Source organism: Bradyrhizobium sp. JR3.5 (assembly GCF_054057015.1).
In genome coordinates, this window is sequence record NZ_JBSRYV010000002.1 from 2797018 (window position 1) to 2853454 (window position 56437).

Genomic DNA, 56437 nt, shown 5'->3' on the forward strand with positions numbered 1-56437 from the left:
CTTCAGATTCCATTCGCTCTGACCGTGACGAACGAGCACAAGAAGACGATCACTCATTTCAGATTCCGTTTTCGCTTGGCTGGATTTTATTTCGTCGCCCGATCTCAGTCGTTCAACCCGAGAACGTCGGTCATCGAATACATGCCGGGCTTCTTGCCGTGCGCCCACAGCGCCGCCTTCAGCGCGCCCTGCGCGAACAGCGCGCGGTCCTCGGCATGATGCGACAGCGTGATGCGCTCGGAGGGACCGGCAAAGATCACGCTGTGATCACCGGCCGCGGTGCCGCCGCGCAGCGATGCAAAGCCGATATCGCCGGCGCGCCGTGCGCCGGTCAGGCCGTCGCGGCCGCGCGCCGAATGCTGCTCCAGCGCGATCTTGCGTCCGGCAGCAGCGGCTTCGCCGAGCATCAAGGCGGTGCCCGACGGCGCATCGATCTTGGACTTGTGGTGCATCTCGAGAATTTCGATATCGAAGCTCTCGTCGAGCGACTGCGCGACGCGCTTGACCAGCGCGGCGAGCAGATTGACGCCGAGGCTCATATTGCCCGATTTCACGACGATGGCGCGGTTGGTCACACTCCGGATCACCGCGTCGTCGGATTGCGACAGGCCGGTGGTGCCGATGACGTGAACAAGGCCGCGCTCGGCCGCGATCGCGACATTGGCGATGGTCGCGGCCGGCACCGTGAAATCCAGCATGCCGTCGGCCGCCGCCGACATCGACCACAGGTCGGCCGACAGCTTGACGTCGTTGGCGGGAAGGCCGGCGAGCACGCCGGCGTCCTTGCCGAGCAGTTCCGAGCCCGGCGCTTCCAGCGCGCCGACCAGCACCGCCCCCGGGGTTTCGGAAATCACCCGCGTCAGCGTGCGGCCCATCCGGCCGCCGGCTCCCGCAACAATCAGACGCATGTCTGCCATGGCTCACCTCTCACCCGCCGTATAAAGCATGATCCGGCAAAGTGGAAACCGGTTTTCCGGCACCACAACATGCCTGAACGACGGCCATCGGAGCCTTGTTCCGAGCAGCCGAACCAGCGTCCGGGCTACGGGCTGTCGTGCCCCTCGATGATAATCAGGTCGGCGATCGAATGCGGCTGCCGCACCTTGATATTGGCCTGGTATTCCGGCGATTGGTAGCAAGCGAGCGCGGTCGCGTAATCGGGGAATTCGATCACGACGTTGCGCGAGCGGCTCTGACCCTCCACGCCGGTGAACTTGCCGCCGCGAACGATGAACTTGCCGCCGAATTTCTGGAAGATTGCGGGGTTGGCCGCCATATAGGGCTTGTAGCCCTCCTCATTGTGAACGTCGACGCGTCCAATCCAGTATCCCTTCGCCATCTCTGTTCTCCCTTGTTGTTGGCTCAGGCGAGTGCCTGGGCGATCTCGGCATGAATGGCTTCGGCCGCGGCTTTCGGATCGGCCGCTTCCATCACCGGACGTCCGACCACCAGATAGTCGGCGCCGGCGGCAATGGCGCGGGCCGGCGTCATGATGCGCTTCTGGTCGCCGGTCGCCGAACCCGCGGGGCGGATGCCCGGTGTCACCAGGTTCATCCGATCGCCCACGATCTTGCGCAGGGCGGCGGCTTCCTCGGGCGAGCTGACGAGGCCGTCGACACCGAGCGCCTGCGCCTGCCTGGCGCGCGCCTCGACGAGATCGGAGACGTTGAGGCGATAGCCCGCCGCGTGCAGGTCGCTGTCGTCGTAGGAGGTCAGCACCGTCACCGCGAGTATCTTCAGGCCGGAGCCGGTACATGCCTCGACCGCCGCCTTCATGGTCTGCGGGTAGGCATGCACGGTGAGAAAGGTCGCGCCGAGAGCGGCAACGCTTTCCACCCCGCGCGCCACCGTGTTGCCGATGTCGTGCAGCTTGAGATCGAGGAAGACCTTCTTGCCGCTGCCCGCAAGCTGCTTCGCCAGCGCGAGACCGCCGGCGTAACCGAGCTGATAGCCGATCTTGTAGAAGGTGACGCTGTCGCCGAGCCTGTCGATCATCGCCTCGGCGCTGGCGACCGACGGCAAATCGAGCGCCACGATCAACCGGTCTCTTGGAGCGATCCTTGGAGCGATCTTGGCTGGCTGCATGTCACCTCACATCATGCGTTGGGAATGGTCGATCAGCTGCCGCACCAGCGCCCGCATCGTGTCGATGTCGGCCTGATGCTTCAGACGATCCATGTCGTCATAGGCCTGCTCGGCGAATGACAGCGCGAGCTGGTTCGGGATCACGGCGGCATGGCACGCCGTCAGGATCAGGCGCAGCGCCGCCAGCGAGCGCGTGCCGCCGAGCCGGTTGCCGGATGCCGCAGCCAGCGCGAAAGCGCGGCCATGGAACACCTGGCCACGGGTCTCGTGCGGATCCTGCACGCGGCTCACCCAGTCGATCGTGTTCTTCACCAGCGCCGGCACCGAGGAATTGTATTCCGGCGTCACGATGAGCACACCATGATGGGCGCCGATCATCCGCTTCAGATTGACGGCATGCTGCGGCACGCCCGATTTGGCCTGCAAATCGCCGTCATAGATCGGCAGCGGAAAATCGCCGAGCGAGATACGGGTGACGTCGGCCCCTGATTGCGCGAGCTCCTGCGCCAGCACAGCGGCGAGCTTCGCGTTGAGCGAGCCTGATCGCAGCGATCCGGGGATCACAAGGATTTTCAGCGCGGACATTTCGAAATCGCGGTTAGGGCACGCGCCAGGCGCGATAACGCAGGGCGAGCATTTTCTTTGAAAATGCTCTTAGCTAATGTTCTGCGCGTATTCCATGCGCAAAACCGGTACCCGCTTTTGCGGAATACGCGTCAGCCCTTGCGATACACCCAGACCCGCGCGGGCGGAAGGTTCATCCAGATCCGCTCGGACGCCTCGGTGGACACGCCGGGCAGCGACTTCGGAATCGGGGGCGCCACCGAATAGGTGAACTGCACGAACGGCGCACCGGGCGCGAGGGCCAGGAAGGCGTCGCGGACCAGCTTCAGGCGGGTCAGCATCGGCTTGGTGACCAGCGGCAGGCCGGAGACCACGGCCGAGGCCGGAGACTTCATGACGTCCCACAACGTATCGCGAAGCCTGTAGGCGTCGCCCTGGACCACCTTGGCCTGCGGATAGCGTTCGCGCAGCAACGCACAGAAGCCGGGATTGTATTCAACCAGGACGAGACGCTTTTGATCGACGCCGTGCTCGATCAGCGCATTGGTGATCGCACCGGTGCCGGGTCCGAGCTCGACAACCGGTCCTTCGGCTTCGGGATCGACATATTGCGCCATGGTGCGTGCGAGCAACCGCCCGGACGGCATCACCGCGCCCATATGCAGCGGCTTCTCGATCCATGAACGGAGAAAACGAACCTCGTCGTCAAGACGGAGGGGCTTCTTCGACGCACGCACGGACGATTGCAGAGGCATGTCGCTACCAGGCGGGACCGCGCACAATCGAGCGGTTGTCAGAAAACAGTCATAAACACGTATAGATCGAAGTCGTTACGGTCAAGCATAACGACTGCGGCTAGACGGAGCGGCTTCCGAAGAAGTCCTTGACCTTAGAGAAGAAACCCGCTGCCTCCGGTTGCGTCGCGCCGGACGAGAGTTTTTCGAACTCCATCAGCAATTCTTGCTGCTTCTTGGTCAGATTCTGCGGCGTTTCAACCACAACCTGAACATACATGTCGCCGGTCTGGCGCGAGCGGAGCACCGGCATACCCTTTGATGCGATGCGGAATCGGCGGCTCGACTGGGTCCCGGCCGGCACCTTCACCTTGGTCTGGCCCTTGTCGATGGTCGGCACCTCGAACTCGCCGCCGAGGGCTGCGGTCACCATCGAGATCGGCACGCGGCAGTGCAGGTCGGCGCCGTCGCGCTGGAAGAACTGGTGCGTGGTCAGCGACAGGAAAATGTAGAGGTCGCCGGGCGGGCCGCCGCGGACACCGGCCTCGCCTTCGCCGGCGAGACGAATACGGGTGCCGTCCTCGACCCCCGGAGGAATGTTGACCGACAGCGTGCGCTCGCGCGTCACCCGGCCGGAACCGGCGCAGGAGGCGCAGGCGTCCTCGATCATCTGGCCGCGGCCCTGACAGCCGGGGCAGGTCCGCTCCAGCGTGAAGAAGCCCTGGGCCTGCCGGATACGGCCGGCGCCGCCGCAATGCGAGCAGGTCTTCGGCTTGGTGCCGGCCTTGGCGCCGGTGCCGGAGCAGGATTCGCAGGTCACCGAAACCGGGATCTCGATCTGCGCGGTCTTGCCCTGGAAGGCCTCCTCGAGCGTGATCTCCATGTTGTAGCGCAGGTCGGCACCGCGTTCGCGGCCGCCGCCTCCGCGGCGCTGCCCGGCCATGCCGAACAGGTCCTCGAAGATGTCGGAGAAGGAGGAGGCGAAGCCGGCGCCGAAGCCGGGACCGCCACCGCCCATGCCCTGCTCGAAAGCAGCATGGCCGAAGCGGTCATAGGCGGCGCGCTTGTCGCCGTCCTTCAGCACCTCATAGGCTTCGTTGATTTCCTTGAACCGGACCTCGCTGGTGGCGTCGCCCGGATTCTTGTCGGGATGCCATTTCATCGCGAGTTTGCGGAAAGCCGATTTCAGCTTGGTCTCGTCCGCGTTCCGCTCGACCTCGAGGGTCTCGTAATAGCAGCGCTTGGTGGACATCCTTCAATTCCGTCCGAAGTTCATCGCGATCGCCAAAGATTGCGCTGAGGATTGCGTCAAGGATTGCGCCTGTCTGGAAGATGCAGCGATCGCCTTAAAGAAAAATGACCCCCACTCCTCCGAGACGCGTCGCGTGCTCTTTGGTGTGAGGGCCATGATCGCAAGCCCGCTTAAGCAGACTTCTTGTTGTTCTTGTCGTCGTCGACCTCGGTGAACTCCGCGTCGACAACGTCATCCTTTGCAGCGTCCTTGGCCGCATCGGCCTCGGCCTGCTGCTTGTACATGGCCTCGCCGAGCTTCATCGAAGCCTGCGCCAGCGTGTTGGTCTTGGCCTTGATCGCCTCGGCGTCGTCGCCCTTCAGCGCTTCCTTGAGGTCGCTGACGGCATCTTCGATTGCGCGACGGTCCGTCTCCGGGATCTTCGAACCGTGCTCGGCCAAAGCCTTCTCGGTCGAATGAACCAGGCCATCGGCATGGTTCTTGGCGTCGACCGCTTCGCGGCGCTTCTTGTCCTCGGCCGCATTGGCCTCCGCGTCCTTGACCATCTTGTCGATGTCGGCCTCGGACAGACCGCCGGATGCCTGGATCCGGATCTGCTGTTCCTTGCCGGTCGCCTTGTCCTTGGCCGAGACGTTGACTATGCCGTTGGCGTCGATGTCGAAGGTCACCTCGATCTGCGGCATGCCGCGCGGAGCCGGCGGAATACCCATCAGATCGAACTGGCCGAGCATCTTGTTGTCGGCCGCCATTTCACGCTCGCCCTGGAAGACGCGGATGGTGACGGCGCCCTGATTGTCTTCGGCCGTCGAGAACACCTGGCTCTTCTTGGTCGGGATCGTGGTGTTGCGGTCGATGATGCGGGTGAACACGCCGCCCAGCGTCTCGATGCCCAGCGACAGCGGGGTCACGTCGAGCAGCAGCACGTCCTTGACGTCGCCCTGCAGCACGCCGGCCTGGATCGCAGCGCCGATCGCGACGACTTCGTCGGGATTGACGCCCTTGTGCGGCTCCTTGCCGAAGAACTGCTTCACCACTTCCTGGATCTTCGGCATGCGGGTCATGCCGCCGACCAGCACCACTTCGCCGATCTCGCCGGCGGTCAGGCCGGCATCCTTCAGCGCCTTGCGGCACGGCTCGATGGTCTTCTCGACGAGGTCGGCCACCAACGCCTCGAACTTGGCGCGGGTCAGCTTCATCGTCAGATGCTTCGGACCGGTCTGGTCGGCCGTGATGAACGGCAGGTTGATTTCGGTCTGCGTGGTCGACGACAGCTCGATCTTGGCCTTCTCAGCGGCTTCCTTCAGGCGCTGCAAAGCGAGCTTGTCGTTGCGCAGGTTGATGCCCTGCTCCTTCTGGAACTCGTCGGCGAGATAGCCGACCAGGCGCATGTCGAAGTCTTCACCACCGAGGAAGGTGTCGCCGTTGGTCGACTTCACTTCGAACACGCCGTCGCCGATCTCGAGGATCGAGACGTCGAAGGTGCCGCCGCCGAGGTCGTACACGGCGATCGTGCCGGCCTTCGTCTTGTCGAGACCGTAAGCGAGCGCGGCAGCCGTCGGCTCGTTGATGATGCGCAGCACTTCGAGGCCGGCGATCTTGCCGGCATCCTTGGTGGCCTGACGCTGCGCGTCGTTGAAATAGGCAGGAACCGTGATGACGGCCTGATCGACCTTCTGGCCGAGATGCGCCTCAGCGGTCTCCTTCATCTTCTGCAGAATGAAGGCCGAGACCTGCGAGGGCGAATAGGTCTTGCCGTCGGCTTCGACCCATGCATCGCCGTTCGATGCTTTGACGATCTTGTAGGGAACGAGCTTCTTGTCCTTCTCGACCATCGGGTCGTCATAGCGGCGGCCGATGAGGCGCTTCACCGCAAAGAACGTACGCTCGGGATTGGTCACCGCCTGGCGTTTCGCCGGCTGTCCGACAAGGCGCTCGCCATCGTCGGTGAAAGCAACGATCGACGGCGTCGTTCGCATGCCCTCGGCATTCTCGATCACCTTGGCGTTCTTGCCATCCATCACGGCGACGCACGAATTCGTGGTGCCGAGGTCGATCCCAATGACCTTACCCATGGTTTTGATATCCTCTTTGCTACGGCAGGTTGGTTGGGCCCTGACGGCGCTCCGTACCGAACCCCCAGACGTTCACATACTCGCGATATTGCGACGGTGAGCCTGATATAGGAGAGAGGGTCCTGCCCGCAAGGACTGGACGCAACGTTGAGGCCTGAAAAGACTGACGTTTGAAAGATTGTGTCAGCCCGGCCGCGGCACCGGTTCAAGCCGCAGACCAAGTTAACAAATCGGCAAGAATGCCGCCCGCTGTCGACCGCGACGTCAGCGGCGCGCCGTCAGCGCTGTTGAGTGAACGCTCACAAACGTCGTATGCGAGAGCGGCGCACGGGTCGAGGGCGCGCTGTTTGGCCGCTGGCGGCCGCAGGCGGTCGTTCCTGGAAACCTCGGGAAACTGAAAAGTGCCTGCCAATCAAGGCGAAAAGCCCATGGAATCGAACCGGCTGGCCTGGAGCGGAGATTTGGCGGCCTGTTGCAGGGCCATCAAAACCGCTAAAAGCGGTCCGACTGAAGAGGCCATCCAGCCCTGCACCGGCCCCGTTGCGCGGCCACCAAGCAAAACCGGTAGATCCCCCATGACGCCTTTTCGAGTTCTCGTTGCGGTTGCCTTGCTGATTGCTGCCACCTGTCATGGCTTTGCCGCCGACGTGGTATTTCCGCCGGGCGCGCATGTCGGGATGAAGCCGCTGGTAGGCCTCGTCCGCGCCAAATCCTTCATCGGCTTCGAGACCGAGGACCAGGGCGTCAAGGTCCTGATCGCCGACCTGCCCGCGGACGCCTACAACGAGGTCGTGACTGCCTTCAAGGCCAACCCGGCCGGTACCGGAAACATCAAGCCCGAGAGCCTCGAGACGCCGGCCGGCCTCGCCTACTACACCGTGGAGAGCGCCCGCGACGGCGCCAGCAATGTGCGGCGCTATTCTATGATCCTGCCGGGGCCGACCTTCTCCGGCTATGTCGCGGTGCAGGTGCCGGAGAACGCGAGCAAGATCTACACCGACGACGCCGTCCGGCAGATGTTCGCCTCCGCCGAAATCCGCAAGGAGGTGCCGGTCGACGAACAGCTCGCCATGATGCCATTCAAGGTCACCGAGCTCAGCGGTTTCAAGAACATCCGCATGCTCGCGCCGGGTGCGGCGCTGCTGATGGCCGACGGCGACGACAAGGCCCTTGAGGCCAAGCCCTTCATGCTGCTCGGCGTCATTGCTTCGGCGCCGCCGGCCACGCCCGATGATCGCGGCCGCTTTGCCCAGCAGATCGCCACCACGATCCCCGGCGTGCGCGATGGGCGGATCACCATGTCCGAACCGATCCGGATCGACGGCCAGCCCGGCTTCGAGACACGGATCGACGCCGTCAGCGGCAAGGACAACACCCCGGTGACCATCGTGCAGTGGCTGCGATTCGGCGCGCAGACATCGCTGCGGGTCATCGGCAGCTCGCCGCGCACCGATTGGGAGACCGCCTTCCCGCGCTTCCGCACGGTCCGCGACGGCATCCAGCCGCGCGGCTGATCGGCCCCACGTAAGGCGGGTTGGAAAAATCCCACTTTCGCCGTTCGCCGAACGGAACTAGCCTCCTCGCGCGGTATCAAAGCGAGGAGGGGCGCGATGTTGGATCGACGACAGATAGTTGCAGGCCTCGGCACGTTGGCGCTTGCGACCCTGGTTCCCAGGAATCTCTGGGCGGCTGCGATCAAGCCCGACGATGGCTCCGCGCTGCTCGTGATCGACGTCCAGAACTGCTTCCTGCCCGGCGGCAGCCTCGCGGTGAAGGACGGCGAGCAGGTCGTGCCTGTCATCAACAAGATCGCCAAGAGCTTTGCCAATGTGGTGATGACGCAGGACTGGCACACGCCGGGACACGTCTCGTTTGCCTCGGTCCATGCCGGCAAGAAGCCGTTCGAGACCATCGACCTCGCCTACGGCAAGCAGGTGTTGTGGCCGGACCACTGCGTGCAGGGCACCGACGGCGCCTCGCTGTCGAAGGAGCTCGCGATCCCGCAGGCCGAGCTGATCATCCGCAAGGGTTTTCACAAGGACGTCGACAGCTACTCCGCCTTCACCGAAGCCGACGGCAAGACCACCACCGGGCTTGCCGCCTATCTGAAGGCGCGCAATGTCGAGCGGGTTTTCGTGGCCGGGCTCGCCACCGATTTCTGCGTGGCGTGGACCGCGCTCGATGCGCGCAAGGCCGGCTTCGAGACCTATGTCGTGGAGGATGCCTGCCGCGGCATCGACACCCAGGGATCGCTGGCCAAGGCCTGGACCGACATGGACAAGGCCGGCGTCAAGCGGATCCAGTCATCCGATATCGGGTAAGTCGCCGCCTCGCGCGAGATTCGCATGGCCGAGTTGCGCCGCCCGTCGCGTTTGAATTCGTGCAGCGCGCACCGTCGCTGCGAACGGCGGGGGCTGATTGCCGCGATGACCGGCCATCGCAAGACCACGGCTGGCCGGCTCGCGCAGCCGCAGACTCCGGAGCTTCGGCACCTATTGGCCGAAGGCTCATGAGAAGCCGCTGCCGTGACACGACAGCAGCAAGCTCACAGCTTCAGGCCCGGCGTCGAAGCAATCAGACCGTGATGTCGGCGCTCGGAGCGGCCTTGGCGCCGCCCTTGGAGACGCCGACCAGCGCCGGACGCAGGATGCGGTCGCCGATCATGTAGCCGGCCTGCACGACCTGCACCACCGTGCCCGACGGCACCGACGGATCGGGTACCTCGAACATCGCCTGCTGGAAGTTCGGATCGAACTTCTCGCCGATCGGATCGAACTTCTTGACGCCGTTCTTCTCCAGCGCGTTGAGCAGCGAACGCTCGGTCAGCTCGACGCCTTCGATCAGCGCCTTCAGGCCGGGATCGGCGGCTTCCTTGGTCTCGGCCGGCACCGCGTCGAGCGCGCGCTGCAGATTGTCGGCGATATCGAGCACGTCGCGGGCGAAGCCGGTGATGCCGTAGGTCTTGGCGTCGGCAACCTCGCGGCGGGTGCGCTGACGGAGGTTCTCCATCTCGGCCAGCGTGCGCAGCGTGCGGTCCTTCGCCTCGGCGAGTTCCTTGGCCAGCGCCTCGGCCGATCCCACCTCGGGATCGTCGGGCATGATGTAGGGCTTCGAAACCACGGGCTCACCCGTCGGCGCCGAATTCTCGGTGTTGTCATTGGCCCGGTTCGGATCGGTCATGGCTTGCCTTCTCGAAAACTCGCGTCGGTTCAAATCTTGGGGATTGCTGCCCGGGATATCGTGCTTTGGGCGGCGAAAATCAAGCGTAACATACCCCCTTCGGGCACCGGGCTCTCCGGCCAGGGTGAACGAAAGCCGTCAAATGCAAGCCAAATCCGCCCCGATCAGCCACCCAGCATCTTGCTGACGATGCGCGCAGCATAGTCGACCGTCGGGATTACGCGTGCATAGTTCAGCCGGGTCGGCCCGATCACACCGAGCACGCCGACGATCCGGCCCTGGGCGTCGCCGTAGGGCGCGATGATGGTGGAGGAACCCGACAGCGAGAACAGCTTGTTCTCCGAGCCGATGAAGATCCGCACGCCCTCGCCGCGCTCGGCACGGCCGAGCAGATCGATCACGCCGCGCTTGGTCTCGAGATCGTCGAACAGCGACTTGATGCGCTCGAGATCGTCGAGTGCATGCAGATCCTCGAGCAGATTGGCGTGACCGCGCACGATCAGCTGGCGGTCCTCGTTCGCGCCGCCGGACCAGCTCGCGATGCCAGCCGCGACGACCTTTTGCGTGAGCTGATCAAGCTCGGCGCGGTTTTGCGTCAATGCCGTCTCGAGCTCGAGCCGCGCTTCGGCCAGCGTCCGGCCGCGGATCCGCGCATTGAGGAAATTGGTCGCTTCGGTCAGGGCCGAGGACGGCACGCCCGGCGGCAGCGCCAGCACCCGGTTTTCGACCTGGCCGTCTTCGCCGACCAGCACGACCAGCGCCTTCTCCGGCTCCAGCCGCACGAATTCAATGTGCTTCAGCCGCGCATTCGACTTCTGCGTCAGCACCACAGCCGCGGCACGGGTCAGCCCCGATAGCCGCGTCAGCGCTTCGCCCAGCGCCGCCTCGACCGATTGCGCACGGCCGACCGCGGCCAGCTGGGTCTGGATCGATTGCCGCTCGGCCTCGGTGAGGTCGCCGACCTGCATCAGGGCGTCGACGAAGAAACGCAGGCCGAGTTCGGTCGGCAGCCGACCCGCGGAGGTGTGCGGCGCATAGATCAGGCCGAGCTGCTCGAGGTCCGACATCACATTGCGGACCGAGGCCGGCGACAGCGGTAATGCGATCAGCCGCGAGATATTGCGCGAGCCGACCGGCTCGCCGGTCGCGAGATAGCTTTCGACGATTTGACGAAAAATGTCGCGCGAACGCTCATTGAGCTGGGCGAGCCCGGCATGCGGTGCGATCAGGCCTATCGGATCGTGGTGCGTCACACTCCAGTCCTTCACAATTGCTGCCTAATCTGTCGCTCCCGGAGCCCGGTGACAAGCATGCATTCGCCTCCCGGGCACCGAACCATACCGGGGCCGAAAACCCTTGCCGCTGCCCGTTCCCCCTCCTACAAGCACGCCCAACCCACTTTCTCGGAATTCTGGAGGATTTCCAATGCGGCCAAGCCGCCGTGCGCCCGATGAACTGCGTCCCGTGTCGCTGGAACGCGGCGTCGTCAAATATGCCGAGGGTTCCTGCATGGTGAAGTTCGGCGACACCACATGTGCTGGTGACCGCCACGCTGGAAGAGCGGTTGCCGCCGTGGCTGAAGGGCCAGGGCCGCGGCTGGGTTACCGCCGAATACGGCATGCTGCCGCGCGCCACCCTGGAACGCACCCGCCGCGAGGCCTCCGCCGGCAAGCAGGGCGGTCGCACGGTCGAGATCCAGCGGCTGATCGGCCGCTCGCTGCGCGCGGCCGTCGACCTCGAGGCGCTCGGCGAGCGCCAGATCACGGTCGATTGCGACGTTATCCAGGCCGATGGCGGCACCCGCACCGCCTCGATCACCGGTGCCTGGGTGGCGCTGGCCGACTGCATCAACTGGATGAAGACCCGCAACATGCTGAAGAGCAACGTGTTGCGCGACAACGTGGCGGCGATCTCCTGCGGCATCTACCAGGGCACGCCGGTGCTCGATCTCGACTATGCCGAGGACTCCGAGGCGGACACCGACGCCAATTTCGTCATGACCGGCGACGGCCGCATCATCGAGGTGCAGGGCACCGCCGAGAAGACACCGTTCTCGGAAGGTGAATTCCTGGCGCTGATGGCACTGGCGCGCAAAGGTGTCGCGCGTCTGGTCGACTTGCAAAAGATCGCGGTGGCGTAGTCAGATTGGCCATGCATCGCCGAATCACCGGAAGGCTCGTCATCGCCACCCATAATCCCGGCAAGCTTGCCGAGATGCGGGAACTGCTGGCGCCGCACGGCGTGGAGGCGGTGTCAGCCGGCGAGCTCGGGCTCGCCGAGCCGGAGGAGACCGGCGACAGCTTTCGCACCAACGCGGCAATCAAGGCCATCGCGGCCGCGAAGGCCTCCCGACTGCCGGCCTTCGCCGACGATTCCGGCCTCGTGGTCGACGCGCTCGACGGCGCGCCTGGGATCTACTCGGCGCGCTGGGCCGGCGAGGGCAAGGACTTCATGGCGGCGATGACGCGGATCGAGCGCTTGCTGCAGGAGCGCGGCGCCATTGCGCCGGACCAGCGCAGGGCGCACTTCGTCTCCGCGCTGTGCGTGGCCTGGCCCGACGATCACCTCGAAGAGGTCGAGGCCCGCGCCGATGGAACCCTGGTCTGGCCGCCGCGCGGCACCGCCGGATTCGGCTATGATCCGGCTTTCCTGCCCGACGGTTACACGCGGACCTTTGGCGAGATGAGCAGCATCGAGAAGCACGGCCTGCCGCCGCTCGGGCTCGGCCTGTCGCATCGCGCCCGCGCCTTCGTGAAGCTCGCGGAGATCTGCCTTGAGCCACGCTGAACGAGAAGCTTTCGGCGTCTACGTGCACTGGCCGTTCTGCCTGTCGAAATGCCCGTATTGCGATTTCAACAGCCACGTCCGGCACGCACCGGTCGACGAGGCGCGCTTCGTGCGCGCGTTCGCCCGCGAGATCGAGACCACGGCCGCGCGGGTGCCGGGACGCGAGGTCACCTCGATCTTCCTCGGCGGCGGCACGCCCTCGCTGATGCAGCCGCAGACCGTCGGCGCCGTGCTCGATGCGATCGGCAAGCACTGGCAGGTCTCGCGCGACGTCGAGGTGACGCTCGAGGCCAATCCGACCAGCGTCGAGGCGACGCGCTTTCGCGGCTATCGCGCGGCCGGCGTCAACCGCGTCTCGCTCGGCGTGCAGGCACTGGACGATGCCTCGCTGAAGGCATTGGGCCGCCTGCATACCGCGCGCGAGGCGCTCGACGCGGTCGCTATCGCGCGAAGCGCATTCGACCGTTACTCGTTCGATCTGATTTATGCGCGGCCCGACCAGACGCCGCAGATGTGGGCCGATGAATTGAAGCAGGCGATCTCTGAAGCGGCCGAGCATCTGTCGCTCTATCAGCTCACGATCGAGGAAGGCACGCCGTTCTTCGGGCTGCATGCCGCCGGCAAATTGCAGACCCCGGACGAAGCGACCGCGCGCGCGCTCTACGACGTGACGCAGGAGGTCTGCGCCCGCGAGGGATTGCCGGCCTACGAGATCTCCAACCACGCCCGCACCGGCGCCGAGTGCAAGCACAACCTGGTCTATTGGCGCGGCGAGCAATATGCCGGCATCGGCCCCGGCGCGCATGGAAGGCTCGACATCGACGGCGTCAGGCACGCGACCGCGACCGAGCGGCGCCCCGAGGCCTGGCTGTTGAACGTCGAGGAGCGCGGTCATGGCGTCGTCACCGATGACAGCCTCAACAGCGAAGAACGCGCCGACGAATTCCTCTTGATGGGGCTGCGGCTCGCCGAGGGCATCGATCCCCAGCGCTATGCGAAGCTCTCCGGCCGAAAGCTCGATCCGCACCGGATCGCGATGCTGCGCGAGGAAGGCGCAATCGCCGTCGATGCCGACGGAAGGCTGCGCGTGACGAAGTCGGGATTTCCGGTGCTCGACGCTGTCGTCGCGGATCTCGCAGCCTAGAGCCTATCCCGTTCGGATTGAAGCGGAACGGGGCTATAGATTCTTGTTTTGACGCGTTTTCTTCACGCGAACCGGTATCCCCACTTCGCTCGAAAACGCTCTCTAGGTGCACGCTGCCAAAATATCGAAAACAACCCCATGCAAAGTAGCCGGCGGGTTCCGGCGCTCGACAAGGCAGCTTGACCGCCTGACGAAAATTAAGCGCCAAAGCTCTTCGGCGAGCCGGCGACCGGCGTGCCGCCGCCGGACGCCACCTTCATGACGGCAAGGCCGCGTTCATTGGTGCCGTCGGAGCGGAAACGGAACAGACCGTCGATCCCGGCAAAGCCGGATGGATTGGTCAGCGTCTCCGGTGCAAAACGCTGCGCACCCTGGGTACGCGCCAGCGCCGCCATCAGCGCGACGGCGTCATAGGCAAGCGTTGCGGTGCGCACCGGCTCGCCGCCGTATTTGGCGCGATAACGGCCGGCGAAGCTGCGGAAACCGGACGGATCGGGCGCGGCGTAGAGGCCGCCCTGCAGGACGGGGCTCGCGAACACCCGCGGATTGTCCCACAGCCCGGTGCCGAGCAGTTGGATGTTGCGCAGATTGGCCCCCGCTGCGGTGAGTGCGTCGGCGGTCGCGACCACCGAATCGCCGTCGTCGGCGAGCAGCAGCGCATCGGCCTGGCCCAGCGCCTGGGCAACGGTCCGCGCCGGCGTTGCGCGATCGGCGCCGTATTTCTCGAATGCGACGACGCGGCCGTTCTTGCGGCCGACCGCCTGCTTGAATGCGGCCTCGACCACGTTGCCATAGGCGTTGTCCGGCACCATCGCGGCAAACGAGCGCTTTCCGATCCCGGCGGAGTAGTCGACAATCCGATTGATGTCGGACTCCGGCAGGAAACTCAGCAGATAGACGCCGCGCCCGGCGACGCTCGAATCGGTGGAGAATGCGATCACCGACGTTCCGCGCGGCCGCGTCAGCTGCGCGGTGGCGGGCACGGAGCCCGCGAACAGCGGCCCCAGAATGATCTCGGCGCCCTCGGACAGGGCCTGCTGGGTGCCCTGCGCCGCGCCCTGCGGGCTGCCGCCATCGTCCTTGATCAGGAGCTGAATGTTCGGATTCTGAAATTCCGCGAGCGCCATTTCGGCGGCGTTCCGCATCGATTGCGCGGCGAGCCCGGCATTGCCGGAGGCCGACAGCGGCAGGATCAGCCCGATCTTGACCTGCCCGGTGCCGACCGCCTGCGGCTGTTGCGGCGGGCCGGCCGGACCGGCTTCCTGGTTGCCGCCGAACGGACTGGAAAACTGGCTCAAGCTCTGCTGGACGCCGGAACAGGCGCTCAGCAACGGCGCGCCCACGAGCAGACCAAGCGCGGTTCGCCGGGTCGTGCCCGACGGCGGGGACGTGCGGTGATGCGGACCTGCCATCGTCTCTCTTCTCTTGACCGACCAGGATCGGCCAGGACTCCATCCAGCTCTGATGAGGCGGGTGGATTCAGGCATATTGTCGGCGATTAGTTAACTAAAACAAAAGGATTATGGCCTCGCGGCGCCGTTGCCGCGGCTCCCGTTTCCCTCAGCAACCACCTACCGTCATCGCGGTTTCCGGATGTGGCGCAAGTGCTGCCATCCCTCTAGATTGGCATTATGCGCGCAAAAGCCAGTTCCCTCCACCATTCCGATGCCACGACAGGCACTGCGGCCAGGACCTTTTCGATTGGCGGCCAGCAGCTGGCGGCGCCAAAGGCCGCGCCCGGGCTCCATCTGGTGGCGACCCCGATCGGCAATCTCGCCGACATCACCCTGCGCGCGCTGGAGACGCTGGCGGGCGTCGACGTCATCGCCTGCGAGGACACCAGGGTTACGCGCCGGCTGACCGAACGTTACGCAATCACCGCCGAGCTGGCGCTCTATCACGAGCACAACGCGGCCCAGGCCCGGCCCAAGATCCTCGAGCGATTGGCGCAGGGCGCCTCGATCGCACTGGTCTCGGACGCCGGCACGCCGCTGATCTCCGATCCCGGCTTCAAGCTGGTGCGCGACGTCTGCGCCGCCGGGCATGCCGTCGTCGCGGTACCGGGGCCGTCGTCGGTGCTATCAGCGCTGTCGGTTGCGGCGCTGCCGACCGATCGGTTCTTCTTCGAGGGATTTTTGCCGGCGAAGGAGCACGCGCGCCGCGCGCGGCTTACCGAGCTCGCCCGGATCGATGCGACGCTCGTGATGTTCGAATCGGGCAATCGGGTGCAGGACACGCTGCGCGATCTCGCCGCGATCATGGCCATGGCTGGGCGCGATGCGGCGATCTGTCGCGAGCTGACCAAACTGCACGAGGAGGTCAAGCGCGCGCCGGTCGCCGAGCTTGCGGCAAGCGCGGAGACGCTGGAGACGCGCGGCGAGTTCGTGCTCGTGATTGGACCGCCGGCCGATGATGCCGGGGTGATGGGCCAGGATGCGCTCGACGATCTCCTGCGCGCGCAGCTTGGCCGCGGCAGCGTCAAGGATGCGGTGGCCCACGCGGTCGAGCTGTCGGGCCGGCCGCGCCGCGAAGTTTACGCCCGCGCCCTCGAGCTCGCGAGGACCATCGGGGACGGCGATGGCGAAGACTGACAGCGCCTCGCCCGAACGCGTCGCCGCGTTCCGCACCGGCATCTCGGCCGAGAGCCGCGCCGCGGCCCTTCTGATCGCCAAGGGCTATCGCATCCTGGCAAGGCGCTTCCGCACCCCTTATGGCGAGATCGACCTGGTGGCGCGGCGGCGCAATCTCGTCGCCTTCGTCGAGGTCAAGGCCCGTGCCAGCCTCGACGACGCCGCCTATGCGGTGACGCCGCGCCAGCAGCAGCGCATCGTCAACGCCGCCCAGGCCTGGCTGATGGCGCATCCCGAACATGCCGAATTTGATCTCAGATTCGACGCCGTGCTGATTGCGCCGAAGAGCCTGCCGCGCCATCTGTTAGCGGCATTCGACGCAAGCCCTTAAAGTCACCCTCAGACCTCGCGGGACACACTTATGAATTTGAAGATCGCCGTCCAGATGGATCCCATCGCGCGCATCAACATCCGCGGCGATTCGACCTTTGCGCTGCTGCTCGAGGCGCAGAAGCGCGGCCACGGCGTTTCCTATTACACGCCCGACAAGCTGTCGCTGCGCGGCGAGGAGCTGGTGGCGCCGGTGCAGCCTCTCACCGTGCGCGACGAGGTCGGCGATCACTTCACGCTCGGCGAGCCGAAGCGGGAGCCGCTCAACGGCTTCGACGTCGTGCTGCTGCGGCAGGACCCGCCGTTCGATCTCGCCTACATCACCTCGACGCACTTTTTGGAGCGCATCCATCCGAAGACCCTGGTCGTCAACGATCCGGCCAGCGTGCGCAACGCGCCGGAAAAGGTGTTCGTGATGAATTTCCCGCAGCTGATGCCGCCGACCCTGATCTCGCGCGACCTCGACGAGATCAACGCCTTCCGCGACCAGCACGGCGCCGTCGTCATGAAACCGTTGCACGGCCATGGCGGCGCCGCGGTCTTCCGCGTGATGCCGCAGGACATGAACTTCGGGTCGCTGTTCGACATGTTCTCGGTCACCTTCAGGGAGCCCTGGGTGATCCAGCGCTTCCTCCCCGAGGTGAAGCATGGCGACAAGCGCATCATCCTGGTCGACGGCGAATTCGCCGGCGCCGTCAACCGCGTGCCGGCGGCGGACGATCTGCGCTCCAACATGGTGCGCGGCGGTGCCGCCAAGGCGACCGAGCTCTCCGATCGCGAGCGCGAAATCTGCGCCACGCTCGGACCGGCGCTGCGCGAACGCGGCCTGCTGTTCGTCGGCATCGACGTGATCGACGGCAATCTGACCGAGATCAACGTCACTTCGCCGACCGGCATCCGCGCAATTCAGCGGCTCAATGGCCCGGATGTCGCAGCCATGATCTGGGATACCATCGAGAAGAAGCGCGCCGCGAAATAATCCTCCTCCCTTGTGCGCTGCACATGCAGGTTGAGCTCTGACCAGAGTTCGACCGCGCACCCGTTCGCCTTATTCTTCTTGCCAGCTTGCGCGGGCGAAGGCAGCATCCTCTTGCCTGCGTCAGGTCAAGCGGCGGGCCAACGCGGGCGACAACACGAAAATCTCATAAAAACTGTGGAGGAAGACGTTATGACGCTCAATGTCTCACGACGATCCTTGCTCGCGCTCGGTGCCGGTCTCGGCGCCAGCACACTACTCGGCGGCACTGCGCAGGCGCGCGCGCCGAAGCTCGGCACGCAGACACCCTATTGGCACCGCTTCGTTCTCGGCGATGCCGAAGTGACCGTCGTCTCCGACGGCCCGCTTCCGCTCGGCGATCCCTCCGGCACCTTCACCGGCGTGCCGAAGGAAGAAGTGAAGAAGATGCTCTCCGACAATTTCCTCTCGCCCGACAATGTCGTGCTCGAGCAGAACTCGCCGATCGTCAACATGGGCGACAGGCTGATCCTGTTCGATACCGGCATGGGCACCTCGAAGGCCTTCGGTCCGACCACCGGCCGGCAGCAGAAGAGCATGCAGGAAGCCGGCATCAAGCCGGAGGACATCGACGCCGTCGTGCTGTCGCACGCGCACATCGATCATATCGGCGGCATCGTCGGCGCCGACGACAAGCCGCTGTTCCCGAACGCGCAGTACTACATCGCGCAAAGCGATCTCGATTTCTGGACCGACGAAGGCAAGATGGGCAGTCCGTTGAAGGACTTTGTGGTGCACGCCCGCAAGAACCTGCTGCCGGTGCGCGACCGCATCGTGTTCTTCAAGGACGGCCAGGAATTCCTGCCCGGCGTGCAGGCGATCGCGGCGCCCGGCCACACCGTGGGCCACACCATCTTCCTGGTGAGCTCGGGCGGCAAGTCCTTTGCCTTCCTCGGCGACCTCTCGCATCACGCGGTGCTGCTGCTGGAGCGGCCGCGGATGGAGTTCTCCTACGACACCGATCCGAAGCAGGCGGCGAACTCACGGGTCAAGCTGCTCGAGATGCTGGCCGCCAACAAGACGCCGGTGATGTCCTATCACTTCGCCTGGCCTGGCTACGGCCACGTCGCCAAGGCCGGCGAGGGCTTCCACTACTATCCGGAACCGATGCAGATGACGCTATAACGGCGGCGCATCCGGGGGCGGCGCCCGTCGCCCTCAGATGTTCCCTTAATGTTCTTGCGCTGGACAATCCGCTCCGCTACCTTGGGTGGCGGAAGATAGGGGCAGCATGGTCCAGCGGGTTTCCACCGTAGCATTCGAGGGAATCGAGGCCCGTGCGGTCGACGTGCAGGTTCAGGTCGCGCCGGGATTGCCGGCGTTTGCGATCGTCGGCCTGCCCGACAAGGCGGTGTCGGAGGCGCGCGAGCGGGTGCGCTCGGCGCTGATCGCCTCCGGCCTCGCGCTTCCCGCCCGCCGCATCACCGTCAACCTCGCGCCGGCCGACCTGCCCAAGGAGGGCAGCCATTACGACCTGCCGATTGCGCTCGGCCTGATGGCGGCGATCGGGGCGATCCCGCCGGATGCGCTGAGCGGCTTCACCGTGCTCGGCGAGCTTGGGCTCGACGGCTCGATCGCGCCGGTGGCAGGCGTGCTGCCCGCGGCGATCGGCGCCAATTCGCGCGACGAGGGATTGATCTGTCCGGCCGCCTGCGGCTCGGAGGCCGCCTGGGCGAGCCCGGACATCCAGATCATCGCAGCCCACTCGCTGATCCAGATCGCCAATCACTTCAAGGGCACGCAGGTGCTGTCGCGACCGCAGCCGAAGGTGCATGAGCGCGAGGAAACGCTGCTCGACCTGCGCGACATCAAGGGCCAGGAGAGCGCGAAACGCGCGCTCGAGATCGCGGCTGCGGGCGGACATCATTTGCTCATGATGGGCTCGCCCGGCGCCGGCAAATCGATGCTGGCGGCGCGGCTGCCCTCGATCCTGCCGCCGCTGTCGCCGTCGGAGCTGCTCGAAGTCTCGATGATCGCCTCCGTCGCCGGCGAGATCCGCGACGGCGCCCTGACCGCGCGGCGCCCGTTCCGCAGTCCGCATCATTCCGCCAGCATGGCGGCGCTGACCGGCGGCGGCATGCGCGCCAAGCCGGGCGAAATCTCGCTCGCGCATCAGGGCGTGCTGTTCCTCGACGAATTGCCGGAGTTCGATCCGCGGGTGCTGGATTCGCTGCGCCAGCCGCTGGAGAACGGCGAGGTTTCGGTGAGCCGGGCCAACCATCGCGTCACCTATCCGGCGCGCTTCATGCTGATCGCGGCGATGAACCCGTGCCGCTGCGGCCACGCCTATGAGCCCGGCTATTCCTGCAAGCGCGGCCGGCTCGACCGCTGCACCGCAGACTACCAGATGCGGATCTCCGGGCCGCTGATGGATCGCATCGACCTGCGGATCGAGGTGCCGGCCGTCACCGCGGCGGATCTGATCCTGCCGCCGCCGGCGGAGGGCTCGGCCGAAGTCGCCGCACGCGTCGCGGCCGCGCGCGACATCCAGCTCGCGCGCTACGCGGCGGCGGGCATGTCGCATGTTCGCACCAACGCGGAAGCGCCAAGCGCGCTGCTCGAGACCATCGCGCAGCCGGATGCACATGGCCAGAAGCTGCTCCGCGAGGCGGCCGAGAACATGCATCTCACCGCGCGCGGCTATCACCGCGTGCTGCGGGTGGCGCGCACGCTCGCCGATCTCGACGGCGCCGAGACGATCGGCCGGCTGCACCTCGCCGAAGCGCTGTCCTATCGTGCATTGGCCGACGATCTGCGCCGCGCGGCGTGACTCGAACCGCAGCACTGTCCCGATTCATGCCGGAATCATCCGCGTCAACGCGACGGTAACCACTCTCATTTACTCTGCGCAAACCATAAGCACCGCGATCCGCGGCAAGCTTGGGTCGAGCGAGTTGTGTCATGTTGCGTATGAAGGTTTTGGCCTCGGTGGTTCCCCTTGCCGTGGCCGCGGTGTTTGCCCGCGCTGAAATCCTGCCGGGCCCCCGGCCCTGCATCGAGGTCGGCGGCGCCACGATGCAGATCGCATCGGTCCCCTGGCAGGCGCAGCTTCACGTCAGCTTCACCGACGACCCCGGCCTTGCCACCGTCCGGGTCCGGATCGCCGACAGCGCCGAGGCCGCCGACTTCACGGTGATCGACGACATCGACGAGGCCGAGGCCGGCGCCTGCGAAGGCAACGCCGCGCCGCAGCTGATCGGGATTTCCAGCGCGCCGACCGCAACCGGCCCGATCATCTATCTTTCCCATGACGGGCCGTTCGATTACCGCGTCTACGTGCAGTCGAAGACGTTCTCGGCGCGCGATGCCGCGGCCCTGATCGTCAGCGCCCGCGGCGGACACCGCCGCCTCGAAGCGGCATCGCTGGCGTCGCACGCACGCTTCCGCGACCAGACAATGGCGGAGTTAACCCCCCGCTAACCCTGTTCCGAGGGCGGCGCGAAACGGCCACCAACCTCAAGCACTTTTCAAGGTGGACGACGCATCGTCATCACCAGATCGGGCACTCTCAGGACCACCATTGATGGGGCGTTTCTTCCGGATCAAGTTGCGCCTTCGCCGCTTCCTGCGACGCCATTCCTGGGTCGCGACGATCGTCCGTTCCTTCACGATCTTCTCCGTCGCATTCGGCGGCGCCTTCGGGTTCATTTCCGGCGCCCTCTCGCAACACAGCGGCTACGATCCCAATACATTCGCGATCGGCGTCAGCTTCCTGTTCGCGCTGGCCTGTCTCTGGATCGTAACGCTCGGCATCCGGCTGCGGCTGATGCGCAGAAGGTTGCGCACCATCGTCATGCACAATGAGGCGATGGCCGACCGCAACTGGGAACTGCAGGAGGCCGAACAGCGCGCCTCCGCCTTGTTCGAGGCGCAGGACGATTTGATCGTGCTGCGCGACCCCGACGGCCTCATCACCTACGCCAACGACGCCTATTGCGCGCTGGCCCAAATCCCCCGCGGCGAATTGATCGGCAGTACCGCTACCCTCAAGGTGCTCGAGCAGGGCGACACCGCGCTCGAATCCAACGGCACGCGGGTCTACGACCAGAAGATCGAGGGACCGCTCGGGGCGCGCTGGATCGCCTGGCGCGAGGGCCTCGTGCGCAACGATGCCGGCGCGCCGGCCGAGATGCAGAGCGTCGGCCGGGACGTCACCGACCGCACCGAAAGCGAGCGCGCGCTGGCCGAAGCCCGCGATCAGGCCGACGCCGCCAACCGCGCCAAGTCGCGCTTCCTTGCGATGGCAAGCCACGAGATCCGCACCCCGCTGAACGGCATCATCGGCATGAGCGGACTGCTGATGGACACCCAGCTGACGCCGGAGCAGACGACCTACGTCAAGGCGGTCAAGACCTCCGGCGACGCGCTGCTCGCGCTGATCGAGGAGCTGCTCGACTATTCCAAGATCGAGGCCGGCAAGATCGATCTCGAACACCGCGCCTTCGCGCTGTCCGGCTTGATCGAGGACACCACCGAATTGCTGGCGCCGCGCGCGCAGGCCAAGGGCATCGAGATCGCCGCCTATGTCGACGAGCGGTTGCCGATGCAGGTGACCGGCGACGCCGCACGGCTGCGTCAGGTGCTGCTCAATCTCGCCGGCAACGCCATCAAGTTCACCGCGACCGGCGGCGTCGCGCTGATCGTCGAGCCCGGCATCTGGCCGAACGAGATCAGCTTCCTGGTTCGCGATACCGGCATCGGCATCGCACCGGACGCGCAGCAGCGCATCTTCCGGGAGTTCGAGCAGGCCGACGACCGCATCGCGCGCAGCTATGGCGGCACCGGCCTCGGCCTCTCGATCAGCGACCGCATCGTCAAGCGAATGGGTGGCCGGATCTCGCTTGCAAGCGCGCCGGGCGCGGGCTCGACCTTCGAGGTCTCGATCCCGCTCGCCGCCGCCGACACCGGCGAGGCCAATGGCTTCACAGCGCCCGACCTCGCCGGCCAATCCATCATGCTGGTCGCACCGCACAGCATCGAGGCTTCGCTGATCTCGCGGCGGCTGCAGCGCTGGGGCGCGCAGACCTGCATCGTGTCGGATGCCAATGTCGCCGAGGCATTGCTGCCGGAGCGGAGCTGGCACACCATCCTGATCGATCACACGCTCGACCCGCAGGCGATCGAGGCGTTCGCCAACGCTGCTCGCATCCACGCAACCCATCGCATCGTGATGGTTACGCCGGCGACGCGGCACGACCTCTCGGCCTCCGATGCAACCGTGTTCACGGGCTATCTGGTCAAGCCGCTGCGTGCGTCGTCGCTCGCCGCACGCCTGACCGCGTCACCCGAAATCGCCGCGCCAAGCCTTGCAATGCCAGGACTTGCAATGCCAAGCCTTGCAATCGAGACGGTCGCCGAGTCCACGCCGACTGCGCCGGCGGCCGCGCCACCGGGGCTCTCGATCCTGGTTGCGGAAGACAATGAGATCAACGCGCTCCTGATGCGCTCGCTGCTCGCCCGGCTCGGCCACACCGTGGTCATCACCACCAATGGCGAGCAGGCCATGGAATCCTGGCTCTCGGCGAGGTCGGCCGGCACGCCCTACGATCTCGTGCTGATGGACATCCAGATGCCGCGCCTCAACGGCATCGAGACCACCAAGCAGATCCGCGCCCACGAGTCCGGCGGGCTGGCCGGCCAGTCCGGACGCCGGACGCCGATCCTGGCGCTGACCGCCAACACGCTGGTGGAGGATCGCTACGCCTGTTTCGAAGCCGGCATGGATGGTTTTCTGATCAAGCCGCTCGACCGCGAGAAGCTGGAAGAAGCGCTGGCGACCCTTGCCGCCGCGCGGCATATCGCGGCGTAGCAGGCAAAACCTCTCCGGTGTCGTCCCTGCTTTCGCAGGGGCGACGGCTGTGATTTGGAAACACTACAGCCGGCGCAGCGCGACCGACTGCACCACATGGTCGGCGCCCTTCTTCAGGATCAGCGTCGCGCGCGGCCGGGTCGGCAGGATGTTGTCCTCGAGATTGGCGAGGTTGGTGCGCTCCCAGATCGCGATCGCGGTTGCGGTCGCTTCCTCGTCCGACAGCAGCGCATAGCGGTGGAAGTAGGACCTCGGATCAGTGAACGCGGTGTCGCGCAGCGCCAGGAAGCGCGTGATGTACCACTGCCGCAGCGCGGACTCGTCGGCGTCGATATAGACCGAGAAATCGAAGAAGTCAGAAACGAACGGCACGGCCTTGCCGTCGCGCGGCAGCCGCCCGGTCTGCAGCACGTTGACGCCCTCGACGATCAGGATGTCGGGCTGGTCGATCTCAACCCATTTGTTCGGCACGATGTCATAAGTCAGATGCGAATAGACCGGCGCGCGCACGCGGCGCCGTCCAGCCTTGATGTCGCTGAGGAACGACAGCAGGGTCGGCAGGTCGTAGCTCTCAGGAAAGCCCTTCTTCTGCATGATGCCCTGCCGCTCGAGCACGGCATTCGGAAACAGGAAACCGTCGGTCGTGATCAGGTCGACCTTCGGCCGCGGCGACCAACGTGCCAGCAGCGCCTGCAGCACGCGGGCGGTGGTCGACTTGCCGACGGCCACCGAACCGGCGACGCCGACGATATAGGGCATCTTGCGGTCGCGGATGTTGAGGAACTGGCGCTGCGAATAATACAGCCGCTGGGTCGCATCGACATAAATGGAGAGCAGTCGCGACAACGGCAGGTAGATGTCCTCGACCTCCTGCAAATCGAGGCGGTCGTGCATCGAACGCAGGCGGTCGAACTCGCCCGGCTCAAGCGTCATCGGCGTATCGTCGCGCAGATGCGACCATTGCTGGCGCGTGAAGGTGCGGTAGGGGTTGTACTGCTGATCTGGTGCCCGGATGTCCATGAGGCCGCCCCTCTCATCAATGCGCTCGATCATGTGCGCTAGTCGCGCTTGCGCGACGCCTTCTCTTCCAGTCCCGACATCGAGGTGCGCTTCTCCAGCGCGGCCTCGACATCCTCCAGCTTCACGCCGCGCGATTTCAACAGAACGAGCAGGTGAAACACCAGATCGGCACTTTCCGCGATGAGATGATCGCGGTCATTCCCGACCGCGGCAATCACGGTCTCGACCGCTTCCTCGCCCAATTTCTTGGCGCAATGCTCCGCGCCCTTGTCGAGCAGCTTGCGGGTATAGGACGCCTCGCCGCCCGTTGCAGCGCGGGCGTCGATGGTGGCAGCCAAATCGTGGACCGTGAAACGCGACATCAACTCAACTCAAGCATGCGCACCGGCACCGCTTTGGTGCCATCCCTGGGTGGGGGCTTAGCATTTTTGTGACATGGAGTCCCCAACCACTCGGTTGGAGCGTGGTCTTTTCGGAAAACCGGTCTCCGCTTTGCGCTAACGCGGCCGTACTGGTCCGGACCACGCACGCTAGGGATCGAGGCGCATCGGCAGGCCGGCGCGCACCATGTGATCCTTGGCCTGGCGGATGGTAAATTCCCCGAAGTGGAAGATCGAGGCGGCCAGCACGCCGGTGGCATGACCCTCGCGGACGCCATCGACCAAATGATCGAGATTGCCGACGCCACCGGACGCGATGACCGGTACGGGAACACTGTCCGCGATCGCCCGGGTCAGCGGCAGGTCAAAGCCCTGCCTCGTGCCGTCCCGGTCCATCGAGGTCAGCAGGATTTCACCGGCGCCGAGCGCGACGACCTCCTGGGCATATTCGATGGCATCGATCCCGGTGGCATTACGCCCACCATGGGTAAAGATCTCCCAGCGCTCCGAGCCGCCGGCGCGCTTGACCCGCTTGGCGTCGATCGCGACCACGATGCATTGCTCGCCGTACTTCTCGGCCGCCTCCTTGACGAATTCGCGCCGGCTGACCGCCGCTGAATTGATCGAGACCTTGTCGGCGCCGGACCGCAGCAGGGTCTTGATGTCGTCGACGGTGCGGACGCCGCCGCCCACGGTCAGCGGCATGAAGCAGGCTTCCGCCGTCCGCCGCACCACATCCAGCATGATGCCGCGGTTCTCATGGGTCGCGGTGATGTCGAGGAAGGTGAGCTCGTCGGCGCCGGCGGCGTCATAGGCGATCGCGGCCTCGACCGGGTCGCCGGCGTCGCGCAAATCGACGAAGTTGACGCCCTTGACCACGCGCCCGTCCTTGACGTCGAGACAGGGGATCACACGAACCTTGAACATGTATGCCTCCTAGGCCGCGCTGCGGATCAGCTTGAGCGCGGCGGCCGGATCAAGCCGTCCGTCGTAGAGCGCGCGGCCGACGATCGCGCCGGCGAGCTTTTTGGCACGCGGCTCCAGCAGCGCCTTGACGTCGTCGATCGAGGCAAAGCCGCCGGAGGCGATCACCGGAATGGAGATGCGGTCGGCGAGGGCGATCGTGGCGTCGAGGTTGAGGCCCTTGAGCAGACCGTCGCGGGCGATGTCGGTGAAGATGATCGCGGCCACGCCGGCATCCTCGAAGCGCTGCGCGATCTCGAGCGCCGTCACATGCGAGGTCTCGGCCCAGCCCTCGACCGCGACCTTGCCGTCGCGCGCATCGAGACCCACCGCGACGCGGCCGGGGAATTTCCTTGCCGCGCCCTTCACCAATTCGGGATCGCGCACCGCCGCGGTGCCGATGATGACGCGCGCAATGCCCTTGTCGAGCCAGGCTTCGATGGTCTTGAGGTCGCGGATGCCGCCGCCGAGCTGCACCGGCATGGTGACGGCCTTCAACATCGCCTCTACCGCATGCGCGTTCATCGGCTTGCCGGCGAAGGCACCGTCGAGATCGACGACATGGAGATATTCGAAGCCCTGCGCGGCGAAGCTCGTCGCCTGCGCCGCCGGATCGAGATTGAACACGGTGGCGCGCGCCATGTCGCCCTGCTCCAGGCGCACGCACTGGCCGTTTTTCAGATCAACCGCTGGAAAAAGAATCACGGCTTCCACTTCAAGAAATTGGAGATCAGAGCGAGGCCGAAACGCTGGCTCTTCTCGGGGTGAAACTGCGTGCCAACAGCGGTGTCCTTGCCGACGATCGCGGTCACCGGCCCGCCATAGTCGGCGCGGGCCAGCACGTCCGCCTCGTTGGCGGCGTTGAGGTGATAGGAGTGCACGAAATAGGCGTGGCGCCCCTTCGGCCCGAGCGGCAGCCGCTCCAGCACCGGATGCTCGCGCACCATGTCGAGCGTATTCCAGCCCATGTGCGGGACCTTCAGGCTCTCGTCGCGCGGCTCGATCTTCACGACATCGCCGCCGATCCAGTTGAAGCCCTCGGTGATGACGTGCTCCTTGCCGCGCGTCGCCATCAGCTGCATGCCGACGCAGATGCCGAAGAACGGCCGCGCCTTGACCCGCACCGCCTCGGTGAGCGCTTCCAGCATGCCGTCGACCGCATCGACGCCGCGGCGGCAATCGGCGAACGCGCCGACGCCAGGCAGCACGATCCGATCGGCGCGATACACCGCATCGGGATCGCGCGTCACCTTGATGGCTTGCGGATCCTGCATGCTGCGCGCGGCGCGCTCGAAGGCCTTTGCCGCCGAATGCAGATTGCCGGAGCCGTAATCGATGATTGCAACGGTCATCGCGATCCTCCTGGCTCTGGAAACAATCCGATGATGCCGCCCTGCGGCATCGGCGGGGGTTTTGAGAATGATTGACCGGGCACGTCCCGGGTCGGAGGCGGTCCGCCGCGATCGACAGACCGCTGGTCGTTGACAGCGCCGCGATGCCGCGCGGTCCAGCGCTCGAAGAAGCGGCGCTCGGCCGCGTCCATGTTGTCGGCCACGACGATATCGAGCTGGCGCCACTTGCGCCGCGACAGCGTCCAGCGTTGCAACGTCGCAGCCTCCAGCCCGATCAGCACCATCAACACCAGGTCGACGAGCAAGATCGCGCCTCGGCCGATCCCGAGCTTGGCCAGCGCAAAATCGATCGCGAAGGTCAGCACCAACCAGCCGATCAGCGCCAGCCAGAGCCTGTTCCAGGCTAGCCAGACCGCGCCGGCGACCGCGGCCCAGAAATGGAAGCCGTCGCGCACGAAGACGAACTTGTCGGCCGCCGCGAGATCGGCGCCGTTGGCCACGGGGGCATGCACTGTATAGACCGGCATCGAACGCTCCGCCGAGGATGGACTCTTACTTACCGCATGATCTCCGGGAAAACCGGTGCCACCGTGTCCGGATCATGCTCCCGGGGTCAGCCGCCGAGCTGGCCCTTTGTCGAGGGCACTTCGCCCTGGGCGCGCGGATCGATCGCAACCGCCGTCCGGAGCGCCCTCGCCAAACCCTTGAAACAGGATTCGGAGATATGATGGCTGTTCTCGCCATATAGGGTCTCGACGTGGAGAGTCACGCCGGCGTTCATCGCGAAGGCGTTGAACCATTCGCGCACCAGCTCGGTGTCGAACTCGCCGATCTTGTCGCGCGGGAACTCGACCTTGAACACCAGCACCGGGCGGCCCGAAATGTCGATCACGACGCGCGACAGCGTCTCGTCCATCGGCATGTGGATCGAGGCGTAGCGGGTGATGCCGGCCATGTTGCCGAGCGCCTGCTTCACGGCCTGCCCGAGCGCGATTCCGACGTCTTCGGTGGTGTGGTGGTAATCGACATGGAGATCGCCATCCGCCTTCACCGTGATGTCGATGCGCGAATGCCGGGCCAGGAGGTCGAGCATATGGTTTTCGAAGAAGCCGATCCCGGTCGAAACCGTGGATACGCCTGCTCCGTCGAGGTTGACCGTCACCTCGATGTCGGTCTCCTTGGTCTTGCGCTTGATGGTTGCCGTGCGCATGAAGATTGAGCTTTCCCGTGCCGAAAACGCCGGTCTTTTAGCAGGCTGATGTCACCTTCGCTACTGCGGGATGACCCCGGAACGCCCTAACTTCGGGCCATGGTGACCCAAATTCCTTGCTAAATCGCCCGATTGTAACCCCCTGCCCGACCGCCTAAATCTGCCCGGAAGAGAGGTAGCCTATGCAAGCATCCCAAAATGAGCTGCCGGTCTGGCATGGCACCACGATCTGCACGGTCCGCAAGGGCGGCAAGGTGGTGATCGGCGGCGACGGGCAGGTCTCGATTGGCCAGACCGTGATCAAGGCCAATGCCAAGAAGGTCCGGCGGATCGGCAAGGGCGACGTGATCGGCGGCTTTGCCGGCGCCACCGCCGACGCCTTCACCCTGTTCTCGAGCGGCTGGAGAGCAAGCTGGAGCAATATCCGGGGCAACTGACCCGGGCGGCCGTCGAACTCGCCAAGGACTGGCGGACCGACCGTTATCTGCGCCGGCTGGAGGCCATGATGATCGTGGCCGACAAGGACGTCTCCCTGGTGCTGACCGGCACCGGCGACGTGCTGGAGCCCGAATCCGGGGTCATGGCGATCGGCTCCGGCGGCAATTATGCCCTCGCCGCGGCCCGCGCGCTGGTCGATACCGACAAGGACGCCGAGACCATCGTGCGCCGCGCGCTGGATATCGCTGCCGACATCTGCGTCTACACCAACCGGAACGTGACGATCGAGACGATCGGCGGCTGAGCATGGCCAGCCCCTATCACTTCCGTCCAATGACGACGGCCGACCTGCCGCTAATCAAGCAGTGGCTGGCGCTGCCGCATGTCCGCCAGTGGTGGGGCGATCCGGCCGAGCAATATGCGCTGGTCAGTGGCGACCTCGATGAGCCGGCCATGGACCAGTTCATCGTCGCCGCAGGGGGGAACGATTTCGGCTACATCCAGTGCTACGACCTGACGGCGTGGAATTGCGGCCTCGGCGCCCAGCCCGAGGGCACGCGCGGCATCGATCTCTTCATCGGTGAGCCCGACATGGTGGCAGGTGGCCACGGCTCGGCGCTGATCCACGCCTTTGTCGACGACCGGCTGGCGCAAGGCGCGCCACGCATCGTCACCGATCCCGATCCGGCCAATGCACGCGCCGTGCGGGCCTACGCGAAGGCGGGTTTTCAGGAGGCCGGAATAGTCGAGACGCCCGACGGGCCGGCGCTATTGATGGTCCGCGACAAATGACACTCGCGCCGAAGTCCGACACCGGCGTTTCAGCCTGGCACTGGCTCGCAATCGCCGCCGCACTGCTCGCACTGCAGGCCGCGCTGCTTTATGCGATGGGCCGCCTGCCGATCTGCGCCTGCGGCTATGTCAAACTCTGGCATGGCGCAGTCCAGAGCTCGGAGAATTCGCAGCACATCACCGACTGGTACACGCTATCGCATGTGCTGCATGGCCTGTTGTTCTACGGCCTGACCTTCCTGGCGCTGCCTCGCCGCGCCTGGCCGGGACGGCTGATTGTCGCGATGCTGATCGAGGGAAGCTGGGAGCTCGTCGAAAACTCGAACTGGATCATCGAGCGCTACCGCGCCGGCACGATCTCGCTGGATTATTACGGGGACACCATCGTCAATTCGGTGTCGGACACGTTGGCGATGGTTTTCGGTTTCCTGCTCGCGCGCAAGCTGCCAATCGTTGCAACGGTCGCGCTCGGCGTTGCCTTCGAAACCGTGATGCTGCTCCACATTCGCGACAATCTGACGCTTAACATCATCATGCTGATCCACCCGTTCGAGGCGATCAGACAGTGGCAGGCCGGACCGCCGATCCTTTAGGCGGCATGCCTTGGAACGCAGCCGCTTGCCGAGACCACGATTTCAACCTAGCTAGAGCCAATGACCGACTTCTCCCCCCGCGAAATCGTTTCTGAACTTGACCGTTTCATCGTCGGCCAGGCCGATGCCAAGCGCGCCGTGTCGATCGCGCTGCGCAACCGCTGGCGGCGGCTGCAGCTTGCCGGTTCCCTGCGTGAGGAGGTTCTGCCCAAGAACATCCTGATGATCGGGCCGACCGGCGTCGGCAAGACCGAGATCGCGCGGCGGCTGGCCAAGCTTGCGGGCGCGCCGTTCCTCAAGGTCGAAGCCACCAAGTTCACCGAGGTCGGCTATGTCGGCCGCGACGTCGAGCAGATCGTCCGCGACCTCGTCGAGGTGGCGATTTCGCAGACCCGCGAGCGCAAGCGCAAGGACGTCCAGGCGCGTGCCCAGCTCGCCGCCGAGGAGCGCGTGCTGGATGCGCTGGTCGGCCCCGGCGCGAGCCCGGCGACGCGGGAGTCGTTCCGCAAGAAGCTGCGCGCCGGCGAGCTCAACGACAAGGAAATCGAGGTCGAGACGCAGTCGTCCGGCAGCGGCATGCCGATGTTCGAAATCCCCGGCATGCCCGGCGCCCAGATGGGCGCGATCTCGCTCGGCGACATCTTCGGCAAAATGGGCGGACGCAGCAAGACGCGCCGCCTGACGGTGGAAGGCTCGCACGAGATCCTCGTCAACGAGGAATCCGACAAGCTGCTCGATACCGACCAGCTGGTGCAGGAGGCGATCAACGCCGTCGAGAACAACGGCATCGTCTTCCTCGACGAGATCGACAAGATCTGCGTGCGCGAGAACCGCCAGGGCGGCGACGTCTCGCGCGAAGGCGTGCAGCGCGACCTGCTGCCGCTGATCGAGGGCACCACGGTCTCGACCAAGCACGGCGCGGTCAAGACCGACCACATCCTGTTCATCGCCTCGGGCGCCTTCCATATCGCCAAGCCGTCGGACCTGCTGCCGGAGTTGCAGGGTCGCCTGCCGATCCGCGTCGAGCTGCAGGCGCTGTCCCGCGACGACATGCGCCGAATCCTGACCGAGCCGGAGGCGTCGCTGATCAAGCAATATGTCGCACTGCTGAAGACCGAGGGCGTCACGCTCGACATCACCGACGGCGCGATCGACGCGCTGGCCGACGTCGCGGTCGCGGTCAATTCTACGGTCGAGAATATCGGCGCGCGCCGGCTGCAGACCGTGATGGAGCGGGTGCTGGACGAGATCTCCTTCACCGCGCCTGATCGCCACGGCGAGACGATCCAGGTCGACGCCGACTACGTCACCAAGCATGTCGGCGACCTCGCCAAGAACGCCGATCTGAGCCGGTTTATTTTGTAGGCGGGACAGCTATCGTCGCCCCGGCGAAGGCCGGGGCCCATAACCCCCGCAGCCCGCAGTAACCAAGACTCGGGCCGACATTCCTTCTAAATACTGCCTTCGGTGGTTATGGGTCCCGGGTCGCGCTTCGCTTGCCCGGGACGACGAGAGTGGGCGATCGATGAATCTGCGAGTCTGGGAAAACCCCTGGCGCTTGATGCTGGCCGTCAATGCGGCCGTGCTGGTCGGGGTGTTCCTACACAAGATCGCGCTGCCGCCCTTCGTCCCCTACATCCATCTCCTGGTCGACTATCACTACGGCTTCACCAAGCGCGCACTGATCGGCGCGATCGTGTCGCTGTTCACCGACAAGGTGCCGGTGTGGCTGGTGTTCGCGCTGGCCGGCGCGATCTGGCTGGTGACGCTCGCCCTGTTCGTCAAACTGTTCCAGCGGACATTCGGCTTCGACGATGCGCATTGGCCGCTGTTCGTCTTCATCGCGGGATCGCCGTTCTTCCTGAAGAATTTCATGCACACGCTCGGCCATTTCGACATCTATGGCTGTGCGCTGACGATCGTGCTGCTGCTGATTCCGGCGCGCTCGGTCCTCTATGTGCTGATCGCGGCGTTGTTCTCGATCCTGCTGATCCTGGTCCATCACATCTTCGTCCTGATGTATGTTCCGACCATCGCGGCGATCGTGGTGCTGCGCTTCTATCTGATGCAACGCGTAACGCCGCGGAACATCGCCGTCGGCCTTATGGCGCTCGCGGCGGTCGGCATCCTGTTCCTGGTCGCGCAGTTCGCGGGCACGGTCGAGGTGCCTTATGACGAATTCATGCGTCATCTGCAGAGCCGGATGGCCGATCCGTCGCGAACCGACCTGCTTCAGTTCGGCTACATCTGGTACCAGCCGCTGTCGAAGGAGTTCGCCGACACCTGGGCGCGGATGCCCTCGAACATCCTGGGCGTTCCGGTGTTTGCGCTGCTGATCTGGCTGCACGCGCCGCTGTGGCGCTATTTCACGCGGCTGATCGGCGCGCTCGCGAATGAGCTGCATCGGCGGACCGTGTTCGCCGCACTCATCATGATCAGCGCCGGCTATTTCGTGATGTTCGTGACCGTGTTCGACTATTCGCGCTGGATCTCGAACTGGGCGGTCTGCATGTTCCTGATGCTGCACGCCACCAAGATGCTGCCGGCGTCGAAGGACGTGCCGCCGATCCCGTCAGACGATCGCAAGACGAAGATCTTCGGCTGGATTGTTACGCTGATCCCGCGCGTCGGGATCGTGCGGCCGTTCTAATCTCAGGCTCGCGCGCGCCGGACGCGCACATAGAGCGCGCCCTCGCCGCCATGGCCGATATGCGCTTCCTCGAAGCCGACCACCAGCGAACGGAATTCCGGCAGGCTGAGCCATTCCGGCACCTGTCGGCGCAGCACGCCGCGTTCGGAATCCGCCCCGCCGACCTTGCCCTTGCCGGTGATGACGAGCACGAAGGTCAGCCCGTCGCTGTGCGCGCGTTGCAGGAAGGTGAACAGCACGCGATGCGCGCGGATCTGCGTCATGCCGTGCAGATCAAGCCGCGCATCGATCTCCTGCCGGCCGCGCGAAAGCTTTGCACGTTCGCGGCGGCCGATCGGCGCCAGCGGCGGCACCTGCGGACGCGGCGCCGGCGCCGCCTTGACCGACGTCACCGGCTTGACCGGGATGGGCTTGGCCGCGGCGTGATGCGTGGCCGGGTCAGAGGCTGCGGCGTGGGCTTTCGGTGCGGCCGGCCTCTTGCGCAGCGGCTTGACCTGCTTGGCCACGCTTTCCCAGAGCGCACGCTCTTCCTCGCTCAGCGCGCGCTTGCGCCGCGACGGAGCGGACAGGTCGGGGATCGGCGCGGGTCGTTTCATTGATCGCGATGATGGCGATAGCGCCGAGTGCGCCGCTTCTCCGGTTGCGGAATGTCGGGCCGGGCGACCGGCAACGGCACCGATTCTGCCACAGGTGCCGACTGTGCGACAGAGGTTGTTGCAGCCGGTGCTGCGGGTACGGCATCCTTCGCGGCCGGGGTCTTGGCGGCGCTAGCGCCTGGGTCTTTCGCAGCACCCTTGGCAATGCCTGACGTTGCCAGATCCGCCGGCTTGGCCTTCTGCGGATCGGTCTGCGGAAACAGCTTTGCGATCCTGGCCGACGGCCGCTCGTCAGGGATCGGCAGCTTGTGGCCGCGCGCGACGGGATCGAGACCCTTCGGCACCAGCATCACGAACTGCATATTGTGCCGCAGCCGGCCCGAGACCTTGCCGGCATCGGCGCCGGCGCCGAAATAGAGATCGGCGCGCGCCGGACCGACGATCGCCGATCCAGTATCCTGCGCGATCATCAGGCGATGGAACGGCGTCTTGGATTGCTCGGATTCGATCGGCAGCTCGCCGGCAATGAAGAACGGCGTGCCGTAGACATGCAGCGCCTTGTCGACCGCGATCGAGCGGCCGGGCGTCAGCGGCACGCCCTGCGCGCCGACCGCCTCGTCCTTGTCGGACAGCGGAACCTCGCGGAAGAACACGTAGGCGCGGTTCTGCCGCCGCAACTCCTTGGAGCCGTCGGGATTCTGCTCCATCCACTCCCTGATCTTCTGCATCGACATCTGGTCCTTCGGGATGATGCCGCGGTCGATCAGGACGCGCCCGACCGGCGTATAGGGATAACCATTATGCGCGTCGTAGTTGATGCGCAGCGTGGTGCCGTCCTCGAACTTGATCCGCGCCGAGCCCTGGATCTGCGCGAACAACAGATCGGTCTGGCTCTTCAGCCAGGCGATCTCCAGCCCGCGGCCGGCGATGGCGCCGTCCTCGATCTGGCCGCGGTCGTAATAGGGCACGAGCTTGCGCCGGCCGATCTTGCGATACACCGGGCCGCTGTTGGGCAGGCCGACAGAAGCTTGCGTCTTGCCCCGCACGAACAGGTTGGACGGCCGGCGATAGACCGGAACATTGTAGACGTCGGTCTGGGTCCGCGAGCCATCGAGCACCGGCTCGTAATAGCCGGTGACGAAGCCGGCATCCTCGCCGAGCCGCGAGATCCGCAGCGGAACAAAATTCTGCTCGAAGAATTCCTTCGCTTTCGTGCCACTGGCGAGATCGAGTCCCTTGGCGATCCCGCAGGGATCGCGCAGCGAGCTGCCGAGGGCCTTCGAATCCGCGGGCGCACCCTGCTGGGCCGTGATCGGCTTGCAGCTGGTGCGAAACGCCCTGTAGGCCGCGAGATGATCGTCGTCGCTCCAGCCGGAGACATTGGCCCAGGCGAGCGGCTCATACTGGCTGCCGCTGACCTGCAGCGGCAGTTCCAGATTGGGATAGGGGATCGGGTGGGTGTGCTCGTGTCGCGGCGCAGCGTGCCGGCTCGACCTGTAGCGCGCGGCGATCGCCGCGGTGGAGCACACAACCGCGAGCGCGCAGCACGCGATCGCGAGGCGCCCGTAGCTGAGATGTTTAGTGAGCGCTTCCAGTGCCAACCAGCTTCCAATTCGGATCGCGGGAAGTCGAGTCGCGGGCGAATGTCCAGATGTCGGTGATGTCGGCGACCTTGTCCGGGCTGCCGTCGACGATGGTTCCCGCCTTGTCGCGCGTGACCGAGATCATCTGCGAGACGAAGCGGACGGTGAGCTGGGTCGAGCGATCGCGCGTCTCCGCGCTGACGATCTCGGCCTTGTCGATCGACACGAACCGCGTCTCGGTCTTCTGCTCGTGCTTCTCGCGATCCTTGATCGCGGTCTCGAAGCTTTCATAGACCTCAGCCGACAGCAGGTCGCGCAGCGCACGGCGATCGCCGTTGGCGAAGGCCAGCACGATCATTTCATAGGCCGAGCGGGCGCCTGAGAGGAAATGCCGCGGATCGAACGAGGAATCCTGGGCGACGACCGCGTCGAGACCCTGCGCCAGTGGCGTGCCGGGCTCGGCGATGCCCTTCCAGCGCTCCGTGGGCTCGACCGGTTCGGCGGGCGCGGCCGGGACCGGCTGATCGATCACCGATCCCGGGATCGGCACGACGTTGTTATCCTGGCCGCGCTGCAAGACGTTGGGTGCTGCACGATCATACGGCGGCCGCTCGCTTCCCGTGCGCTGGCCGAGAACGCTGCGCAGGCGCAGAAAGATGAATACGGCCAGCGCCAGGAAGATGATGGTGTAGATATCCACGTCGAATTCGCTTTCTGGTCTCTGCCGGCAACGGGCCGGACATCAAAGCGTTCCCGGTCGGGAACGGCAGAGATTACATCACCGATTGAGTCCGCAGCATGTAGGCACGAAACTATGCCCGGCCAATGGCGCTTTTTGGCACGGGCAAGTGTAGCGCGTTTTGACCCCGGGGGGAAACCCGTTCCTTCCCGGAAATCGCGTATCTTCAATAATTTAGGAAGCCGTTAAGGGATTGGGCGGAGTTGCGCTCACGTGCCTGACGCCGGTGATTTGGCCGCAGGGCCGTCGGCCCGCACACGCTCGTCGTCCTTGTGGACCGAGCCGGGCCTATGATAGCCACTCGCCGGCATCGGCATTCCCAAACCTTAACGCGTGCCGTCGGACATCCAGTCCCGAGCGCCGCTCCAGGAGACATTCTCATGACCAATGGCAACGGCGCCCCCGTCGAACAGCCCGCTCCCCAGCTCAACGTACTGGCGCAGTACACCAAGGACCTGTCGTTCGAGAACCCGAATGCGCCGACCTCGCTCGGCCAGCAGCAACAGCAGCCGGCGATCAACATCCAGATCAACGTCTCCGCCAACAACCTGTCGGAGAACGAGTATGAGGTGATCCTCTCGATCGAGGGCAAGGCCGAGTCGGCCGGCAAGGTGATGTTCAGCTTCGACCTTGCCTATGCCGGCGTCTTCCGGATCGTGAACGTGCCGAAGGAGAATTTGCACCCGCTGGTCATGATCGAGTGCCCGCGGCTGCTGTTCCCGTTCGCGCGCGAGATCGTCGCGACCTCGGTCCGCGACGGCGGCTTCCCGCCCCTGCTGCTCGACCCCGTCGATTTCGTCGGCCTCTACCGCCAGAACATGGAGCGGCAGGCAGCCGCCCAGGCCGCTTCCGGCGTCAAGCCGAGCTGAGCTGGCTGAACTGAATTTCCCGTCATCCTGAGGAGCCCGCTCTTGCGGGCGTCTCGAAGGATCGACGGGCCCCCGCTGGTGGCCGTGCATCCTTCGAGGCTTGCTCCGCTCGCGCCTCCAGCGACAAAGGCGAAACCTTTGCGCGGGGATGACGGAACCGCGAGATCAAGCCGCCGGTGCTGCGGCGGGCGCTGGCGGCGGCAAATAATCGTTCCAGATCGGCTTGTCGCCGAGCGTCGCGACGAACGCCCGGTGGGCCTCGCGATCCTCGTCGCTGACCCGCGCAACCAGCGCCGTCTCACGCTGCCGCCGCGGCGTATCGCCGTAGCTTCCGCTGCGCGCATCCGAATTTTCCGACGCCAGGACGAGCTGCGACTGCCGCGCTCCGATCAGGTCGATATAGACCTCGGCCAGCAGCTCGGCGTCGAGCAAGGCGCCGTGCTTGGTGCGGCGGGAATTGTCGATCTGATAGCGCGAGCAGAGGTCGTCGAGCCGGTTCGACACGCCGGGATGCTTGCGTCGCGCCAATAACAGCGTGTCGACCAACCGGTCTTTCGGAATGGCCTTCCGCTTGATGCGGTCGAGCTCGGCATTGATGAAGCTGATGTCGAACGACGCGTTGTGGATCACCAGCGGCGTATCGCCGATGAAGGCCAGGAACTCGTCGACCACCTCGTTGAACAGCGGCTTGGAGGCCAGGAATTCGGTCGACAGCCCATGCACGGCGAACGCTTCCGCCGGCATGTCGCGTTCGGGATTGATGTAGACGTGGTAGGTCTGCCCCGTCGGCATGCGGTTGAAGATCTCGACGCAGCCGATCTCGACCAGCCGGTCGCCGCGCAGCGGGTCGAGGCCAGTAGTTTCGGTATCGAGAACGATTTCGCGCATGACGTGAGGGAATCCGGAAAAGCGCGGCGAATCAGGTTCGCCGCTCCGGCATCTTAACAACCTCGGCCAGAATGTCGCGGATGCGCGCCCGCACCGGATCAAGTCCGTGCGAGGTATCCACGATGAAATCCGCGCGTTTGCGCTTCTCGGCGTCCGGCATCTGCTTGGCGATGATGGCGTCGAGCTTGGCGGCATCCATGGTGCCCCGCGCCAGCACGCGCTCGCGCTGCAGTTCCGGCGAGGTGGTGACGACGACGACCGCATCGACGCGCTTCTCGCCGCCGGTCTCATACAGCAGCGGCACGTCGACGACGACGATCTGCGCGCCGGCGGCTTCCGCGTCGGCAAAGAATCTCTGCCGCGAAGCGCCAAGCATCGGATGCACGATCTGCTCGAGCTGCCGCATCGCCGCAGGGTCGTGCACCACGCGTGCCGAGAGTTTTGCGCGGTCGACCTTGCCGTTCGCAGTGGTGCCGGGAAAGGCTGCCTCGATCGCAGGTGCGGCTTCGCCTTCATAGAGCTGATGCACGGCCGCATCGGCGTCGTACACCGGCACGCCAGCCTCCATGAAGAGTTTGGCCGTGGTGGATTTTCCCATCCCGATCGAGCCGGTGAGTCCCAAAATCAACATCGGATCAGCATCTCTCCGTCGCCATGTCTCGGCACCTCACACCGCGAGAAGTTTCTCGCGGCGCAGGAATGCGAGCAGCGACAATAGCGGCAGGCCGAGGATGGTGAAATGGTCGCCTTCGATCCGCTCGAACAGATGCACGCCGAGGCCCTCGAGCTGGTAGGCACCGACGCTAGTCGTCACCGCCTCCCCGGCCTGGTCGAGATAGGCTTCGATCTCGTCGGCAGCAAGCCGCCGCATCGTCATCCGGGCCACGCTCACATCGTCGAACAGGACTTTCCCATCGCGCGCGACCGAGACGGCTGAGTGCAGCGCGTGCGTCTGTCCGGCGAGCAGGCCGAGCTGGTCGGCAGCCTGGGCACGGCCGGCAGGCTTGCTGAACATCCGCTCCCCCAACGCCAGGGTCTGGTCGGCGCCAACGACATATTGACCCGGCCTCTGCCTCGATATGAACAGCGCCTTCTCGCGCGCCAGGAGCGATGCGATCTCGCCCGGCGCCGAAAGGCCGGAATTTTTCTGCACCGCGCGCTCATCGATATCGGCCGGCAGCGCCTCGAATTCGAGGCTGGCGTTTTCAAGCAGCATCCTTCGCGCACGGCTTTGCGATGCAAGGATCAGCTTCTGCGGGCCGCGCCAGATGCTCATGATTTGGCGGTTACTCCGACGGTCGCGCGCGCTGGCGGTCGTTATAGAGCTTCATGATCGCAGCCGCCGTCTCCTCGATCGAGCGACGCGTCACGTCGAGCAATGCCCAGTTGAATTTCGCGCTCAGGCGCCGTGCAAACGCGACTTCGTCGGCCACCGCCTGCTTGTCGATGTAGGTGTCGTTGTCGCGGTCGCCCATCGTGAGCAGGCGGTTCTGCCGGACCTGGATCAAGCGCTCCGGCGTCGCATGCAGGCTGACCACCAACGGTTTCTTCAGGGTCTCGAGCTGGTGCGGCAGCGGGATGCCCGGAACCAGCGGCACATTCGCGGTGCGGATGCCGCGGTTGGCGAGATAGATCGAGGTCGGCGTCTTCGACGTGCGGGACACGCCGACCAGGACGACGTCGGCCTCCTCGAGGCCTTCGACATGCTGACCGTCGTCATGGATCATCGTGTAATTCAGCGCGTCGATCCGGCTGAAATATTCCGCGTTCAGCACATGCTGCGCACCGACGCGTCCGGTCGTCGCGGCACCCAGATACGCCTCGAACAATTGCATCACCGGCCCGATGATCGACAGGCTCGGCACGTTGATCTGCTTGCACTTGCCCTCGAGCCGGCCGACCAGATCCTTCTCAAGCAGCGTGAACAGGACAATGCCGGGCGATTCCTCGATCTCGTCGAGCACGCGATCGAGCTGCTTCTGGCTGCGCACCAAAGGATAGACATGCTCGACCGCGGTCACGTTGGCGTATTGCGCGGCGACCGCGCGCGCCACGGTGATCAGCGTCTCGCCGGTCGAATCAGACACCAGATGCAGGTGGAAATAATTGGAGGTCGTCGGCACCGGGGCCCCTGTCTATCCTGTGAATCCCTGTGGAGGTCGAGGAGAAGAATCCGGGTCCGCCGCCAGGTCCCTGTATATCTCGTCCCCTTCTTCACAGCACCGCCGAAAAGGATAAGTCGACGTCATCCGACGGATGATAGTGAACCGGTGTGGATTTGTCTCTTCATAAGCTGGCCACAGAAGTACGCAACCGATTGAGTTGAGCGACAGATTCCGGATGTCCGGTCCCGCCGGCCGAAATGTTGAGGGATGTGAACAAGCCCGCAAGAACAGCTGGATTGTTTTGCATGAGTCCAATTCACCGTCACTTAGACTCAAACCTTAGATTCTAAACTTAATTAAGTTTAGGAGAGCCGTGTGAGCGGATATGTATCGGCCCCTCGCAAGCAGGGCTTGGCTCGCAACGCTGAGACCCCCCGAGCTGTTCCCTGAAAGGCATCGCCGCGATGTTGTATGACTGGATCAAGGCCCTGCACATCGTTGCCGTGATCTCCTGGATGGCGGGCATGCTCTATCTGCCGCGGCTGTTCGTCTATCATTGCGAGGCCGAGACGGGCTCGAAGCAGTCCGAGACCTTCAAGGTCATGGAGCGGCGACTTTTGAAGGCGATCATCAACCCCGCGATGATCGTGACCTGGCTCGCCGGGCTTTATCTGGCCTGGGCCGGACACTGGTACCTATCGGGCTGGTTTCACGTCAAGTTTACGCTGGTCCTCATCATGTCGGGTATCCACGGCTTTTTGTCCCGTTGCGTCAAGGATTTCGCCGCCGACCGGAATCACCGCACTCAGAAATTCTATCGCATTATCAACGAGTTGCCGACGCTTCTGATGATCCTGATCGTGATCATGGTGGTCGTGAAGCCGTTCTAGACATCGCGATGCTCAAGACGCATGCTTCAGTCCTTCTTGCGAAGAACGAATCGATTTTCTATATAGGTCCTATCCCACCCCACGCAGGCGGATGTGGTCGCGTTTCGGTTCTTTTCGGGCCGGCGCCGCATCAGGTTTGAAAGCCCAAACGGCACTTTCCTGGCTGAGACCTGCGGACCTTCCTTTGGCGTCCGCTTTTTCCAAGCCACCTCGCACCCCTTCCCTACTTACTTCCTCACAGGACGACCCCCGATGCGGGAAATCAAACTCCAGGACCTCAAATCGAAAACGCCGGCCGAGCTCGTCTCGTTCGCGGAAGAGAACGGGGTCGAGAATGCCAGCACCATGCGCAAGCAGGAGCTGATGTTCGCCATTCTCAAAAACCTCGCCGCCGCCGAGACCGACATTGTCGGCGAGGGCGTCGTGGAGGTGCTGTCCGACGGATTCGGCTTCCTTCGTTCGCCCGATGCGAACTACCTGCCTGGTCCCGACGACATCTACGTCTCGCCCTCGCAAATCCGCCGCTTCGGCCTGCGCACAGGCGACACCATCGAAGGGCACATCCGCAGCCCGAAGGAAGGCGAACGCTACTTCGCGCTGCTGAAGGTCAATACGCTCAACTTCGAGGATCCCGAGAAGGCCAAGCACAAGGTCAATTTCGACAACCTCACGCCGCTGTTTCCCAATCAGCGTTTCCGCATGGAGCTTGAGGATTCCACCAAGAAGGATCTCTCTGCCCGCGTGATCGATTTATCGTCGCGCCGATCGGCAAGGGCCAGCGCGCGCTGATCGTGGCGCCACCGCGCACCGGCAAGACGGTGCTGATGCAGAACATCGCGCACTCCATCACCGCCAATCATCCCGACTGCTATCTGATCGTGCTTCTGATCGACGAGCGTCCGGAAGAAGTCACGGACATGCAGCGCTCGGTGAAGGGCGAGGTGGTGTCGTCGACCTTCGACGAACCCGCCGTGCGTCACGTCCAGGTTGCCGAGATGGTGATCGAGAAGGCCAAGCGTCTCGTCGAGCACGGCCGCGATGTCGTGATCCTGCTCGACTCAATCACGCGTCTCGGCCGCGCCTACAACACCGTGGTGCCGTCATCCGGCAAGGTGTTGACCGGCGGTGTCGACGCCAACGCCCTGCAGCGCCCGAAGCGCTTCTTCGGTGCCGCGCGCAACATCGAGGAGGGCGGTTCGCTGACCATCATCGCGACCGCGCTGGTCGACACCGGCAGCCGTATGGACGAAGTCATCTTCGAAGAGTTCAAGGGCACCGGTAACTCCGAACTGATCCTCGACCGCAAGGTCTCGGATAAGCGGACCTTCCCAGCGATCGATATTGCCCGCTCCGGCACCCGCAAGGAGGAGCTCATCACCGATCCGCAGGTGCTGAAGAAGATGTACGTCCTGCGCCGCATCCTCAATCCGATGGGCACCATGGACGCGATCGACTTCCTGCTCGACAAGCTCCGGAACACGAAGAGCAACTCGGAATTCTTCGATTCCATGAACACCTGAGGCCACGGCCGAACCGAATAGGGCGCTCCGCACAAACGGGGCGCCTTTTTCATGCTGCGGATTTGCTGCAGCAGGGCGCAGCATGGTTTGGGCTGGTTCGGCTCACCGAATATTCAAATAACTATATGATATAATTCATCTTTATTCCTTATAGACTATGATCTGGTCAGCGGTAGTGCAGCAAAGATTGCCACGCGCTTGTCGCAACCAGATGGGTTATGTTGCATTGCAGTATATTTCCGGCATGGCGCGCGAAATGGAAGCGGCATTGCCTTTGCCGATTTGCTGGAAGAAATAGGCGATGCATCCGCGCGACCAGACCATCTTCGCATTGTCCTCCGGGCGGCCGCCGAGCGCGATCGCCATTGTCAGATTGTCTGGCCCAATGGCCGAGTCGGTCATTGCAGGACTGGCGGGCAAGACCCCGGTGCCGCGAATGGCGACCCGCGCGTTGCTCCGCGATTCGAATCATCAGCCGATCGATGATGCGGTCGTGTTGTGGTTCCCGGGACCGGCCAGTGCGACCGGCGAGGACGTGGCCGAATTTCATGTCCATGGCGGACGCGCGGTGTTGGCGGCGCTGTTCAATGCCCTCGCGGCGTTCGAGAATGTGCGGCCGGCCGAGCCCGGCGAGTTCACCCGGCGGGCGTTCGAGAACGGCAAGCTCGACCTGACCGAGGCCGAAGGCCTCGACGATCTGATCCATGCCGATACCGATCGCCAACGGCGCCAGGCGCTGCGCCAGCTGAAAGGTTTGCTCGGCGATCGCGCGCGCGACTGGCGCGAGCGGATCATCGCGGCGTCGGCGCTGATCGAGGCCGGCATCGATTTCTCCGATGAAGGCGATGTCCCGGCGGAGCTGATCGCGCCGGCGCTCGAGAAGATCCGGGCGCTACATGATGAGATCAAGCAAGTCCTTGCCGGGCAGGGGCAAAGTGAGCGGCTGCGCGACGGCCTGGTGGTCGCGATCGCAGGTCCGCCGAATGTCGGCAAATCGACCCTGATCAATCAGCTTGCCAAGCGCGAGGTCGCGATCGTCTCGCCGCATGCCGGCACCACCCGCGACGTGATCGAAGTGCAGCTCGATCTCGATGGCTATCCTGTCACGGTCATCGACACCGCCGGGATCCGCGAGACCGACGACCCGGTGGAGCAGGAGGGTGTTCGCCGCGCTCGGGCCCGCGCCGCGGAAGCCGATCTCGTGCTGTGGTTGGCCGACAGCCGCGGCGCCCAAGGTCGGGCATGGGGGAACGACGCCAACCTGGCTGGTGCGAAACAAGATCGACCTCGTCAGGGCCCCGTCGGGTGAAGACAGCAGTTACCCCGAGTTCCGGATCTCGGCTGCCCGCGGCGACGGCCTCTCGGAACTGATCGCCGCACTGGTCGGTTTCGCTCACGACTATTTCGCGACCAGCGAGGGCGGTCTGATCAGCCGGACGCGGCAGCGCGGAATGCTTGAGGAGGCCGTCGAATCTCTCCGGCGCAGCATCGATGTGGTCGGGCAGGGTGAGGAACTCGCCGCCGAGGAACTTCGCAGGGCCGCTTATTCGCTCGGACGTCTGCTCGGTCGGGTGGATGTCGAGGACATCCTGGACGTCATCTTCCGCGAGTTCTGTGTCGGGAAGTAGCGGGCGCCCCATCTGTTTCACGTGAAACATGGTTTCGATCTGGTTAAGGACACTTCCTCCTGTTTCACGTGAAACAAATGTCGCGGTATGACCGGACCTGTTTCACGTGAAACAGGTCCGCTCCCGTCAGTGCGAACGAAGCGACTTGCCCCCGAAGGCTAGACGAAGGCGAAATCAATCCATATCTCGACCCAAGATTGGTTCTCGGGCCCGCGACCCAACTTCGTTCTTCCGGCTTTCATCACTCCGCGATAGAAGTCCGCCATGACTTCCAGGGCAGACACATTTGACGTCATCGTCATCGGCGGCGGCCATGCCGGCTGCGAGGCCGCGAGTGCGGCCGCCCGGATGGGTGCGAAGACAGCCCTGGTGACCCATCGTTTTACGACCATCGGCGCGATGTCCTGCAATCCCGCGATCGGCGGCCTCGGTAAGGGCCATCTGGTCCGCGAAGTCGACGCGCTGGACGGTTTGATGGGCCGGGTCGCCGATACCGGCGGCATCCAGTTCCGCATGCTCAATCGCCGGAAGGGTCCGGCGGTCCGTGGGCCCCGGGCTCAGGCCGACCGCAAGCTCTATGCAGCCGCGATGCAGGCGGCGATCACAAAGACTGCGAACCTGACCGTCATCGAAGGCGAGGCGGATGAGCTGATTGTCATTGATGGGCGCGTGACCGGCATTCGCCTGGGTGATGGCCGTCAGCTTTCAGCGGGTGCCGTTGTCATCACGACCGGCACCTTCCTGCGCGGTCTGATTCATCTCGGCGAGAAGAACTGGCCGGCCGGCCGGGTCGGCGAGGCGCCGGCGATGGGTCTGTCGGCCTCGTTTGAACGGGCAGGTTTCGTGCTCGGCCGGCTCAAGACCGGGACGCCTCCGCGCCTCGACGGCACCACGATCGACTGGTCCGCGGTCGAAATGCAGCCCGGAGACGAGTCTCCGGAGCCGTTTTCGGTTATGACGGACCGGATTACGACCCCGCAGATCCAGTGCGGCATCACCCGCACCACGCCGGCGACCCATGAGGTGATCCGGGCCAATGTGCATCGCTCGCCGATGTATTCCGGCCAGATCAAGAGCTCTGGGCCCCGCTATTGCCCCTCGATAGAGGACAAGATCGTCCGCTTTGGCGATCGCGACGGCCATCAGATCTTCCTGGAGCCGGAAGGGCTCGACGACAGCACGGTCTATCCCAACGGCATCTCGACCTCGCTACCGGAAGAGGTCCAGCTCGCGATCCTCGCCAGCATCCCCGGGCTCGAACGGGTGAAGATGGTCCGGCCGGGCTATGCGATCGAGTACGATCACGTCGATCCCCGCGAGCTCGATCCGACCTTGCAGACCAAGCGTCTGCGCGGACTTTTCCTGGCCGGCCAGATCAATGGCACCACGGGATACGAAGAGGCGGCGGGGCAGGGCATCGTTGCCGGGCTCAATGCCGCACTGGCCGCCAGCGGGACCGATCCGATCGTGTTCGACCGCGCAGACGGCTATCTCGGGGTGATGATCGATGACCTCGTGACCCGCGGGATCACCGAACCCTATCGGATGTTCACCTCGCGGGCCGAATACCGGCTGACGCTGCGGGCCGACAATGCCGATCAGCGGTTGACCGACAAGGGTATCGCGCTTGGATGCGTCGGAACGGCGCGGGCGGAACGTCACCGGACCAAGATGGCGGCGCTGGGCGCGGCCAAGGCGTTGGCGAAGTCACTTGCGATCACGCCGAACGAGGCCGCCAAGCATGGGCTGGCGCTCAATCGCGACGGTCATCGTCGGTCCGCCTTCGAGCTGCTGGCCTACCCGGAGATCGAGTGGCCCGCAGTTCAGGCGATCTGGCCGGAGCTGTCGGCCATTGACCCTGCGATCGCGGTGCATCTCGAGATCGATGCCAAATACGATGTCTATCTGAAGCGCCAGACCGCCGACGTTGACGCCTTCCGGCGTGACGAGAGCCTCGTCCTGACCGATGTCGACTATGCCGACGTGCCGGGTCTCTCGAATGAGGCCCGCGCCAAGCTGCAGAAGGCGCAGCCGCGGACGGTCGGGCAGGCGGGCCGGATTGACGGCATGACGCCGGCGGCGCTGGGTATCCTGGCGGCCTATTTGCGGCGCGAGGCACGACGGAAATCGGCCAAGGCGACCGCCTGACGTTTCACGTGAAACACGAGGGGTGAGCGCCTATCCTTTGTGAAGGCGACTCGACCCGAATCGACCCAGGTGCCGCTCGTCGGCGTCGCCACCGGCTTTCACCACGTCAGACAAACGGCCTGCACCAAGAATGGCTCCAGCCCCGCAATCCGCCGAACCCAGCGTCTCCGCCAAGGACAAGGCTGCGGCGCTCGCACTCACGCCCGTTTCACGTGAAACAGAGGCGCGGCTCGATCGCTACGTCGCCCTCCTTCTGGAGTGGCAGGCCAAGACCAATCTCGTCGCGCCCTCCACGCTTGCGAATCTATGGACGCGGCATGTCTCCGATTCGCTGCAGCTGCTGAGCCTCGCACCCTCAGCAAAATCCTGGGTCGATCTCGGCAGCGGCGGGGGCTTTCCCGGCGTCGTGCTCGCCTGTGCGTTGGCCGACACGCCCGGCGCACGGATCCATCTGGTTGAACGAATCGCCAAGAAGGCTGCATTCTTGCGCGAGGCGATACGGGTCACGGCGTCACCGGGGACGGTGCTTCTGGCTGATATCGGGGATACTGTGGATAGAATCGCAGGTCCCATCGATTGCGTCACCGCGCGGGCGCTGGCTCCGTTACATCAACTCATCGGCTTTGCGGAGCCGTGGGTCAAAAAGGGCGCCAAGGCGCTGTTTTTGAAGGGTCAAGATGTAGAGGCCGAATTGACCGAGGCCACTAAATATTGGATTATTGAGCCAAAGCTACACTCCAGCCGGACCGGCGGACAGGGCTGGATCGTCGAACTCGGGTCAATCGAGCGGCGCTAGGGGACTCCGCAAGAGCAAATGGTATTTTGGTATGACTGTGATGGACGAGGTTTATCAAGAGGATAAGGCGTCCCAGCCGCCTGGCCATCCGCGCATCCTGTCGCTCGCCAACCAGAAGGGCGGCGTCGGCAAGACCACCACAGCGATCAATCTTGGCACTGCACTCGCTGCGATTGGCGAGCGTGTCCTGATCGTCGATCTCGATCCGCAGGGCAACGCCTCGACCGGTCTCGGCATCGATCGCCGCAACCGCAGTTGCTCGACCTACGACGTCCTGATCGGTGAAGCGCCGCTGCGCGATGCCGTGGTCGCGACCGCGGTGCCGCGGCTGCATATCGCAGCCTCCACCATGGATCTCTCCGGCCTTGAGCTCGAGCTCGGCACCACACCGGGCCGCGCCTTCCGGCTGCGCGATGCGATCGCCGGGCTGAACAACAACGTCTCGCCCGACTCCGATTACACCTACGTGCTGATCGACTGCCCGCCCTCGCTCAACCTGCTTACCGTGAATGCGATGGCGGCGTCGGATGCGATCCTGGTGCCGCTGCAGTGCGAATTCTTCGCGCTCGAAGGTCTGTCGCAATTGCTGCAGACCGTGGAGCAGGTGCGCTCGACGCTCAATCCGACCCTGTCGATCCACGGCATCGTGCTGACGATGTGTTTCGACTCGCGCAACAACCTCTCCAACCAGGTGGTTGCCGACGTGCGTCAGTTCATGGGCAACAAGGTCTACGACACCATGATCCCGCGCAACGTGCGCATCTCGGAAGCGCCGTCCTACGGCAAGCCGGTCCTGGTCTACGACCTCAAATGCGCCGGCAGCGATGCGTATCTCAAGCTCGCCACCGAAGTGATCCAGCGCGAGCGCGAGCTGCGCGCGCACTGACGATGCCGATGATGGGCGCAGTGAAGCGAACCCCATCCTGGCACGCAACGAGAGCGATGGGTTTCGCGGCGCGCGGCCCATCCGACGATTCTGAAATTCAAGTCTGGAGTACTGCGTGTGAATCCAAGGGAGCTCGCAACAATGGCCGATGAAGCGCGTTCGCGACTGGGGCGCGGGCTGGCAAGCCTGATCGGAGATGTCGGCGGCGAGGCGGCCGCGCATGTCGAGCGGCCGCGCACGCAGCGCAAGGTGCCGATCGAATTCCTCAAGGCCAACCCCGCGCAATCCGCGGCGCAGCTTCGCCGACACCGAACTCGGCGAGCTCGCCGATTCGATCAAGGCGCGTGGCGTGATCCAGCCGATCGTGGTGCGCGCCATCAAGGGCGTGCAGGATCGCTACGAGATCATCGCCGGCGAGCGCCGCTGGCGCGCCTCGCAACTCGCCGGCCTGCATGAAGTGCCGATCGTGCCGGTCGAGGTCAGCGATTCAGACGCGCTCGAGATCATGATCATCGAGAACGTCCAGCGCGAAGACCTCAACGCGATGGAAGAGGCGTTGGGCTATCACGCGCTCGCCGACGAGTTCAAACGCAGCCAGGAAGACATCGCCAAGATCGTCGGCAAGAGCCGCAGCCATGTCGCCAACATGATGCGGTTGACCAAGCTTCCCGCCGAGGTGCAGGCGCTGATCTCGAAGGGCGATCTCTCCGCCGGCCACGCCCGCGCGCTGATCGGCGTGCCCGATCCGCTCGCCGCCGCGAAGCGCATCGTCGCCGAGGGCCTCAACGTCCGCCAGGCCGAGGCGCTGGCGCATGAGGAGGGCGTGCCGGAGCGTAAGCCGCAGAAGCCGCGCGGCAGCGCCGCGGCCAAGGTCGACAAGGACGCCGACACGCTGGCGCTGGAGAAGCGCGTCAGCGATGCGCTCGGCCTTGCCGTCACTGTGAGCCACCGCGATCCCGGCGGCACCGTCCAGATCAGCTACCGCAACCTCGAGCAGCTCGACGAGGTGGTGCGGCGGCTGGAGGGCGGCTAGCTCGTCCGACATCTCTATCTCTCCACGTCATCGCGAGGAGCGACAGCGACGAAGCAATCCATCTTTCCGAGCATGCGGGAAGATGGATTGCTTCGCTTCGCTCGCAATGACGCCGCCCCAATATCGTGCGTCACCCCCGCCGCTTCGCGTTCGCCGCGATCGACAGCAGCGCGCGCTGCGCGATGACGGCGGCGAGCGCGGCCTGCTTGCGCATGTCGAGCGCCGCGGTCGCGAGCTGGTCGATCACGTTCACCAGCCGTGGCGGCGTGAAATTGCGCAGCGCGATCTCGACCGCCGGTTTGCGCGAGAAATGCAGCCGCGGGAATCCGCCTTCGAGCACGGTTGACGCCGGCGTGCCGTCCGCGATCGCGAGTGCCGATTTGTGCAGCCACGCCGCCTGGCGCTGCGCGGCCGAGATGATCACGCCGGGATAGGTGCCGGCGACCATCGCCTTGGTGAACTCGCTCTCGACCAGCGCGGCGTTGCCGGCGAACGCGCCGTCGACGATCGGATCGAGCTTCAGCTCGGAGGCGTCGGAGACCACGGTCATCACGTCGTCGAGCGTGATCTCATCCTTGCCATGCGCGAACAGCGTGAGCTTGCGCAGCTCGTTGCGCGAGGCCATGCGGTCGCCGCCGAGCAGCGACATCAGCACCGCGCGCGCATCCTGTGCGAGCCGCAGGTTGGAGACGCGCAGCTCGTCCTCGATCAGCTTGGTCAGGTCGCGTTCGGTGTCGGGATAGCAGCCGATCGCCACCGCAGTCTTGGCGCGCTCGCAGATCTTGCGCAGCGGCGATTCCGGCCGGAGCTCGCCGGCCTCGATCACGATGCGGCAATCCTTGAGTGCTGGGGTCTCGGTCAGCGTCTCGACGCCGCTTGCGAAATTGCGCGAGCCGGCGCGGACGCGGATGGCGCGGCGGCCGCCGAACAGCGGCACCGTCATGGCCTCGTCGACCAGCCGCGATGGTTCGGCGGCGAGCTCGTCGCCATCGAGCCGCACCAGCGAGAATGGATCGTTGGGATCGTCGACGGCGGAGGCCATCAGTGCGTCGGCGCGCTCGCGCACCAGGCCGAGGTCCGGACCGTAAAGCAGGATGATCGGGCGACCGGCGTCAGGCCGGGCGAGGAAGCTGTCGATCTCTTTTCCGCGAAGCGCGACCAATGCGGCGATCAGGTCCCGGCTGAGAAGAACGAGGCGAGGCGGGTCTGGATGTTGTCGGCGATCTCCTGCGCGGCGCGGTCCTCGGCGTCGCGGAGGGCGCGGGTACGGGCGAAGCGCTGGTAGGAGCCGGGCATGTCATAGGACACGCGCGAGAACGTGGTGCCGGTCATGACCGACTTGTTCGACGCGATCTCGATCAGGTTGAACTGGGCATCGATGCCGTAGTTCTCGCTGGTCGGCAGCGCAGTGGTCGGGTCGATCATCAGCGAGGAGCGGCTGGTATAGAAGCGCAGCACCAGCCGGTGCGTCGGCGGCGCGCCGGTGGCGGTGCCGTAGAGCTTGAAGGCGAGGGCGTTGCGGACTTCGACGCCGACCCGGGCCTCGCGGGACGCGTTCGCCTTGTCGACCGGCGGAACCTCGACGCCCATCAGCTTTTCGCGCAAGGCGGACGACTGACCGTCGAGGGTGCGCTCGGCATACATCGGCTGGAAGCAACCAGCCGTCAGCGCGGCCAAGGCTGCCACGGCCACGAGCCGGGCGGCGATCCTGATCCTAGCCGACAACATTGACGATCCTCATGGGCACCACGATCACCTTGCGGACGGGTTTGCCGCCCAGTGCGGCTTTTACCGCATCGAGCGCCAAAACGGCAGCCTCTATATCCGCATTTTGCGCCGCCCGTGGCACGGTAACATCACCTCGTTTTTTACCGTTGACCTGGACGACCAGGGTCACGCTGTCTTCGACCAGCAAATCGCGTTCGATTTGCGGCCAATCGGCCTCGGAAACCAGCCCGGACTGGCCCAGAACCACCCAGCACTCCTCGGCCAGATGCGGCATCATCGGCGAAAACAGCTGGACCAGGATGGTCGCGGCTTCCTTGACCGCCCAGGCCACGTCCGGCGCCGGCTTGTCGCCTTTCGCCAGCACCTCGGACAACGCATTGGCGAATTCGCGGATATGGGCGAGGCAGACGTTGAAATGCAGCCGCTCGATCCCGGACGACACCTTGTCGAGCGCGCTGTGGGCGGCCTTGCGCAACGCCAGCGCCTCGGGCCCAAAGGTGCCCGGCCGGGCCGCCGGCGCCGCTTTGGCGATCTCGGCCGATTCGTTCACCAGTCGCCACAGCCGCTGCACGAAACGCGCGGCGCCCTGCACCCGCTCGTCACTCCAGATCACGTCGCGGTCCGGCGGGGAGTCCGACAGCATGAACCAGCGCGCGACGTCGGCGCCGTAGCTCGCGATGATGTCGTCGGGGTCGACGGTGTTCTTCTTCGACTTCGACATCTTCTCGATCGGGCCGATTGCGATGTCCTCGCCGGTCGCCATCAGCACCGCGCGGCGGCCGTTGCCGCCGACCTCGATCTTGACCTCGGCCGGGGTGACCCAGCTGCCGTCGGCCTTCTGATAGGTCTCGTGCACCACCATGCCCTGGGTGAACATGCCGGCGAACGGCTCGCTCATGTCGATGTGACCGGTCGCCTTCATCGCGCGGGTGAAGAAGCGGCTGTAGAGCAGATGCAGGATCGCATGCTCGACGCCGCCGATATACTGATCGACCGGCATCATCCGGTTGGCGACCACAGGTGTGGTCGGCGCCGTCTTGTTCCATGGATCGGTGAAGCGCGCGAAGTACCACGACGAGTCCACGAAGGTGTCCATCGTGTCGGTTTCGCGGACGGCCTTGCCGCCGCACTTCGGGCAGTTGACGTGCTTCCAGGTCGGATGATGGTCGAGCGCGTTGCCCGGCCGGTCGAAGCTGACATCCTCCGGCAGCGTCACCGGCAATTGGTCGTCGGGCACCGGCACCACGTCGCACTTGGGACAGTGGATCACCGGGATCGGGCAACCCCAATAGCGCTGGCGCGAAATGCCCCAGTCGCGCAGCCGGAAATTAACCTGCCGCTCGCCGACCGGCGCATTACCGCGCAGCTCGCTCTCCAGACGCTTGGCAACCTCTTCCTTTGCCGCGTCGATGGTCATGCCGTCGAGGAAGCGCGAATTGATCATGCGGCCGTCACCGCCATAGGCGGTGTCGGTGATGAAAAACGTCTTCGGGTCCTGGCCCTCTGGGCAGACCACCGGCACGTTGCCGAGGCCGTATTTGTTGACGAAGTCGAGGTCGCGCTGGTCGTGCGCCGGGCAGCCGAAGATCGCGCCGGTGCCGTATTCCATCAGCACGAAGTTCGCGACATAGACCGGCAGCTTCCAGCTCGGATCGAACGGATGCACCGCCTTGATGCCGGTGTCGAAACCCTGCTTCTCGGCGGTGTCGATGATCGACTGCGCGGTGCCGATCTTCTTGATGTCGGCGATGAACTCGGCAAGCTTCGGGTTCTTCGCGGCCGCCGCCTGCGCCAGCGGATGGTCCGCCGAGATCGCCATGAATTTTGCGCCGAACAGCGTGTCCGGCCGCGTCGTGAAGATCTTCAGCTCGTTCTCGCCGGCCGGCGTCGTCGCCGCATCAAGCGCAAAGCGGATCAGCAGACCTTCCGAGCGGCCGATCCAGTTGCGCTGCATCAGCCGCACCTTGTCGGGCCAGCGGTCGAGACCGTCGAGCGCCTCCAGCAGCTCCTGCGCGCTTACTTCGTGATCTTGAAGACCCACTGGCTCATCTCACGCTGCTCGACGACGGCGCCCGAGCGCCAGCCGCGGCCGTCGATCACCTGTTCGTTGGCGAGCACGGTCATGTCGACCGGGTCCCAGTTCAGCTTGCGCTTCTCACGCTCGGCGAGGCCGGCGCGCAGCATGTCCAGGAACATCTTCTGCTGATGCTTGTAATAGCTGGGGTCGCAGGTTGCGAACTCGCGGCTCCAGTCGAGCGACAGCCCGATCGACTTGAGCTGCTTCTTCATCGCGGCGATGTTGTCGTAGGTCCAGGCCTTCGGCGCCACTTTGCGCTCGATCGCGGCATTCTCCGCCGGCAGGCCGAACGCATCCCAGCCCATCGGGTGCAGCACGTTGAAGCCCTTGGCGCGCATGAAGCGGGCCAGCACGTCGCCGAGCGTATAGTTGCGGACATGGCCGATATGGATGCGCCCCGACGGGTACGGGAACATCTCGAGCACGTAGTATTTCGGCCGTGGATCGTCGTTCTTGGAGGCGAAGATCGCCTTTTCGTCCCAGGTGGCTTGCCAGCGGGGTTCGGATTCACGGGCGTTGTAGCGTTCGGCGGTCATGAAATCGCAGGGATTCTGGGTGGCTGTGGGTGATTTTCGGGTCCCATCCGGGGACGGCGGACTAGGCCATAAAATCGCCCATGGGGTCAACGGCTTGGGGGCTCCAAACGCCTGATCCCGTCGCGCAGCCGCCCTGCCGCTGTCGCAGGGGGCGCCGCCCTCAGCCTCCCCCGTCGCCGGTGGTCATGGTTCCTCCGCGTTCTCGCGACGCCGCTCAGCTCGCCAGCGCCATCCCCGCTTCATCCAGCGTCTGCAGGAAGCCGTGCTCGATCACGGCATTCCTGCCGCGGCGTTTGGCGGCGTAGAGGGCGGCGTCTGCGGCTTCGATCAGGTCGCCGGGGCGCTGGGTTTCGTTGGGCTTGGTCGCGGCGACGCCGACGCTGACGGTGACGACGCAATGGCTCGAGGGGGCGTGCGGCACGGCGAGGCCGAGGATTGCGGTGCGCACGGTTTCGCCGATCGCGAGTGCGTGCGCGGCGTCGGTGTTCGGCAACAGCAGGCAGAATTCCTCGCCGCCATAGCGGCCGGCAAAGCCCATGGTGTCGGCGGCGATCCCGGCCAGCGTCTCGCCGATCCGGGTCAGGCAGACGTCGCCCTCCGGGTGGCCGTAGGTGTCGTTGTAGAGCTTGAAGTGATCGACATCGATCATCATCAGCGAGAGCTCGCATTCATACTGCTGCGCCCGCATCCACTCGAAATCGAGCCGGCTCTGGAAGCCGCGGCGGTTGGCGAGGCCGGACAGCGCATCGATCGAGGCCATCACGGTGAGGCGGTCGTTGGAGGCGACGAGCTCGCGCTCGCGCTGGCTGAGCTGCGCCGCCATCGCGTTGAAGGCGCGCGCCAGCGGCACGAATTCCGACGGCAGCTTGTGTTTGGCGACGCGCGCCGACCAGTCGCCCTCGCCCGAACCGGCGCGCCATGCTGGTCATCAGCTCGATCGGATGGATCACGAGCCGCTCCGCGCCGACCAGCGCACCCAATAAAACGAAGAGACAGACGAAGCCGAGCTGCAGATAGGCGGTGCGGATCTCGCGGCTGATCGCCGCCGTCACCTTGGCCTCATCCATGCTCACGATCAGGCGGGATTGTGTTCCGGCGATGCGGGCGAAGCTCAGCGTGCGCTGCGCGCCGTCGGACGCCGTGAACGACACCGAGCCTGACGGCTCGTCGTAGCTCAGCGCCTTCTCGGCAATCGCCGACATCAAGGGGATGGTGTCGAGCGAGCGGCCGATCAGGCTCGCATGATCCGCGGGGGCTGCGACCACGACGCCGGTCGAGTCGACCAGCACGGCCGACATGCCGGGCTGGCCGCCGAGATTGGCCATGATCTGCGACAGCCAGTCGATGTTGATGCCGGCGACGACGATGGAGTCGAGCTCCGGATTGATCGCGGCCACCGGATAGGCGGCCATCATCATCGGGCGGCCATTGGTCCTGCCGCGCAGATAGTCGCTGAACACGAAGCCGCGGTTGTCCTGCGCCTTCTTGAAATATTCGCGGTCGCCGAGATTGAGCCCGACCTGGCTGTTGAGCGTCGAACACTGTACCAGCCCGTCTCTCGAGACGAACATGATGCTGCGAATCCATGGCAGCACCGTCGGCAGGCTGGCGCGCAGCACCTCGCAGCTCTGCCCGATGCCGCCGGAAGCGCGGATATAGGCGGCCGATTTCAGCATGGTCTCGACCGAGGAGACCACCTCGCGCTGGGTTTCGGCGGCGTGCGCGGTGAGGTTGGCATAGCCTGCCGTGGCCTGCGCGATCTGCGTTGAGCGGAAATTCTCCAGCGTGCGGACGCGATCGAGCATCAAGGGCGCGACCAGCATCACCGCAAGCAAGGCGAGCCGGGCACGAATGCCCAGAACCTTCTTGAGTTTGACCCGGTTGCGGTTGAAAGTGACGCCCGACATTCTGGTCCCTTGCCCGGGCGCAAGGTAGAGTGAAGGGCTTCAAAAAGCCTTTCCCGAATTTGGTAAAATTCGAGCCAACCCCCCCGCGCCTGTCAGAGAACGGCACAAGCATGACACAAAGCCCGACCGCGCCGTTATCGGCTGATTCACCACACGGCCTCGCCGCCGTGGAGCAGGAGATCGCACACGCCTGCATGGAAGCGCGTCGCGAGCGCGCGTCGGTGACCTTGATCGCGGTGTCGAAGACATTCGCGGCCGACGCAATTTTTCCGATTATTCGCGCCGGACAGCGCGTATTTGGCGAAAATCGCGTGCAGGAGGCCAAGGGCAAGTGGCCGGAATTGATCCAGGCTCATCCGGGACTGCAGTTGCATCTGATCGGGCCGTTGCAGTCGAACAAGGCCAAGGAGGCGGTCGCGCTGTTCGATGCGATCCATTCGGTCGACCGCGCCAGCATTTGCGAAGCGTTAGCCAAGGAAATCAAAAATCAAGGGAAGCATCCGGAGCTGTTCGTCCAGATCAACACCGGCGAGGAGCCGCAGAAGGCCGGCGTCGCGCCGCAGGACGCGGATACCTTCATCGCGGCATGTCGCGACAATTATGGCCTTCAGATTTCAGGACTGATGTGCATCCCGCCGGTCGACCAGGCCCCGGCGCCGCATTTCGCGCTGTGCGCCAAGATCGCCGCGCGCAACGGGCTGAAGAATCTCTCGATGGGCATGAGCGCGGATTTCGCGGTGGCGATCCAGATGGGCGCGACCCATGTGCGGGTGGGCTCGGCGATCTTCGGGACGCGGACGGTGGCGCATCCCTGACTGTCGTCCTGGCGAAAGCCAGGACCCATACGCCGCGGCCATCGCAAAGGGCACGCGGCGAGACATTCATCTTGCAAGCGACAGCGGTGGTAATGGGTCCTGGGCTTTCGCCAGGACGACGGCGGTGTGTGCGTTGAGCGCGCGCCGCCTACGCAAACGTCACCGACACTTTTCCGATCGCGCCGAAATCGGCTGCGAACATATCGCCGGCCTGAATCGGCAGCGGCGGATGGCAGGTGCCTGTGGTGACGACCTCTCCTGCCCGCAACGTCAGGCCAAGCGCGCGCAGCTCGTTGGCGCACCAGGCGAGTGCCACACGGGGATCGCCGAGTACGTTCTTGCCATGACCGGTGTAGCGCTCGCCGCGCAGCGTGATGGTCGGGCGTTGTTCGACCAGATTGATCGCGCGCCAGTCGGCCGACGTTGCAGGTCCGAGCACGAATAGATGCGCGCAGGCATTGTCGGCGATCAGCTGCGCCTCGCCGGCGGATGCGAAATCAGCGAAGCGTGAATCCGGAATCTCGATCGCGGGATGCAGCGTGCCGACCGCGTCGAGTACCTCCTGCACACTGTACGGTGTGGTGCGCGGACCGAGATCGCGCGCCATGCGGAAGGCGTATTCCGGCTCGCCGACGCGCATCTCGTTGCCCGTCATCGATGCGGTGCCGCCATCGGCGATCAATGTTTCGGCGA

At 65.0% G+C, this 56437-nt stretch carries 51 protein-coding genes and 7 pseudogenes (2 of these 58 running past the window's edge); 27 read left to right on the forward strand and 31 right to left on the reverse strand.

All coding sequences use genetic code 11. The features are described 5' to 3' along the window. The 8 genes from ACVWW1_RS30280 to dnaK all read right to left on the reverse strand — a co-directional run. A protein-coding gene (locus ACVWW1_RS30280) for a 2,3-bisphosphoglycerate-dependent phosphoglycerate mutase (RefSeq protein ID WP_207834193.1) crosses the window boundary here: on the reverse strand, positions 1-57 show its 5' end (the start). Its footprint begins 567 nt before the window's first position; the window shows 57 of its 624 coding nt (coding positions 1-57); its start codon is at positions 55-57; its stop codon lies off the left edge, out of view. A gap of 47 nt (positions 58-104) precedes the next feature. Continuing rightward, a complete protein-coding gene (dapB, locus tag ACVWW1_RS30285) occupies positions 105-917 on the reverse strand; it encodes a 4-hydroxy-tetrahydrodipicolinate reductase (protein ID WP_456658410.1) in 813 nt (270 codons plus the stop codon). A gap of 125 nt (positions 918-1042) precedes the next feature. After that, positions 1043-1339, reverse strand: coding sequence for a DUF1330 domain-containing protein (locus ACVWW1_RS30290; RefSeq protein ID WP_057020363.1), 297 nt, complete (start codon positions 1337-1339; stop codon positions 1043-1045). Positions 1340-1362: 23 nt separating this feature from the next. Continuing rightward, complete coding sequence (gene pyrF, locus ACVWW1_RS30295; RefSeq protein ID WP_456658411.1) at positions 1363-2085, reverse strand: orotidine-5'-phosphate decarboxylase; 723 nt, start codon at positions 2083-2085, stop codon at positions 1363-1365. 6 nt (positions 2086-2091) lie between these two features. After that, positions 2092-2670, reverse strand: a complete 579-nt coding sequence (locus ACVWW1_RS30300) for an NADPH-dependent FMN reductase (RefSeq protein WP_456658412.1) — start codon at positions 2668-2670, stop codon at positions 2092-2094. Between the two features lie 131 nt (positions 2671-2801). Beyond that, a complete protein-coding gene (locus tag ACVWW1_RS30305; RefSeq protein ID WP_092120946.1) occupies positions 2802-3404 on the reverse strand; it encodes a class I SAM-dependent methyltransferase in 603 nt (200 codons plus the stop codon). Between the two features lie 100 nt (positions 3405-3504). Next, entirely contained in the window at positions 3505-4635 is a 1131-nt protein-coding gene (gene dnaJ / locus ACVWW1_RS30310) for a molecular chaperone DnaJ (RefSeq protein WP_176534555.1), read from the reverse strand. Positions 4636-4805: 170 nt separating this feature from the next. Beyond that, the gene (gene dnaK, locus ACVWW1_RS30315; protein WP_097671378.1) at positions 4806-6707 is read right to left on the reverse strand and encodes a molecular chaperone DnaK; all 1902 of its coding nucleotides are present in this window, start codon (positions 6705-6707) and stop codon (positions 4806-4808) included. A 575-nt stretch (positions 6708-7282) separates the two neighbouring features. Here dnaK and ACVWW1_RS30320 point away from each other — a divergent pair. The 3 genes from ACVWW1_RS30320 to ACVWW1_RS30330 all read left to right on the forward strand — a co-directional run bounded on the left by ACVWW1_RS30320 (position 7283) and on the right by ACVWW1_RS30330 (position 9220). Beyond that, complete coding sequence (locus tag ACVWW1_RS30320) at positions 7283-8221, forward strand: hypothetical protein (protein ID WP_456658413.1); 939 nt, start codon at positions 7283-7285, stop codon at positions 8219-8221. A gap of 96 nt (positions 8222-8317) precedes the next feature. Continuing rightward, a complete protein-coding gene (gene pncA, locus ACVWW1_RS30325) occupies positions 8318-9028 on the forward strand; it encodes a bifunctional nicotinamidase/pyrazinamidase (protein WP_456658414.1) in 711 nt (236 codons plus the stop codon). 24 nt (positions 9029-9052) lie between these two features. Next, on the forward strand, positions 9053-9220 hold the full coding sequence (locus ACVWW1_RS30330; protein ID WP_456658415.1) for a hypothetical protein: 168 nt from the start codon (positions 9053-9055) through the stop codon (positions 9218-9220). Positions 9221-9281: 61 nt separating this feature from the next. Here ACVWW1_RS30330 and grpE read toward each other — a convergent pair whose 3' ends face one another. Together grpE and hrcA are read right to left on the reverse strand one after the other, a co-directional pair. Further along, complete coding sequence (grpE, locus tag ACVWW1_RS30335; RefSeq protein ID WP_456658416.1) at positions 9282-9887, reverse strand: nucleotide exchange factor GrpE; 606 nt, start codon at positions 9885-9887, stop codon at positions 9282-9284. Positions 9888-10051: 164 nt separating this feature from the next. Further along, positions 10052-11140 (reverse strand): heat-inducible transcriptional repressor HrcA, encoded by a 1089-nt coding sequence (hrcA, locus tag ACVWW1_RS30340; RefSeq protein WP_456660709.1) that lies wholly within the window; start codon positions 11138-11140, stop codon positions 10052-10054. Positions 11141-11312: 172 nt separating this feature from the next. On the opposite strand from hrcA, the pseudogene rph reads away from it, so the two are divergent. The 3 genes and pseudogenes from rph to hemW all read left to right on the forward strand — a co-directional run bounded on the left by rph (position 11313) and on the right by hemW (position 13818). Beyond that, positions 11313-12027 (forward strand): annotated as a pseudogene (gene rph, locus ACVWW1_RS30345) (ribonuclease PH). A gap of 11 nt (positions 12028-12038) precedes the next feature. Then, positions 12039-12674 (forward strand): RdgB/HAM1 family non-canonical purine NTP pyrophosphatase, encoded by a 636-nt coding sequence (gene rdgB / locus ACVWW1_RS30350; RefSeq protein WP_456658417.1) that lies wholly within the window; start codon positions 12039-12041, stop codon positions 12672-12674. Continuing rightward, positions 12661-13818 carry a radical SAM family heme chaperone HemW gene (gene hemW, locus ACVWW1_RS30355; protein ID WP_456658418.1) on the forward strand — a complete coding sequence of 386 codons (1158 nt, stop codon included), beginning with the start codon at positions 12661-12663 and terminating at the stop codon, positions 13816-13818. Before rdgB ends, hemW begins: the two co-directional genes overlap by 14 nt. Positions 13819-14015: 197 nt before the next feature. Here hemW and ACVWW1_RS30360 read toward each other — a convergent pair whose 3' ends face one another. Beyond that, the gene (locus ACVWW1_RS30360; protein ID WP_456658419.1) at positions 14016-15230 is read right to left on the reverse strand and encodes a penicillin-binding protein activator; all 1215 of its coding nucleotides are present in this window, start codon (positions 15228-15230) and stop codon (positions 14016-14018) included. 219 nt (positions 15231-15449) lie between these two features. Here ACVWW1_RS30360 and rsmI point away from each other — a divergent pair, with 219 nt between their 5' ends. The 7 genes from rsmI to ACVWW1_RS30395 all read left to right on the forward strand — a co-directional run bounded on the left by rsmI (position 15450) and on the right by ACVWW1_RS30395 (position 23602). Continuing rightward, on the forward strand, positions 15450-16409 hold the full coding sequence (gene rsmI, locus ACVWW1_RS30365) for a 16S rRNA (cytidine(1402)-2'-O)-methyltransferase (RefSeq protein ID WP_456658420.1): 960 nt from the start codon (positions 15450-15452) through the stop codon (positions 16407-16409). After that, positions 16396-16779: a YraN family protein gene (locus ACVWW1_RS30370; protein ID WP_176534543.1), complete on the forward strand. Its 384-nt coding sequence runs from the start codon at positions 16396-16398 to the stop codon at positions 16777-16779. Before rsmI ends, ACVWW1_RS30370 begins: the two co-directional genes overlap by 14 nt. A 30-nt stretch (positions 16780-16809) precedes the next feature. Beyond that, on the forward strand, positions 16810-17757 hold the full coding sequence (gene gshB / locus ACVWW1_RS30375) for a glutathione synthase (protein ID WP_456658421.1): 948 nt from the start codon (positions 16810-16812) through the stop codon (positions 17755-17757). 189 nt (positions 17758-17946) lie between these two features. After that, on the forward strand, positions 17947-18918 hold the full coding sequence (locus ACVWW1_RS30380) for an MBL fold metallo-hydrolase (protein ID WP_092120991.1): 972 nt from the start codon (positions 17947-17949) through the stop codon (positions 18916-18918). 106 nt (positions 18919-19024) lie between these two features. Then, on the forward strand, positions 19025-20563 hold the full coding sequence (locus ACVWW1_RS30385; protein ID WP_456658422.1) for a YifB family Mg chelatase-like AAA ATPase: 1539 nt from the start codon (positions 19025-19027) through the stop codon (positions 20561-20563). 173 nt (positions 20564-20736) lie between these two features. Next, complete coding sequence (locus tag ACVWW1_RS30390; protein ID WP_456658423.1) at positions 20737-21213, forward strand: hypothetical protein; 477 nt, start codon at positions 20737-20739, stop codon at positions 21211-21213. A 103-nt stretch (positions 21214-21316) separates the two neighbouring features. Beyond that, the gene (locus ACVWW1_RS30395; RefSeq protein ID WP_456658424.1) at positions 21317-23602 is read left to right on the forward strand and encodes an ATP-binding protein; all 2286 of its coding nucleotides are present in this window, start codon (positions 21317-21319) and stop codon (positions 23600-23602) included. Positions 23603-23665: 63 nt separating this feature from the next. Here the strand turns inward: ACVWW1_RS30395 and coaA are convergent, their stop codons facing one another. The 7 genes from coaA to hisB all read right to left on the reverse strand — a co-directional run bounded on the left by coaA (position 23666) and on the right by hisB (position 28527). Continuing rightward, complete coding sequence (gene coaA / locus ACVWW1_RS30400; RefSeq protein WP_176535301.1) at positions 23666-24622, reverse strand: type I pantothenate kinase; 957 nt, start codon at positions 24620-24622, stop codon at positions 23666-23668. 38 nt (positions 24623-24660) lie between these two features. Continuing rightward, entirely contained in the window at positions 24661-24984 is a 324-nt protein-coding gene (locus ACVWW1_RS30405) for a phosphoribosyl-ATP diphosphatase (protein ID WP_176534535.1), read from the reverse strand. Between the two features lie 168 nt (positions 24985-25152). Next, a complete protein-coding gene (gene hisF / locus ACVWW1_RS30410; protein WP_092121002.1) occupies positions 25153-25929 on the reverse strand; it encodes an imidazole glycerol phosphate synthase subunit HisF in 777 nt (258 codons plus the stop codon). A gap of 9 nt (positions 25930-25938) precedes the next feature. Beyond that, complete coding sequence (gene hisA / locus ACVWW1_RS30415) at positions 25939-26670, reverse strand: 1-(5-phosphoribosyl)-5-[(5-phosphoribosylamino)methylideneamino]imidazole-4-carboxamide isomerase (RefSeq protein ID WP_456658425.1); 732 nt, start codon at positions 26668-26670, stop codon at positions 25939-25941. Continuing rightward, a complete protein-coding gene (gene hisH, locus ACVWW1_RS30420; RefSeq protein WP_176534533.1) occupies positions 26667-27317 on the reverse strand; it encodes an imidazole glycerol phosphate synthase subunit HisH in 651 nt (216 codons plus the stop codon). Before hisH ends, hisA begins: the two co-directional genes overlap by 4 nt. After that, entirely contained in the window at positions 27314-27844 is a 531-nt protein-coding gene (locus ACVWW1_RS30425) for a DUF2628 domain-containing protein (protein ID WP_456658426.1), read from the reverse strand. Before ACVWW1_RS30425 ends, hisH begins: the two co-directional genes overlap by 4 nt. 86 nt (positions 27845-27930) lie before the next feature. After that, positions 27931-28527, reverse strand: a complete 597-nt coding sequence (gene hisB, locus ACVWW1_RS30430) for an imidazoleglycerol-phosphate dehydratase HisB (protein ID WP_456658427.1) — start codon at positions 28525-28527, stop codon at positions 27931-27933. A 182-nt stretch (positions 28528-28709) separates the two neighbouring features. Here hisB and hslV point away from each other — a divergent pair. From hslV to ACVWW1_RS30455, 5 genes and pseudogenes are all read left to right on the forward strand, one after another. After that, positions 28710-29269 (forward strand): annotated as a pseudogene (gene hslV, locus ACVWW1_RS30435) (ATP-dependent protease subunit HslV). Between the two features lie 2 nt (positions 29270-29271). Then, positions 29272-29757 (forward strand): GNAT family N-acetyltransferase, encoded by a 486-nt coding sequence (locus ACVWW1_RS30440; protein WP_456658428.1) that lies wholly within the window; start codon positions 29272-29274, stop codon positions 29755-29757. Further along, positions 29754-30350 carry a DUF2585 domain-containing protein gene (locus ACVWW1_RS30445; protein WP_456658429.1) on the forward strand — a complete coding sequence of 199 codons (597 nt, stop codon included), beginning with the start codon at positions 29754-29756 and terminating at the stop codon, positions 30348-30350. The genes ACVWW1_RS30440 and ACVWW1_RS30445 overlap by 4 nt, the downstream gene beginning before the upstream one ends. Positions 30351-30410: 60 nt before the next feature. Continuing rightward, complete coding sequence (gene hslU, locus ACVWW1_RS30450; protein WP_456658430.1) at positions 30411-31715, forward strand: ATP-dependent protease ATPase subunit HslU; 1305 nt, start codon at positions 30411-30413, stop codon at positions 31713-31715. A 160-nt stretch (positions 31716-31875) separates the two neighbouring features. After that, positions 31876-33000: a hypothetical protein gene (locus tag ACVWW1_RS30455; protein WP_456658431.1), complete on the forward strand. Its 1125-nt coding sequence runs from the start codon at positions 31876-31878 to the stop codon at positions 32998-33000. A gap of 2 nt (positions 33001-33002) precedes the next feature. On the opposite strand, the gene ACVWW1_RS30460 is transcribed toward ACVWW1_RS30455, so the two are convergent. The 3 genes from ACVWW1_RS30460 to ACVWW1_RS30470 are packed head-to-tail and all read right to left on the reverse strand — an operon-like array spanning position 33003 to position 35879. Next, positions 33003-33596, reverse strand: a complete 594-nt coding sequence (locus ACVWW1_RS30460; protein WP_456658432.1) for a Smr/MutS family protein — start codon at positions 33594-33596, stop codon at positions 33003-33005. Continuing rightward, positions 33593-35197, reverse strand: coding sequence for a murein transglycosylase A (gene mltA, locus ACVWW1_RS30465; RefSeq protein ID WP_456658433.1), 1605 nt, complete (start codon positions 35195-35197; stop codon positions 33593-33595). Before mltA ends, ACVWW1_RS30460 begins: the two co-directional genes overlap by 4 nt. Then, positions 35175-35879 carry a Tim44/TimA family putative adaptor protein gene (locus tag ACVWW1_RS30470; protein ID WP_456658434.1) on the reverse strand — a complete coding sequence of 235 codons (705 nt, stop codon included), beginning with the start codon at positions 35877-35879 and terminating at the stop codon, positions 35175-35177. The genes mltA and ACVWW1_RS30470 overlap by 23 nt, the downstream gene beginning before the upstream one ends. A gap of 419 nt (positions 35880-36298) precedes the next feature. Here ACVWW1_RS30470 and secB point away from each other — a divergent pair, with 419 nt between their 5' ends. Continuing rightward, a complete protein-coding gene (secB, locus tag ACVWW1_RS30475; RefSeq protein ID WP_092121028.1) occupies positions 36299-36787 on the forward strand; it encodes a protein-export chaperone SecB in 489 nt (162 codons plus the stop codon). Positions 36788-36952: 165 nt separating this feature from the next. On the opposite strand, the gene dnaQ is transcribed toward secB, so the two are convergent. The 4 genes from dnaQ to ACVWW1_RS30495 are packed head-to-tail and all read right to left on the reverse strand — an operon-like array spanning position 36953 to position 39798. Further along, a complete protein-coding gene (gene dnaQ, locus ACVWW1_RS30480) occupies positions 36953-37675 on the reverse strand; it encodes a DNA polymerase III subunit epsilon (RefSeq protein ID WP_456658435.1) in 723 nt (240 codons plus the stop codon). Positions 37676-37706: 31 nt separating this feature from the next. Beyond that, positions 37707-38306, reverse strand: a complete 600-nt coding sequence (gene coaE, locus ACVWW1_RS30485) for a dephospho-CoA kinase (protein ID WP_456658436.1) — start codon at positions 38304-38306, stop codon at positions 37707-37709. A gap of 36 nt (positions 38307-38342) precedes the next feature. After that, entirely contained in the window at positions 38343-38951 is a 609-nt protein-coding gene (locus tag ACVWW1_RS30490) for a Maf family protein (RefSeq protein WP_456658437.1), read from the reverse strand. A gap of 10 nt (positions 38952-38961) precedes the next feature. Next, a complete protein-coding gene (locus ACVWW1_RS30495; protein ID WP_173639852.1) occupies positions 38962-39798 on the reverse strand; it encodes a pyruvate, water dikinase regulatory protein in 837 nt (278 codons plus the stop codon). A 449-nt stretch (positions 39799-40247) separates the two neighbouring features. Between ACVWW1_RS30495 and hemJ the strand changes: the two genes are divergently transcribed. Together hemJ and rho are read left to right on the forward strand one after the other, a co-directional pair. Next, on the forward strand, positions 40248-40670 hold the full coding sequence (hemJ, locus tag ACVWW1_RS30500; protein ID WP_456660710.1) for a protoporphyrinogen oxidase HemJ: 423 nt from the start codon (positions 40248-40250) through the stop codon (positions 40668-40670). A gap of 252 nt (positions 40671-40922) precedes the next feature. Next, a pseudogene (gene rho, locus ACVWW1_RS30505) lies at positions 40923-42190 on the forward strand (transcription termination factor Rho). A gap of 216 nt (positions 42191-42406) precedes the next feature. Here the strand turns inward: rho and ACVWW1_RS30510 are convergent. Beyond that, complete coding sequence (locus ACVWW1_RS30510) at positions 42407-42556, reverse strand: hypothetical protein (RefSeq protein ID WP_456660851.1); 150 nt, start codon at positions 42554-42556, stop codon at positions 42407-42409. On the opposite strand from ACVWW1_RS30510, the pseudogene mnmE reads away from it, so the two are divergent. The 5 genes and pseudogenes from mnmE to ACVWW1_RS30535 all read left to right on the forward strand — a co-directional run bounded on the left by mnmE (position 42492) and on the right by ACVWW1_RS30535 (position 48681). Then, positions 42492-43818: pseudogene (mnmE, locus tag ACVWW1_RS30515) on the forward strand (tRNA uridine-5-carboxymethylaminomethyl(34) synthesis GTPase MnmE). The gene ACVWW1_RS30510 and the pseudogene mnmE sit on opposite strands and share 65 nt — an antisense overlap. Before the next feature lie 264 nt (positions 43819-44082). Then, positions 44083-45966 carry a tRNA uridine-5-carboxymethylaminomethyl(34) synthesis enzyme MnmG gene (mnmG, locus tag ACVWW1_RS30520; protein WP_456658438.1) on the forward strand — a complete coding sequence of 628 codons (1884 nt, stop codon included), beginning with the start codon at positions 44083-44085 and terminating at the stop codon, positions 45964-45966. Between the two features lie 130 nt (positions 45967-46096). Then, positions 46097-46762: a 16S rRNA (guanine(527)-N(7))-methyltransferase RsmG gene (gene rsmG, locus ACVWW1_RS30525; protein ID WP_456658439.1), complete on the forward strand. Its 666-nt coding sequence runs from the start codon at positions 46097-46099 to the stop codon at positions 46760-46762. A gap of 31 nt (positions 46763-46793) precedes the next feature. Next, positions 46794-47648 carry a ParA family protein gene (locus ACVWW1_RS30530; RefSeq protein ID WP_456658440.1) on the forward strand — a complete coding sequence of 285 codons (855 nt, stop codon included), beginning with the start codon at positions 46794-46796 and terminating at the stop codon, positions 47646-47648. Positions 47649-47789: 141 nt separating this feature from the next. Then, positions 47790-48681 (forward strand): annotated as a pseudogene (locus ACVWW1_RS30535) (ParB/RepB/Spo0J family partition protein). Between the two features lie 130 nt (positions 48682-48811). Here the strand turns inward: ACVWW1_RS30535 and holA are convergent. From holA to ACVWW1_RS30555, 4 genes and pseudogenes are all read right to left on the reverse strand, one after another. Next, positions 48812-49843: a DNA polymerase III subunit delta gene (gene holA, locus ACVWW1_RS30540; protein WP_456658441.1), complete on the reverse strand. Its 1032-nt coding sequence runs from the start codon at positions 49841-49843 to the stop codon at positions 48812-48814. A gap of 8 nt (positions 49844-49851) precedes the next feature. Beyond that, complete coding sequence (gene lptE, locus ACVWW1_RS30545) at positions 49852-50409, reverse strand: LPS assembly lipoprotein LptE (RefSeq protein WP_097676204.1); 558 nt, start codon at positions 50407-50409, stop codon at positions 49852-49854. Next, positions 50396-53022 (reverse strand): annotated as a pseudogene (leuS, locus tag ACVWW1_RS30550) (leucine--tRNA ligase). Before leuS ends, lptE begins: the two are co-directional and overlap by 14 nt. Before the next feature lie 214 nt (positions 53023-53236). Next, positions 53237-54929, reverse strand: a pseudogene (locus tag ACVWW1_RS30555) (sensor domain-containing diguanylate cyclase). A gap of 110 nt (positions 54930-55039) precedes the next feature. Here ACVWW1_RS30555 and ACVWW1_RS30560 point away from each other — a divergent pair. After that, a complete protein-coding gene (locus ACVWW1_RS30560; RefSeq protein ID WP_456658442.1) occupies positions 55040-55744 on the forward strand; it encodes a YggS family pyridoxal phosphate-dependent enzyme in 705 nt (234 codons plus the stop codon). Between the two features lie 148 nt (positions 55745-55892). Here ACVWW1_RS30560 and ACVWW1_RS30565 read toward each other — a convergent pair whose 3' ends face one another. Further along, on the reverse strand, positions 55893-56437 hold the 3' portion of the coding sequence (locus ACVWW1_RS30565) for a 2-keto-4-pentenoate hydratase (protein ID WP_456658443.1). The gene runs 241 nt beyond the window's last position; only the last 545 of its 786 coding nucleotides appear in the window; its start codon lies beyond the right edge, outside the window — the gene reads right to left on this strand; it ends in the stop codon at positions 55893-55895.

What these genes read in the sequence shown, in the direction of transcription:
- ACVWW1_RS30380 (WP_092120991.1), top strand. Translation starts at nt 17,947, where the DNA reads ATGACGCTCAATGTCTCACGACGATCCTTGCTCGCGCTCGGTGCCGGT.
- ACVWW1_RS30490 (WP_456658437.1), bottom strand. Translation starts at nt 38,951, where the DNA reads ATGAGCATCTGGCGCGGCCCGCAGAAGCTGATCCTTGCATCGCAAAGC.
- ACVWW1_RS30395 (WP_456658424.1), top strand. Translation starts at nt 21,317, where the DNA reads ATGGGGCGTTTCTTCCGGATCAAGTTGCGCCTTCGCCGCTTCCTGCGA.
- ACVWW1_RS30360 (WP_456658419.1), bottom strand. Translation starts at nt 15,230, where the DNA reads ATGGCAGGTCCGCATCACCGCACGTCCCCGCCGTCGGGCACGACCCGG.
- ACVWW1_RS30385 (WP_456658422.1), top strand. Translation starts at nt 19,025, where the DNA reads ATGGTCCAGCGGGTTTCCACCGTAGCATTCGAGGGAATCGAGGCCCGT.
- ACVWW1_RS30425 (WP_456658426.1), bottom strand. Translation starts at nt 27,844, where the DNA reads ATGCCGGTCTATACAGTGCATGCCCCCGTGGCCAACGGCGCCGATCTC.
- mnmG (WP_456658438.1), top strand. Translation starts at nt 44,083, where the DNA reads ATGACTTCCAGGGCAGACACATTTGACGTCATCGTCATCGGCGGCGGC.
- pyrF (WP_456658411.1), bottom strand. Translation starts at nt 2,085, where the DNA reads ATGCAGCCAGCCAAGATCGCTCCAAGGATCGCTCCAAGAGACCGGTTG.
- dnaJ (WP_176534555.1), bottom strand. Translation starts at nt 4,635, where the DNA reads ATGTCCACCAAGCGCTGCTATTACGAGACCCTCGAGGTCGAGCGGAAC.
- rsmI (WP_456658420.1), top strand. Translation starts at nt 15,450, where the DNA reads ATGCGCGCAAAAGCCAGTTCCCTCCACCATTCCGATGCCACGACAGGC.
- ACVWW1_RS30370 (WP_176534543.1), top strand. Translation starts at nt 16,396, where the DNA reads ATGGCGAAGACTGACAGCGCCTCGCCCGAACGCGTCGCCGCGTTCCGC.
- grpE (WP_456658416.1), bottom strand. Translation starts at nt 9,887, where the DNA reads ATGACCGATCCGAACCGGGCCAATGACAACACCGAGAATTCGGCGCCG.
- ACVWW1_RS30510 (WP_456660851.1), bottom strand. Translation starts at nt 42,556, where the DNA reads ATGGCGATCGCGCTCGGCGGCCGCCCGGAGGACAATGCGAAGATGGTC.
- coaA (WP_176535301.1), bottom strand. Translation starts at nt 24,622, where the DNA reads ATGGACATCCGGGCACCAGATCAGCAGTACAACCCCTACCGCACCTTC.
- ACVWW1_RS30290 (WP_057020363.1), bottom strand. Translation starts at nt 1,339, where the DNA reads ATGGCGAAGGGATACTGGATTGGACGCGTCGACGTTCACAATGAGGAG.
- dnaK (WP_097671378.1), bottom strand. Translation starts at nt 6,707, where the DNA reads ATGGGTAAGGTCATTGGGATCGACCTCGGCACCACGAATTCGTGCGTC.
- ACVWW1_RS30530 (WP_456658440.1), top strand. Translation starts at nt 46,794, where the DNA reads ATGACTGTGATGGACGAGGTTTATCAAGAGGATAAGGCGTCCCAGCCG.
- ACVWW1_RS30460 (WP_456658432.1), bottom strand. Translation starts at nt 33,596, where the DNA reads ATGAAACGACCCGCGCCGATCCCCGACCTGTCCGCTCCGTCGCGGCGC.
- ACVWW1_RS30560 (WP_456658442.1), top strand. Translation starts at nt 55,040, where the DNA reads ATGACACAAAGCCCGACCGCGCCGTTATCGGCTGATTCACCACACGGC.
- hslU (WP_456658430.1), top strand. Translation starts at nt 30,411, where the DNA reads ATGACCGACTTCTCCCCCCGCGAAATCGTTTCTGAACTTGACCGTTTC.
- dnaQ (WP_456658435.1), bottom strand. Translation starts at nt 37,675, where the DNA reads ATGCGCGAAATCGTTCTCGATACCGAAACTACTGGCCTCGACCCGCTG.
- hisB (WP_456658427.1), bottom strand. Translation starts at nt 28,527, where the DNA reads ATGCGCACGGCAACCATCAAGCGCAAGACCAAGGAGACCGACATCGAG.
- pncA (WP_456658414.1), top strand. Translation starts at nt 8,318, where the DNA reads ATGTTGGATCGACGACAGATAGTTGCAGGCCTCGGCACGTTGGCGCTT.
- hisF (WP_092121002.1), bottom strand. Translation starts at nt 25,929, where the DNA reads ATGTTCAAGGTTCGTGTGATCCCCTGTCTCGACGTCAAGGACGGGCGC.
- ACVWW1_RS30305 (WP_092120946.1), bottom strand. Translation starts at nt 3,404, where the DNA reads ATGCCTCTGCAATCGTCCGTGCGTGCGTCGAAGAAGCCCCTCCGTCTT.
- ACVWW1_RS30320 (WP_456658413.1), top strand. Translation starts at nt 7,283, where the DNA reads ATGACGCCTTTTCGAGTTCTCGTTGCGGTTGCCTTGCTGATTGCTGCC.
- ACVWW1_RS30330 (WP_456658415.1), top strand. Translation starts at nt 9,053, where the DNA reads ATGGCCGAGTTGCGCCGCCCGTCGCGTTTGAATTCGTGCAGCGCGCAC.
- lptE (WP_097676204.1), bottom strand. Translation starts at nt 50,409, where the DNA reads ATGTTGTCGGCTAGGATCAGGATCGCCGCCCGGCTCGTGGCCGTGGCA.
- ACVWW1_RS30300 (WP_456658412.1), bottom strand. Translation starts at nt 2,670, where the DNA reads ATGTCCGCGCTGAAAATCCTTGTGATCCCCGGATCGCTGCGATCAGGC.
- coaE (WP_456658436.1), bottom strand. Translation starts at nt 38,306, where the DNA reads ATGTTGATTTTGGGACTCACCGGCTCGATCGGGATGGGAAAATCCACC.
- ACVWW1_RS30440 (WP_456658428.1), top strand. Translation starts at nt 29,272, where the DNA reads ATGGCCAGCCCCTATCACTTCCGTCCAATGACGACGGCCGACCTGCCG.
- gshB (WP_456658421.1), top strand. Translation starts at nt 16,810, where the DNA reads ATGAATTTGAAGATCGCCGTCCAGATGGATCCCATCGCGCGCATCAAC.
- ACVWW1_RS30405 (WP_176534535.1), bottom strand. Translation starts at nt 24,984, where the DNA reads ATGTCGCGTTTCACGGTCCACGATTTGGCTGCCACCATCGACGCCCGC.
- dapB (WP_456658410.1), bottom strand. Translation starts at nt 917, where the DNA reads ATGGCAGACATGCGTCTGATTGTTGCGGGAGCCGGCGGCCGGATGGGC.
- secB (WP_092121028.1), top strand. Translation starts at nt 36,299, where the DNA reads ATGACCAATGGCAACGGCGCCCCCGTCGAACAGCCCGCTCCCCAGCTC.
- rdgB (WP_456658417.1), top strand. Translation starts at nt 12,039, where the DNA reads ATGCATCGCCGAATCACCGGAAGGCTCGTCATCGCCACCCATAATCCC.
- rsmG (WP_456658439.1), top strand. Translation starts at nt 46,097, where the DNA reads ATGGCTCCAGCCCCGCAATCCGCCGAACCCAGCGTCTCCGCCAAGGAC.
- hisH (WP_176534533.1), bottom strand. Translation starts at nt 27,317, where the DNA reads ATGACCGTTGCAATCATCGATTACGGCTCCGGCAATCTGCATTCGGCG.
- ACVWW1_RS30455 (WP_456658431.1), top strand. Translation starts at nt 31,876, where the DNA reads ATGAATCTGCGAGTCTGGGAAAACCCCTGGCGCTTGATGCTGGCCGTC.
- ACVWW1_RS30445 (WP_456658429.1), top strand. Translation starts at nt 29,754, where the DNA reads ATGACACTCGCGCCGAAGTCCGACACCGGCGTTTCAGCCTGGCACTGG.